Below are 50,606 nucleotides of genomic sequence, written 5' to 3'. Positions count from 1 at the left end.
GGCGTTGCATAATAGAGATATGAATGGAGGAAATCAAAATGCAATGCCCTGAATGTAAATCTACCCATATCCGTAAAAATGGCATCAATAAACAAGGTAAACAAAATCATATTTGTGTAACCTGTGGCCGTCAATTTATTGATAACTATGAAAAACAGAAAGGCTATGACGAAAAAACGAAGCGAGAATGCCTAACTGCCTATGTTAATGGGATGGGATTTAGAGGAATAGAAAGGCTAAAGGGAGTTCATCATACGACCGTAATTAATTGGGTAAAATCTGTGGGAGAATTATTGCCAGTCGCCTATGACCCAGAAACAATTCCTGAAGTAGGGGAACTGGATGAATTGGAAACCTTTGTTGGCTCAAAAAAAACAAAATCTGGGTGTGGACAGCCGTTGACCACTTTAAAAAAGGAATTTTAGGTTGGGTAATCGGAGATCATAGTAGCGAAACGTTTCGCCCATTATGGGAATTAGTTAAGTCTTGGGGATGCTATTTTTATGTGAGTGATGGATGGTCAGTTTATCCATGTTTTATAGCAGAGGGCGACCATATAATTAGTAAGACTTATATGACCAGAGTAGAGGGTGAGAACACACGTTTAAGACATTATCTAGCCCGATTGCATCGCAAAACACTCTGCTATTCTAAGTCTACAGAAATGTTAGGATACTCTATTCGTTTATTAATTCATTATCTGAAGTTTCAAGAAGTGCCTATTCCTTACTGATTCATAGCTTAATTCAGCAACGCCGGCAAATCGTTCTCGCTGACGATAAAAATACAAAAATGATTCACCAAATACCCTTTCATAGAGTCGTTCATCTTTTTGAAATTGCACTTCGCAAAAATAGATCACCCCGCTACTATCATTATCGGGTGGCAGGAATACGCCATCGATCTCAAATTTGGGTTCTTTGACGGCTACGGAGTCAAAGCGGTATTCGGTGGCATTATCTGGCGGGTTTTCCAGTAAATCGAAGAGAAGGGAGGGGGATTGTTGAAAAAGCCGGTAGAATATCGAGTCTCGTTTCATTATGATCGGGATTGCACCATAGCTCTTTCCCGATCTTCCCATAAAACCCCCAAAAAAAGAGAGAGGAAACTGTATCATCGGAAATCAAGGTAATGCCCTGTCTCGCCAAAAAATCGAACATTTGCTCAAAATTTTCGTTCGGACGGATGGCGAAACTGACAAGAATATTGGTATCAACAACAACCCGTATCACAAATCATCTTTTAACGATGCCATGAGTGCGTCGTGTTCCGCAGCTGTCATGCCAAGAGTTGCGGCCTCGTGCTGTAATTTTCTGGCAATAATAGATAAGCTGGGACAACCCACCATAAGGCGGACAATTTCATCATCCGGTATAAGCGCCAGTGCTTCCCTAATTTCCCTGGCCGTGCCTTGGATTACTGTTGCTTGTGTAGTCATGATTTTTGATCATTCTAGGGCGAATCCTAGCATAATTCACGACTGAGATGCTACCCATCGAAAAACCTCCCCCAAAAAAAGAGAGAGAAAACCTGCACCTCTTCTCCCTTGGGTCATTATTTTCTGCCTTTGCGGACAGCACTCCCTAGCATTAAGCCGCCCAGGGTGATAAGACCAAGAAGGCTAGAGGGTTCGGGAACAGGAGTCGCATCAAGTGTAACGTTATCGAAAACTAATTGTGTCCCCCCATTATTCGGACGGTCAATAGAGATGCGAATTCCCGCACCCTGATCGGCAATCCCCGCCAGATAAGAAGTGTTGAACGATAAGAACACACCTCTTGACGAAAAGGAACTCTGATTGAATGTAAAACTTGACAAAACGGTATTATTATCACTCCGGCGAAGCGAAATTGTACTGTTCGGCAAGGTCAAGTTGCCCGGTTCATCTAGACGAATACCCGCGAATAAATTGAGCGTGTATCGAGTTCCGGCTTGATAAGTGGCGGCTACGTCTTGATAGATCGATCCACCATTGAAAGCAATAAGACCCGCCTGCGAACCGTCGGGTACTCCGCTTGGAAATTGGGTCGCATTGAATGGCTGAACCCCCGCATTGCCACTACTCACAGTCCAACCGGTAATAACTGGTGAAAAATTAGGGGTTGATGGTGTCTCGAAGGAAAAATTATTGACAGTCACGCTTGCAGCTTGTGCTGCACTAGCCGTTACCAGAGTCGCCAGGGCAACTCCAGAGACAATGCCGAGTTGTTTTATTTTCATGAAAAGAAAAGGGTTAATGGTAGATGATTTGAGTGCTTGCGACATTTAGATTTGGGTTAAGCGATCGGGCAACCCAAAACAATGACAAGCGAATGGTCAAAGGTAGATTACACACTTCCCCCCCACATTGTATTAAAAGCTACAATTTAATAAATATTTACATTCTTCTCCCCCAGGGCTGACGCTTGCTAGAATGAAATCCCGCTTGATTTGTGGTAATGAGACAGTTTATGTTAGATTTTCATCTATCTGTTCAGCCTGAAACAGAAAAACGCCTTAAAAAGATTTTAAACTCCATCAAAGATCAAGAAAAATTTGCCCAAAGCATTATTGATTATCAGATTGCCGAATTACAAAAAAGCAAGGCTAATTCAAGTCTGAATTGCATCACTGTCTGATCTACCTTTATAGAACGCCAATTCAAAAATGAAACGCATCAACCTCAAGAGGGAGCATCTCACCTTTGTAACCCCTAAATCAGGTTTTTATGTCAAGCTATTTTGAAAGCCTTGCTGGAAAACAGTTTTAGAGATAAGTATAATTATTCACTTGCATAAATGAGATGCTCCCACCTCAAGACCTCAAGACCTCAAGAGTTGACAAAGAAAGGCTCATCAGGTACTGTCTGAGCCTTATCGGAAGTTAACGACGGCGGGTGAGTTCAGCCGTTAGACTGCCAATTTCTTGGTCAAGATAGTTCCGGTTACTTTTGGGCAGGTGCTATACTGTAGTGAGGTTTGTAAATGGTTTCTCCCATGAAAAATAAAGCCATTATTGTACTGGGGGCGGTTGCCTCTCTTGGGTTGGCTGCAACCTCAACTTTACTTATGACACGTCCATCTGGAAATTCTCCAGATTCCGCCTCTGCTCAATTTTCTCCCAACGGCATGGGTATGATGGATCATATGCAGGTCAGTAGCGAGTTTAACTATCTTGCCCAAATGATTCCTCACCATCAGGAGGCAATCGATACCGCCCAGGTTATTCTGACACGCACTAGTCGTCCTGAGATGAGGCAGTTTGCTCAAAAGATCATTCAAGTGCAAACTGCTGAAATTGCTCAGATGAAAAACTGGCTCAACGAGTGGTATCCCGGAAGGAATATTAGCGTCTCCTACGTTCCCATGATGCGCGATCTGAGTCAACTTCAGGGCGATGCCCTAGATCAAACTTTTTTACAAGATATGATTAAACATCATATGGGAGCCGTGATGATGTCGCAAATGCTCCTGAATCATAATCTGGTGAAGCATCAGGCTGTCCGGCCTTTTGCTGAGAACATTGCCACTAGCCAGCGCCGGGAAATTCAGCAGATGCAAACTTGGTTGATGGCTTGGTTTGGTGATCGCAATCCAATGGGTGGGATGCATCATTAGCTGGTATTGCGATCGCGATTTTGTCGGGTGCGTTCCCTAATGCAAGTACGCTTAACTGATACAGAAGTTCTGGTGTCCCCTAAAACCAGAGACTTATCGCCTCAAAATAAAGATAACTGCTATATCCTTCTGTTCACTTTAAAATAAAACCGTTAGCTTGCTGGGGATTGAGAGTGACAATCCCAAAATCTCTACCTAAACCCTTCCCTTTCGAGGTAAATATTTCATGAGCCAAACGATCACACCTTCTTCCTTAAAAGCTAGTTTAGCCCCCAATACGACTAGAGCAGCAACGGTGGACGATGGGGGAAATGTGCTAGGGGAATTTCTGCAAGAAACTCTGGCCATGACTAAACGTCTGTTCATCCAATTAAAACGTCGTCCTTCAACCCTAATCGCGGGGGTAATTCAGCCCTTTATGTGGCTGATTTTATTTGGAGCTTTATTTTATAATGCCCCCCAGGGACTATTCGGCAACGATCTCAGTTATGCTAAATTTCTCGCCCCCGGAGTGATTGTCTTTACCGCTTTTTCCGGGGCCTTAAATGCCGGTTTGCCGGTAATGTTCGATCGAGAATTTGGCTTTCTTAACCGTCTCTTGGTAGCACCTTTAACCACTCGTTACTCGATCGTGGCCGCTTCTACCATCTATATTATCGCCCTCAGTTTCATCCAAACCGCCTCGATCGTGGCCGCTAGTGCCTTTTTAGGGGCCGGATTACCCAGTTTAGCTGGATTAGGTGCGATCGCTTTGATTGTTTTCCTAATAGTTTTGGGGATGACTGCCTTAAGTCTCAGTTTAACCTTTGCCCTACCCGGACATATCGAATTAATCGCCGTCATTTTCGTCACCAATTTACCGCTTTTATTTGCCAGTACCGCCCTCGCTCCCTTAAACTTTATGGCAGATTGGTTACAAGTAATCGCTAGTCTCAACCCTCTTACCTATGCGATCGAACCGATCCGTTATATTTATTTCAATCAGCACTGGTCTTTTGATAGCATAGTCTTACAAACCCCTTGGCTTGACCTCAATTTCTTGACAGTTTTAGCCCTACTCTTAGCTTTTGATCTGCTAATCCTTTTAGCAATTCAGCCCTTACTTCGTCGTCGTTTTGCTTAAATCAGTTATCAGTTATCAGTTATCAGTTATCAGTTTACTGTTCACTGATAAGCTTGTAACTTTCTCACCACCAAAAACAAGATAATTTTCTGAGGAGTTAGTTAGATTATGAACACTCAAAAAATGTTAATCAAATCGTCTTTATTTCTAGCTACCATTCTATTAGTCGGGGCTGATTTTAATCCGCAAGTGTTAGCTCAAAGCTTGAACCCCAGTCAGCCGGATTATCAAAAAAATGAACGTAGTTCCGATGGCAGGGATGCTCTCGGTGGTTTTGATCCTTTAGACTTGATTCATAATAGTAATTTTCGCCGTAGCCGGGACGGATCGGAATTTCAGGAAGATACTCGCAATAACATCAACCAAGCGGCCGAGGAGTTTAAACGCAAGCAAAGAGAACAACTGGAAAATCTGCAAAATTCTACCCCAGAAACCAAATAAAACCCCTTTTTGATTTGCCTTTTGCCCATCCTAACCAGGAGGTTGATTTTGTCCTATTGCTTAGTATATATGATCGCTAAGTGCAGATGATCTGAGAAAGACCGATAACTGAAGAGCATTGGGGGGTTTATCTTACACGAATTTATATTAAACTTAGGATTGGTTTATTGAATTATCGTCTTATTAAAACTGTGGAAGTAATGGAAATCGGGCAAAAAGTCAAGGTCTGTCGCTTAAGAGACCGCGTTAACTCGGACGTAGCGGGTAAATTGGGTAAAGTGGGTGTCATCAAAAATTTTAAGATGACCGATGGCAGCGGTGTTGGTGCTGTTGTCCAGTTCGATGATAAAACCGCTACTTGGTTTTTTGAAGATGAACTCAAACTCATCTAAATATAACGCTTAGGAACTAATTATGTCCTTAATTTTGACCTTTTTGGGCAAGGGGGGCAGCGGTTGCAGTACAATAGCGATCGCTTCGGCAAAGAAAATGGCTGGTCTGGGGTCAAAAGTTCTCTTGATCGGTCAGGATCCTAGCCCTGCTTGGGGATTACTCCTCAAGGCCTCCCCTAGCTCCTCCATTACGGAAATTGCCCCCAATCTCTCGGTTGTGCAGCTTAGTAGTACACATTTACTAGAAAAAAGTTGGGAAGAAGTCAAGGAATTGGAAAAGCAGTATTTGCGTTCTCCCACCTTGAAAAATGTTTATGGTCAAGAGTTGGGCGTTTTACCCGGAATGGACCAAGCTCTAGCCTTAAATTTCCTGCGGGAACAGGATAAAAGCGGAAATTACGATGTCATCATCTACGACGGCAGCGGAGATATCAACAGTCTGCGAATGTTGGCGATTCCAGAGGTGGGCAGCTGGTATTCACGGCGTTTTCGCCAGGTTTTCAGCGATTCTGAGATTGGTCGCACCCTTTCTCCCTTTTTCCAACCAATCGCCGCCGCCGTGCTGAATTTCTCCTTTAATCCCGACGGTTTAGGGAAGAAGGTCGATAATAACATTCTAGACGAGGGACGTTCCGCTTTAGCCGATCCTCGGCGAGTTTTAGCCTATCTAGTCACCAATGACGATCCAATTGCGATCGCAGAGGCCAAATATCTTTGGGGTGCGGCACAGCAAATCGGTTTAAATGTGGGGGGAGTGATTTTTAATCGCTGTCAGAGTGCTACGGAGGATTTTGCCCCGCTGCCGGCGGCGATTTTACCCGACCGTCAAGGAGAAGATTGGCAGGAGTTAATCGCCGAGTTACCCAATTTTCTCACGGTGCAGCCGCCCAAACCGTTAATAATCGATACGGCAGCCGGTCAGGTCAAGGTTTATTTACCCGGATTCGAGAAAAAACAGGTAAAACTGACGCAATCGGGCCCAGAATTAACCATCGAAGCCGGGGATCAACGGCGTAATATTGATGTACCACCGCCTCTGACCGGAAGATCGGTAAAAGGGGCAAAATTCCAAGAAGGTTACTTAATTATTTCTTTTTAAGGGATTATGTCGAACAGCGAGATAGAAAACAAGGATAATCGAGGCGCAAAAACTCGCCAATTATTGGGCATGAAAGGGGCCTCATCGGCAGAAACCTCCCTCTGGAAAATCCGCTTACAATTGATGAAGCCGATCACTTGGATTCCCCTAATTTGGGGGGTTGTCTGTGGGGCAGCTTCATCGGGTAATTATACTTGGTCTTTAGAAGATGTCTTAAAAGCGGCCACCTGTATGTTACTTTCCGGTCCATTGATGACTGGTTATACCCAAACTTTAAATGATTTTTACGATCGAGAAATCGATGCAATTAATGAACCCTACCGTCCGATTCCTTCGGGGGTGATTTCTATTCCGCAAGTAGTCGGCCAGATTTTGGTTTTATTAGCGGCTGGGTTAGGAATATCTTATCTTCTCGATCGCTGGGCTGGTCATGATTTCCCAATCATGCTCTGTTTAACCCTATTTGGTTCTTTTATCGCCTATATTTATTCAGCACCGCCTTTAAAATTAAAACAAAATGGTTGGCTAGGAAATTATGCCCTCGGTGCTAGTTATATAGCATTACCTTGGTGGGCAGGTCACGCCCTTTTTGGTCAGTTAAATTGGACAATTATGATCTTAACCCTCATTTATAGTCTAGCGGGGTTAGGCATTGCTGTGGTCAACGACTTTAAAAGTGTGGAAGGTGACGAAAAATTAGGCTTAAAATCCTTGCCAGTTATGTTTGGAATTACCACTGCAGCTTGGATTTGTGTGATTATGATCGATGTTTTTCAAGCGGGAATTGCGGGCTATCTGATTAGTATTCATCAGAATCTTTATGCCGCTATTTTACTGTTATTAATTATCCCTCAGATCACTTTCCAAGATATGTATTTTCTGCGGGATCCGCTCAAAAATGATGTCAAATATCAAGCCAGCGCCCAGCCTTTCCTAGTGTTAGGAATGTTGGTGACAGGTTTGGCTTTAGGTCAGGGGATACTCTGAAGATTGTAATTAATAAAAACTGGAAATATCCAGTTTATGGGACATAATCGCCTTGAATTGGGTTTCTGTTTACGGTAACTTGATCCGTCAAGAGGGGTGAAAATAGATTTTCGGTTCGATCCCCCCTGCCCCCCTTGATAAGGGGGGTGCCGATAGGCGGGGGGATCCCCCCTTGATAAGGGGGGTGTCGATCCCCCCCGCCCCCTTGATAAGGGGGGTATCTGACAATTTTTAATACCTACCTACTTAGCTCGATCCCTAGTCTTTTCGTTACAATTAAGAGGGAATCGATGCCGGGGGAAAAATTTACCTTTTTTTCTTCCCTCCGATTCGCCATTCTTGACGAACTAATCAAGAATAGTTCCTGTTTAACAAGATTGATTGAGACAAGTATCTCGCACCCTATCACCATGAGTAATACCAGTAATTTTCGCCAAGCTTTACGCGAGGCTAAAAGCCAAGCACTTATCGGCCCCAATGTTATCCCCAAGGCCCTGCCCTATCTCGGTGGTGGTCTAATTTTAACTGCGGTGGGAACCTATGGCGGTTTAGGTGTGATCCAATCCTATCCCCAGATTTTCTTCCCGACTTTCTTTGTCGCCCTGGTTGCCGAGATTATTTTATTTTTTGTCGCGCGTAGTAGTGCGGAAAGCGGCAATAAAAGCACTGCTCTGCCCCTGCTGACTCTCTATAGTCTTCTTTCTGGCTATACTCTCAGTGGAATCGTCTATGTGGCCCTAGGTACTTCCGGTGTTGGTTTGCGAGGAGTGGCAATTGCTGCCCTCGGTTGCGGCCTCGCTTTTGTGTTGGGACGCAATATCGGCTCGAATCTGTCGGAAAAAGATGGTTTGGCGCTGACTCAAACCGTTAGCATCGGTATTCTCGCTCTTTTTATTGTTCTCATTGGTCAGCTAATTTTCTCTATCTTTGGTGGCGGTACTCCCACCTGGTTAGAAATCGCTATTTCTGGCATCGGGGTTTTCTTGTTTGCTGGCTCGGCAGTGGTGGACTTTTACATCTTGCCCCGTACCTACAGAGATGAACAGTATCTCAGCGCTGCTTTATCGATGTATTTGACCTATATCAACCTATTTATCTTTATTCTGCGCCTTTTAATCGCTCTTAACGGTCGAGATTAGGGCAAATAGGGAGGAGTTAGAAATTAGTTACAACCTAACTTCTAACTCCGCTAGAATAGTAAAGAAATGTAAACGGCCTGTAAAGATCATGACTGAACCACAACCGACTCAAACTCCCAAATTAGAAGACCCCAAATTTGGCTTTAATGACTATGCCGAGCGCCTCAACGGTAGAGCCGCTATGATTGGTTTTGTGATCACTCTGTTGATCGAGTATCTCACTGGCCAAGGTCTGTTATCTTGGTTAGGGTTACAGTAGTTTTTTAGGCTTTTTTAGGCATTCTAGGGGAAATAGAGCCTTGAGTGTTAGTTAACGCATACAGGCTTGATGATTTTCCCCGTAGAATCCTTGTAAGACCGAATCACCTCGCTGTTGTGGTGTGCCGTGGGAGTTATTGGGAGCTTCAAAATCGCCCACTTCCGAGGCCGCTTCCGCTAGAAGTTTTCCTGCTATTATATAATCCTGTTTGGATAAACCTCTTGCTTCGGTAAATAACCAGGAAAGGGTATCTCCCGCTAGACAATCGGCCTGTAATTCAATGCCGATGCTCATTCCACCTTCATCGATGCCACCGATACCCCGATTCCACTGAACAGCGTGAGCAGCCTCGTGAGCGACGGCGTAAAGGGGAAATAGGGGATTATCACTAATGCGAGTGACTTGCTGGAGATTGACGTAAACTGTATTATCTACAGTGCAGAAAGCCGCTAGGGAAATTACACCGCAGGGAGTGGTTATCGGGCCATCACTTAATAAATACTTAAAATTGATCTGGTGTAATTGAGCCGTATATTCAATTACCGCTTCTAAGGCATCCGTAATATCGTCTGCTTGCGCTCTCTGGGCTAGAGGGGATAAAATCAAGAGGGAACTACAGGAAACAGCAGATATCAGGGATAATAACCGTTTACGGCCAGAGTTAGGTTTCATGATACTAACAAAGTCGGGAGTGAGGGGGAAGTTTAATTAATCTGAATTAGCCTAGTGCTATGATCACAATTCTAAAAGCTATATCTAAGACTTCCAGAGAAAATACAGAATTTACGCAGCTTTTGATCGAAGTTTACAGAATTTCTCGTCAAGGCTGAGGAAATTAATTTGGCACGACCACTTAGGGTCTGCTGAAAAAGTTTTTCGTGGGGGTGGGGTGTAGGGTGTGGGGTGTAGGGTGTAGGGTGTGGGAATTATGAATTATGAATTGGAAATTGGGGAGTTTTTTGCTGTGAACTGATAACTGATAACTGATTAAAGTACCATTTCTCTGGTGGCCTCTGCATCTATGGGTTTAATTAGATACAATCGCAACAGATCTCCGACGATACCTAGCTGTAAGGGTAACTTACGGACTGTTTTTAGCCATTGAGGAGCGCTACTTTCATCGATCGCTTTTAATTGTAAATTACGTTCGGCACAACGGTTTAAACGGGGGAAAAATTGGGGATGGTCCACATTTAAAATGGTGGGAAAAGCGCGAGCAGAGGTATTATTAGTCTGACGAATTACCTCTTGATCAAAAGCGATCGCATCCATTCCCAAAGCATCATAAAAGTCTGAGCGTTCGCGTACAGTTAAACTGTGGGTAGCAAAGACGGAAAGCAGAAAAAAACGACTCCATAATCTCGATCGCCAATTATTCCACAATTGTGGTTTAGCGCGCAGTAAGGTTTTAAAGATATCTCCGTGGCGATTTTCGTCCTGACACCAACTCTCGAAGTAATTAAAGAGAGGATTAAATTTATACTGGGGATGTTCTTGTAAATGACGATAAATGAGGATATAACGCCAATAACCGATTTTTTCGGAGAGATAGACCGTATATAAAACCCATTCAAGGGGGAAAAAGGTGTAGGTGCGGGTTTTGGTAATTTTGGCTAGATCGAGGGAAATATTAAAGTCAGCCATGGCTTTATTGAGAAATCCTGCATGACGCGCCTCATCTCTAGCCATAAGATGAAATATCTCTCCTAACAAGGGATTACGGCTTTTTAGTTGTCGTGACAGTTCCTTAAATAACAAAAAGCCAGAAAATTCGGAGATACAGGAGCGTTCTAGGTAATCTATAAAAGCATTTCTCGTTTTTTCATCGAGATTGTCTTGATAATTCTCAAATCCTTGCTGACGTTCAAAGTGATGCCGGTTGTAATCGGTCCGCATCTCCTCTAACATCGCTTTGATTTCGGTTTCTTGCAAAGAAAGGTCAAAATTAGCGGCAGCCTCAAAATCGGTGGTATAGAAACGCGGGGTGAGGATAGTTTCGCGCAGAGCAGCTTTTTTCTGGGAGGGAGGTTCGACGGTAGTGACCATGATGGAAATTACTTGACTACATAGCTATATAGGATTTTAAACATAAATAGGTAAGCCAATGATAATTATTAAGTTTTATCAATATTTTGGGCAGTAGTGAGCAAGGGAATCAGACAAGTTGGCGAGCCGATTAGGGAAATAGGGAGTAGAATAGAAAGGTTGTGAGTCTATAACTATCGTTAAAATACTATGGCTTGTCCCAAGAAGAAAACCTCAAATGCCAAGCGCGACCAACGGAGAGCGCACTGGAGAAAGCAAGCGGCTCGGGAAGCGCAAAAAGCCTTATCTTTGGGTAAATCTGTTCTTTCTGGTCGTTCTAACAGCTTTGTCTATCCCACTAAAGAGGAAGAAGAAGGGGAAGACGAGGAATAACTTGATGATGGGGAGTGAGGTGGAGAAAACCTTTTCGCTCCCTAGTATTTTAAGATTTGTTTAGGGTTTTCGTTGTGAGTCTCAACTAATGTTAGGCAAATTTTTTAAAAAACCAGAATCTCCCGATCAAGACCGAGTTCCTCCGGGCCAATATCTCGCTAGTGGTTTTCCTGTGCTTACCTACGGAGATACTCCCCAAATCAAGACCGAGGAATGGTTATTCAAGGTTTGGGGAAAGGTGGCCACGACTAAAATTTTTAACTGGTCGGATTTTATGGCCCTTCCGCAGTGGGAATTTACTAAGGATTTTCACTGTGTCACCCGTTGGTCAAAATTAGATGTGACTTGGACGGGAATTAAGGTATCGGATTTTATCACCTTAATTGACCTGTTGCCGGAGGCTACCCACGTCATGCAACACTGTTATGGGGGTTATACGACTAACCTCACCCTAGAGGAATTCCTGCACGAGGATAATTTTTTCGCTTTTCAACTGTTTGGTCAACCTTTACCCCCCGACCACGGGGGTCCGCTGCGTTTAGTTGTCCCCCATCTCTACGCTTGGAAAAGTTCTAAATGGATTAATGGCCTAGAATTTCTCGATCGAGAGCAATTGGGTTTCTGGGAACTTAATGGCTACCATCGACGAGGTGATCCCTGGTTGGAGGAACGTTATGGCGGTTTTTGACGATTTTTGTCTTAAAATCGGGTAATATCAGCAAAAGGAAGTTACCCCCCCCACAAAAGAGCATTTGTGTTTCCTTTTCTTGTACCCATGTAATTGAAGTTTTCTTAAGGTTTATAGGGATAGAAAGAGTCCCTTATAAAAATTCCCCCGAAGACTGGTTGTAGTCATTGATCACTGATAACTGAAATAATGGCTCTCTTAGGTTTGGTGGGTAAAATGTATTCTAAGATACAGTATTGGGGCAGTGAGTGTAATGAACCACTCCAGACACAAAGGACACAAAGACCGATCGCTACTATATAAGTTAAACTTATCACACAAAGAATAAGAGAGCCAAATAACCGACTAATGAAAAAGATGATATTGACTTTACTAGCTTGGCTTTTAGTTGCTAACATGAATAGCCAAGGAGTTTTAGCGGTGACGATCGATTTTCAATGGTCGGGAAATCAGGGTTATACAGCTAAAGGTTCTTTTAGTTATGATGAAAAAACGGCCCCGACTATCTTTTCGGAAAAAGGTTCGGGAAAAATGCGAGTCTTAGAAGATTTTCAGGTATCTTTTTATGATAACAGTGGTCAAGAGATCGCTAAATACGATAATGTCAGCGAGGGAATTTCCTCAGCTAATTATTTTCAGTTTAATTTTAATACCAAAACTGGTCAAGTTTTCGGCTCGATCGATCTTGGGGGTGAAGGGATGGGGGAAATCTATCTTCAAGGGGTGGTTAACGATAATTTGGCACTCTTGCGGGTGGAGTCGGTAGATCTGGTCATGGATGAGGATGATTCACCAGAAATTATCACTCAGTTTTGACTAAATTGATCGGGAAAATAGGGATTATCCTAGCCTAATTTTTCCGCTAATTCTAACCAGCGATCAGTTAAATTATCAATTTTTTGACTCAATTGAGCTAATTCTTCGGTCAGAGCGGTTATTTTGGTAAAATCTTCTAGGGGTTCTCCATAAAGTACCTGTTCAATTTCGGCTTTTTTTGCTTCTAAAATTGGTATTTGTTTTTCGATGTCTTCGTATTCTTTTTTCTCTTTAAAAGAGATTTTTTTATTGACGGGTGAGGGAGAAGCTTTAACAGTTTTTGGGGTGACTTTTTTTTCTTTTGGTTCCTCCTCCTCTTTTTTCTGATCGAGATAAAGGGAATAATTACCCGGATATTGACGGATATTACCCCCGGTTTCAAAGGAAAAAATAGTATCAACTACTCGATCGAGAAAATAGCGATCATGGGAAACAACAATCACACAACCGTTAAAGTCCTCTAAATATTCTTCTAAAATTGCTAAAGTCTGCACATCGAGATCATTGGTGGGTTCATCTAAGATTAAAACATTAGGCGCACTCATCAAAACTCGTAGTAAAAATAAGCGTCTTCTTTCCCCTCCAGAAAGTTTATAAATTGGTGCATACTGTTGATCGGGAGGAAAGAGAAATTTTTCTAACATCTGGGAAGCGGTGATGACGCTGCCGTCTAGGGTTTTGACTAATTCGGCCACACTTTTCAGATATTCGATTACTCTTTGATTTTCGTTGATATTGAGATCATCGGATTGTTGATCGAAGTAACCAATATGAATAGTGGAACCGATGTCAACTGTGCCTGAATCGGGGAGAGTTTTCCCGGTAATAATATCCATGAGAGTAGATTTTCCTACCCCGTTACTGCCAATAATACCGATGCGATCTTCGGGGGTAAAAATATAGGTAAAATCTTTAATTAAAGTGCGATCTCCGTAAGCTTTCGAGATTTTTTCTACTTCAATAACTTTTTTGCCGATGCGTCTTCCTGCGGTGGCAATATCGACTTTTCCCTCCACCTGTTTAAATTCCTTATTACCCATTGCCTGAATGCGATCAATCCGCGCTTTTTGTTTGGTACTGCGTGCTTTTGGTCCCCGGGATAACCATTCTAATTCCCGTCGTAAAACTCCCGCGTGTTTGCGTTGACTACTGGCGATCGATTCTTCCGCTAAGGCTTTTTTTTCTAGATAATAGGCATAATTACCGGAATAAGTAGATAAGTCTCCCCGATCGATTTCAATGATGCGATTAGTCACTCGATCGAGAAAATAGCGATCGTGAGTAATTAATAATAATCCTCCCCGAAAACGGGACAAATAACTCTGTAACCACTCCACGGAAAGTGCGTCTAAATGGTTTGTGGGTTCATCCATCAATAAACAGTCAGGATCGGCTAAAAGTGCGGTAGCGATGGCGATTCTTTTGCGATATCCCCCCGATAAATCTCCCACGCGAGCATTAAAATTATCGATACCCAGTTTACTTAAAATAACTTTAGCATTGGTTTCTAAATCCCAGGCGGCAAGTTTATCAATTTGTTGCGAAACCCTTGACAAACGTTCCATAATAGTATCCAGATTTTCTGGCTCATGGACAAGGCGATCGGACAATTCCTCGTATTCCTTAATTAAAGTCATGCTCTCGCCACTATCGGCGAAAACCTGCTCTAAAACCGTTTTATCATTGTCTAGATCGGGTTGCTGGGGTAAATAGACGATTTTCATCCCCGAATTGATTTGAATTTCGCCACCATCGATCGATTCTAATCCGGCGATCATTTTCAATAGGGTCGATTTTCCCGATCCATTCGTACCGATCAGGCCGACTTTATCGCGATCATCGAGGCTAAAACTGGCATCTTTGAGAATTTCCTTGATACCGAAGTCTTTTTTGAGCGATCGAACCGTCAGCAGTGTCATGATTTCTGGGAATAATCCTTCTTTTCTAGTGTAGTGTCTGGACTAATGCAAAGGATAGATTAAGCAGGTTCTGCTGAAAAAGTTTTTCCCGAGGAAAAAAAACCTGCCCCTAATGCCGACGATAACGAGAAAAGGGACAGATTGGCTCAATTGCATGAGATTATTTTCAAGGGCCAGACGGCATCAGGAATTACATCATGCCCATGCCGCCCATGCCGCCCATGCCACCCATGCCGCCCATGCCACCCATGCCGCCCATATCGGGGGCTGCGGCTTCTTTAACGGGTTTTTCGACCACGAGGGCTTCGGTCGTTAGAACCATACCGGCGATAGAAGCGGCGTTTTGAACGGCTGACCGTACCACTTTAGCCGGATCGATAATTCCGGCGGCGATTAAGTCTTCGTACTTGCCGGTGAGGACATTGTAACCGACGCTAAAAGCGGTTTCGCGCACACCTTCCACGATCACATCCCCTTCCACACCGGCGTTATTAGCTAACTGACGCAGGGGTGCTTCTAGGGCTTTGGCGACGATATCGGCGGCGACTTTTTCCTCATCGTTAGTCAAAGAAGCTTTGAAAGCCTTCACCTTAGAAGCCAGATGAATCAAGGTTGTACCACCGCCCGGGACGATACCTTCTTCCACGGCGGCTTTGGTGGCATTGAGGGCATCTTCGATGCGGAGTTTGCGATCCTTGAGTTCGGTTTCTGTGGCCGCCCCGACCTTAATCACGGCCACACCGCCGGCTAATTTAGCGATGCGTTCCTGTAATTTTTCCTTATCGAATTCGGAATCGGTTTCTTCTAACTGTTTTTTCAGTTGGGCGAGACGTTTCTGCACATCGGCCTTATTGCGGCTGTCCCCGGAGGCGACAATAATTGTATTGTCTTTTTCTAGGGTGATTTTTGCCGCTTGCCCTAGCAGATCGAGGCTAACGGTGTCAAGACTTAAGCCCACTTCTTCGGAAATCAGACGACCGCCGGTGAGGATGGCGATATCTTGTAAAACCGCCTTGCGACGTTCCCCAAAACTGGGGGCCTTGATGGCGACGACATTTAAGACTCCCCGGGCCTTGTTGACCACTAGAGTGGCTAAGGCTTCGCCGTCCACATCTTCGGCGATAATTAATAGGGGACGACCTTGACGGGCAACGGCTTCGAGGACGGGGACTAATTCAGCGATCGCACTGATTTTTTTATCCGTAATCAGGATCAGGGGGTTGTCGTACTCGACGATCTGTCTTTCTTGATCGGTGATGAAATAGGGAGAGATATAACCGCGATCGATCTGCATCCCTTCCACTACTTCTAATTCGGTGGTTAAGGATTTCGATTCTTCCACGGTGATTACGCCATCGGTGGTGACTTTTTCCATGGCGGTGGCGATCATTTGTCCCACTTCTTCGTCGTTGCCGGAAGAAACGGTGGCCACTTGAGCGATCGCATCTCCAGCGATCGGTTTAGCGACGGCGGCGATTTCTTCCACCAGATAGGCGATGGTTTTGTCTAGTCCGCGTCTTAAGGCGACGGGATTGGCCCCGGCGGTAACGTTTTTCAGACCTTCTTTAATTAAAGCCTGGGCGATGATGGTGGCGGTAGTGGTGCCATCTCCCGCTAAATCTTTGGTTTTTGCCGCTACTTCCTGAATTAATCTCGCCCCGGTGTTTTCGAGGGGATCGGACAATTCGATTTCTTTGGCGACGGTGATGCCGTCATTAACGATCTGGGGGGCGCCGTATTTCTTTTCTAACAAGACATTGCGTCCTTTCGGACCGAGGGTGATTTTTACCGCATCGGCCAAGGCGTTGACACCTCTTTCTAGGGCGCGACGGGATTCATCTTTAAAGGCAATGATTTTGGACATGGTATCGCTGTTGTAATAGGACTCCTTATAGTTAATTTAGCACTCTTAGGGCTTGAGTGCTAATCCCAGTGTGCGGTTATTGAGGGGATCAGGGTGTTATGTCCCTACGGCAGACTGAATTGAGTTAAAAAAATAAAAATTTATCAAGATTTATGAATAATTGCAGAAAATCAATGATAACTATCGTAGCATCGGGGAGATAATCGAATTTTAGCCCATTTTCGCCTTTTTTTTAGGAGAAGACAATCATGATTAATCTAAATCCTGCTATCGAACAAAAAATTAATCAATTTATTCTGGAAACCCAAAATAAATTTGGTCAGGATAAATCAGCTACCCTTGCTAGTTACCAAACAGAAGCCAAAACAATCACTCAAGAGACTAATAATTTAAGAGATGAACTTATTCAAAAACTAGGTGAATTAACTTTTTCAGACCCTTTACCTAGCAGAGAAGAATTAGAAAAACAAATAATAGCTCATATAGATCAGCTTGTGGAGACAATCAACCTTTTATCTACGGGTAAAATTTCAGAAACTCCTCTTGATACTTTAAGCCAAGAAACTGATAGTTTAGTTACAACAATTACGACTCTATTCGATGCTAATGCTAACGATGCAAACTTGCCAGAACTTGAGCAAAAACTAACTGCTTGGCAAACAAAAATTAAAGATACTTTGGTTAAATTTTCCACGACTGTGGAATTACAACAGAAAAATGAGTCTTTGATTGCTGAACTGAAGGATAACTTAGACAAATATAGTTCAATTCCTGAAGTAGATGAACCCTTTGAAAAGTTAGTCAAGGAATTTAAAGATAATTTTGCACAACTACAAGAAGCAAGTGTTTTATTTCAAACTTTAGACGATTTAATCAATGAAATTAAAGCTAGAGATGAGGTGATTAAACTAAATCAAAGAATTGATACTTTGCTGGGAAAAACTAAAGAACAAGTAGCGGGATTCCCTCCAGAATTAGACCGGGAAGTACAGGGAGAATTAGCCAAATTAATTATAATACTAGGGATAGCGCAGGTGGAACTCATCAACAGTTCCAAAGCTTGGGATATCATGCAAGTAAAGTCGGTGGTAGATGCTGGAGAAATTGCGATTAAATCTTTAACAGGTCAACCTAATATTATTTTGGCACAAAAATTACGCTATGCTGCCGAAACAGGATTAAGAAAAACCCAGATGGGTTTTTGGAATGGTCTAGCCGACTTCAGAGATAATCTTTTCCATTCTATCAAAATACCTACAAAAGTTTTAATTGGATTAGTGTTAGCTCTCCCTTTGAATTGGGGTATTATGAACTCCCCTCCAGTGAAGGATTTGCTTATGCCCTTACCTCCAATCTCAAATTCTAGTAACCAAAATACTGAGGACAAAGATGGAAATTTTAGACTCTTGATATTGATATTGATGACAGGGACTTTAGGGGGAGCAGTTAGTCTTCTAACTCGTTTGCAAGACTTTGATAATCCCAAAAATCAAAAATATGACGATGACTTTTTGCCATTGTCAATTGGTTTAACCAAACCCATTTTAGGGGGAAGTTTCGCTTTCTTTATTCTGCTAATTCTTAACTCTAGCATTTCTCCCTTACAAATTCGGACTGACAATGGAAATAAGGGGAATGACACCTATTTATATGGACTTTTGACAATGGCTTTTGTGGCTGGATTTAGCGAACGTCTTATTCCCGATTTAATTAATCAAGTAGAGAAAAAAGTAACTGTAGAGGCTAGTTCCACTGGACAGGGACTACCTCCAACGATTTTGATCGCTCCGTCTAGCGCAGCTTTAGCATTAAATGGAATCCAGGAATTTAGCATTAATCCCGTTGGTAACTACACCATCACAATCTCACCGCCAGAAAGCGGTAAAATTGATAAAAATACCACTGATGCCAAATTTACCTACACTGCACCCCCACAAGGAAATGCTGGGGATAAAATTACTATTACTGCCACTTCTGATTCTGGACAAACTGCCAAGGCTACGGTCACTTTAACTGCATAAAAAAAGACCAAGAGAGCCTTCTAGTTTGACAAAAAAAGTATAACTCCCATTTACCCCGATTTCGGGTTAATCGGAATGGCCAATGCTTGAACTTGAATTTTTTTTAACTCGGAAACTAATCGAATCGCCTGCTGTTCGTAGAGGGGGGCGCCGAGAGTCGCTGGCAAATTTTCCATGAGATCGCTGGCGGTTTTCAGGGGACAATTAGAAAAACGACTGATCACGGTGGGTGCTTCCGCGGCAATATTGCGGTTAAAGGCTTTTTCCACCCGCACGCGCCAAGTTTTGGGAGTGCGACGACCCTGTTCCACCCGTCGCAGTCCGTTGATGGTGGCCAGCACCACAATGCGATCGCCGATGCGTAAATTGAGATAATCTTCGGGCATTAATTTCGGGGCTTGCCGTTCTCGTTGGTGTAGGATCGGCACGACTCGATAACCGTAGGCAATATCCCCGATCGAGCTACCATTGAGAGTATCCCCGGCTTCGATCTCGTATTCTGTCACCAGAATCGTTTTTTGCGCCCAACGGAACAGATAGATAATATTTTCTCCGAAAGCCGCTCCCGTAAAGGCTTCTGCCGCTACGGTGTTGGTTCCTAAAATGTGAGATCGGGGCAGAATTTGACTTAATTGTTGACTAAGGTTGTCGTCGGTGGTGCGGATGACTAAGTAGCTTTGGGGGTTGAGTTTGCGGGTGGTTAGGGCCACTTCTAAATTGAGGATTTCGTCATCGGTAACGATCGCTATACTTTTAGCCCTATCTAAATTGACATTTTTTAAAGATTCTTCGATATTTCCCGTCATCAGGGGCATTTTTGGCAGGATAGTCGCATCAAAATCCCTATTTAAGCTGACCCCAACGATTGCCTGTTGCATTTCTAGTAATAAATTAGCCACTTCTTTGCCGACTCGACCTAAGCCCACAATAACGATATGATTCTGTTGGGGAACTGGGGGACGGTTAGGGATAAATTGAAATCTTGATGATAATAAAGTTTCTGTCAAAATGGCATAGAGAACCCCGATAAAAGCGGTTCCAGCTAAGGTTAAAAAGAGACTAAATAGCTGCATCCACCAGGGAACCGCATTTAAATCTTCGGGGTTAGAGCCACCGAAAACATCGCCGTAACCACCTAATAAAAGGATCGCTGTTCCTGAAAGAGAGGAAATAAAGGAAGCTCTCGGGGCATAGAGATGGAAAAGAAAAGTCCCGATAATTACTAGGAGGATAATGATAAATACTGACAGGAAAGCCACCCGATGAATTTGCTGCTGAAAACTCAATTGCCAGAATTGTTGGATTTCTTTGAGGAATTTCTGCCAAAAATCCCGCAACTTCTGGGGAGAATTTAACGGTTTCTGGCGGACAGCATCGATGTTTTGATAGGTAGTTTCGATGGTGGTAATGGTATCACCAGCCCCGATAGTGGTGGTGGGAGACCATTGATAAAATCCGGCCCTTAAAGGTTCATCGGGGGCTGTGTGTGCTAACAGACGACGGGTGGGAGTATTTAAATCACCTAAAAAGCGATCGAGTAAACCATCTTCGGGGCTAATTTGTCTCTGGATAATCCGCAATTTCTGACCGTCGAGATGCAAAAAACCGAGGGTTTCTGTGCCTAATGTGGCTAAAGCAAAGGCATTGGCGGGTAGTTGGGTGGGTTCATAGGCGATAAAATTGCCTAAACGTTCCTTGAGTAGCTGATTGAGATTATCTTTAGAAGAACGCACCACTAAGCGGGTAAGGGGATTTAATTGCCGAATAATTAGGGCAGTAGTGGCATTAATTCGCTCATCACTGGTGACAATTAAAGCAGCCCGACAGCGATCGATTCCCGCTCTTGCTAAAATGTTTTTTTGACGACAATCACCGATAATTATTTCCTCTAATAAATCGGGAAAATCATTAATTTCCCAACTGGGAGGCTGTATTAGTTCGATACCGACGACGCTAACCCCAAACTCTTTTAAAGACTTGACGCAGTGTTGTCCGAGACTACCCAATCCACAAACTAAAAAGCGATCGGCTAACTTGACATTCCCATCGACAAAGCTGAGAGATTCTTGGTTCATAGATTCTGCTTGTCTTAAAAAATAGAAGGATTTTTCAAACTTCTGATCCCCCCTGCCCCCCTTGATAAGGGGGGTGCTGATCTCCCCTTAATCTACCCTTAATTTTTTTTTAACTAAGGGGGGTATTAGACAATTTTAAACAACTACCTAATTATAACATACCAGCATTTTTATTGCGTACCCGTTGATACATTTCTTCCATTACTTCGATAAAGGAGGTATCCTTATCCCAAAATGCAGGATAATCACCAGCTTTTTTAATAACAATTGCGGGAATAGTTGCGGATTTAACTAACTGAGGATTTTCTGGTAAACGGTGATGAGAGTGCCAAAATTCTTTGAGATCAATTGTTTCTGCTGCTGGTATGGTTTCGGGTTTAGTGTGATAGGAGATAACGGGGTTAAGAGGAATTTTTTCCTCTTGGATGGAGGAGGAAAGCAGCTTACCGAGGGGAGTTTTTGCTAATTCTTGCAGTAATTTTTGACGAGAGATACCCCGTAATTCAAATAAGAGGAAAGGATCCTGATCTAATTGGGAAGCAACGAGGTAATAAACTCCAGCAATATGTTTACAGGGATTTTCCCAATCGGGACAGGAACAATTGGTGATAAAATCCTTTTGACTGTGGGGTAATAAGTGCAGATTCAGATCGCTAAATGCTTCATCAATATTATCGGGAACTTCTTTCAGCAGCAGTTTAGAGATCATACTCGCTCTTGAACCAAGATTGTATAAAGCTTGTGACCACTCTGCTTTAGTAATTGGTTTAATCTCGATACTCACCTTATACAAAGGTTCTTTGTAAACCCCAAAGTAGGGATTAATGGAACCTCGCACCTGAGCAGTAATTAAATTACCGTCAATTTCGTAATTCTTGACTTTATCATTTTTAGCGTAGGAACGTCCTCGACTCAAACGCGCTGAGTCGGTAAATTCCTCTAATGCTTCTATAAAGCGTTGTCCCCACCAAGTTTTACTAAATTTATTCATAGGTTTACCTCGATTAAATAATAGTCTGTTTATTCAATGCGATTAACTGACGAAAACTTTCGTTATCTAATTCCGTTAACCAGGATTCATCATTACTAACAATAGCATTAGCTACCTTTTTCTTTTCCTCGATCATTTCATCAATTCTTTCCTCTAAGGTTCCCAAAGTGACAAATTTATGCACGAAAACATTTTTTTGTTGACCAATTCTAAAAGCGCGATCGGTTGCTTGATTTTCCACCGCAGGATTCCACCAACGATCAAAATGAAAAACATGATTTGCTTTGGTTAAAGTAATCCCCACTCCCCCAGCTTTTAGGGATAAAATAAATACGGAAGGTTCTGTTTCGGGATGTTGAAATTCTTCGATCATTTGTTCTCGTTTTGGTTGAGAAGTCCCCCCGTGAAGATAATAAGTATTATAGCGAAAAGTTTGTTTGAGGTACTTTTGTAAGGAGTCACCGATTTCAGTAAATTGAGTGAAAATTAGCAGACTATCTCCCTCTAAAATTACTTCTTCTAGCATTTCTCCCAAACGCTCTAACTTATGCGATCGCTCAGGAGTAAAAGCACTGTTATCCTGTAAAAATTGACGGGGATGATTACAAATTTGTTTCAAGCGCATCAGGGTAGATAAAATTAATCCCTTGCGTTTTATTCCCTCCGCTTCTTCTAATTGTTTTTCCACTTCTTTGATAACAACTTCGTAGAGAGAAGCTTGTTCTTTAGTTAAATTACAATACTGTTTGTTTTCCACTTTGTCAGGCAAATCTTTAATTATCTGCTTATCGGTTTTTACCCGACGCAGAATAAAAGGTTCCACTAATTTTTTGAGAACCGTGGACTGGAGACGATCATTTTGTTTTTGGATTGGCACTTCAAAAGCTTTACGAAATTGAGTTTCTTTACCTAAATAACCAGGGTTAAGGAAGTTAAAAATTGACCATAAATCAAGCAGTCTATTTTCTACTGGAGTTCCCGTTAATGCGAGACGATGTTGTGCAGATAAACTCAAGATTGCTTTAGTTTGTGCCGCTTTAGGATTTTTGATATTTTGTGCTTCATCAATTACTAAACGTTGCCAGGATTGCGAGTTAAATAATTTCAAATCCTTGCGAACTAAGGTAAAAGAAGTAATGACGATATCCTTTTGACTAGCTACTGTCTGAAATTCGTTCTCATCTTGATAGCGCTTACTACCATGGTGAATTAAAACCTGAAGATGGGGGGCAAATTTTTCAATTTCTTTTGCCCAATTTCCGACCACGGAAGTGGGTGCAACTAGCAGAGTTGGTAAAACATTATTATCTCCCTCTCTTTCCCCAATCAATCTAGCAATTACTTGTAGGGTTTTTCCCAGTCCCATATCGTCAGCAAGACAACCATTTAACCCCAATTGTTCTAGGTATTGAATCCAGGCAACTCCGCGCTTTTGGTACTCCCGCAGCGTTCCTTGTAATTGGGGAGGATTTTTGATCGGTTCTAGTTGACTAGGATTTTGTAATTTCTCTAGCATAGAACCTAAAAAATCATCGGTTTCAACAATAATCTCCTCTGGATATTCGGCAGCTTTTTTCATTAATTCAATCAGATTCATCTCAGGATTTTCCTGCTGATATTTCTGCCAAAAATCTAGCATTTGCTGCATTTTATTTTGTTCTAATTCTACCCATTGACCTCGAAATTTAACTAAGGGTGTTTTGGTGTTAATTAATTGTTGCCATTCCTCTTGACTAATGGTTTCTTCACCGATGGCTAATTCATATTGATATTCAATGATGTTTTCGAGGCTAAAAATCCCTTTACTAACGGGGGTAGATTTGCCTGATTTAGAAGTGGTTTTTAGCCGAACTTTAGCGCGTTGACGGCCTTCGGGAGTCCACCAAGCGGGAATAATTACCTTATATCCCGCATCTTCTAAAATCCAAGCAGTTTCTTTTAAGAAAGTAAAAGCTTCTGTAAGGTTGAGATAAAATCCCGTCGGTTTATCCGTTTCTAATCCTTGCCAAATGGGGGGATAAATACGGGCAGCATAACCCAAACTTAGTAAAATATTTTTGTCTAAATCTTGACCAAAATGCGCTCGTATGCTTGTTCTAGTTTCGGGTACTGCATACCAATATTCGTCTAATTCTAATCGCAGGGAGGGGTCTTGTTTAGAGATGAGGATAAAAGTAATTTGCCACTGTTCAATATTATTTTCTGGGGCCTCGGTTAGTTTAAAACCCAGGGTAAAATTAGATATATTTTGGTCTCCTAGTAATTGCTGTCTCCAAGTTTGCCACTGTTGATATTTTTCTAAAGCGGCAGCGGTTTGCAGAAATCCGGCAGTTTTAGTCACAGAGAAGCAATCACCTATAATTGTCTCGCTAATTTTTTTCTCAAAACTGGCAGGAATTGCCGTGTTAGTGACAATTTCATTGAGGAGACATTCCGAGAAGTGCCGGAGTAGGGTGTTGGGGTCGTATAATTGTGGTGAAGCATGGGGATTTTCAGCACCAGCAAGACAAATGCGGGGAAGATATTCGAGATAGCGATCAAGATTGGGTTCGTAGGTTGCTGATATAATTTCCCAAAGAGGATAGATAGCAAAGTTAGCGTTTTTCTGGTTATTTGTGGCTAATTCTCGATATTTAAAGGCAGGAATATAGTTATCTTTGAGAATTATTTCTTTAAAAGCTTGACTGTAGTGATACCAAAAAAGTAAATCTGCACCTAACTGAATCTCTGAGGAGTTGTAAAGACAGATAAAGTGCAGATCATTGAGCAGTTTAAGTACAGGATTAAGGGGATAACAATCAATTTGCCAAGATTGCCATTGGCTATTTTCTGGAGGTTCTTTTTCTAGATAACGCAGTAATTCTAAGGAGGGTACAGGTTGATTATCCTGGCTAGGTAAAAGAAAGTAGCGGGGGACAATTTGCCGACTAAGAGGATTATAATTCGATTGAACTATTCCTAATTCTCCAGTGAGAAAGCTAGTTAATTCTTCTTTGCTTAACTGAAAAGGATGATAATTATTAGCAGTGCTGCGACTCTTTTTCGGGGTGCTAGTTTCTCCCCAAAGATAAAAGCTACCCTTCTGAATAAATTCGTCCGTTGATTGAGGAATCCAAGTACCGTGAAGAATTTTCATGGTTTTTAATTAGTACAAAAGAACTTAAATGAGAGCAAGACTTAGCCTCTAGAAAAATTGTAGCGATTATGGGAGGATTCTCCACACTTTTTTGTCCCTTTGCGAACCCAGAAGTCCTCTGGATAAGAGAAAAAGGTTAATAGAGCTTCTAGGATAAAAAACCATTGAGAAGACGTGATCAACGGTTTTTTTGAGCTTAAAGCTTATCCCTATATGGGTTTAAAGCTATTTTTGTTCTAGGTTTTGTTGAGGTTCCACTAAGAAGGATGGCTAATTATAGCAATTCTCCAAAATCCGGCTACAAGAGTTCGATCCCCCTACCTTCGGCATCTCCCTTAAAAATGGGAACTTAAATTCGATAATTCGATCTGTAGTTTTTATGGGTGAGAATTGGTATTAATTAACTTTTACCCAAATACTGCGGAAATATTTTTTGGGATTATTTTTATCGATAATATCTTTACAGGGAGTATTACCAACTCGCTCGATTGTACCATCATCGCTTAAAATCTGAAAGCGATCTGGGAAATGGGGATAAAACAACAAAGCTTCTGGACGAAAACCGTCAGGGAATTGCAGTGATTCTATCTTTTCTGGTGCATCTTCTTTTTTTCCTGACCAAGTATAGAAAACAAATTGATCGCCTCCATGAAATTCTCCGGCAATAATTAAATATACTTCTAAAGCTGGCCAAAATTCAAGGCTACGAATTCCTAATCCTCCCAAATCTAGCAGGATAGGATCACCAAATTCAGCTTTAGCCGTGGTTGAATTAGTAACTAAACTCTTGGGATTTTTTAGGGGTAATAAAAGAGCTTTACCGTTGGGGACAGGATTACGAAAACCGATTAAGATATTTCCGTCTGGAGTTGCCGTTAAACCTTCAATATTTAATCCTCCTTCAGCTTTAGGAGCTTTGGTTTCTGCTGTTTTGAAATCAAATATTTTAGCCAATTGAGAGTCTTCGATAATATCGCGCAATACTAACTGAGTATAAGACTCACCCACTTGAACTATACTAGAGCCGTCATCGGTAATTTTACTAGCAAAAAATTGATGACGAGGGAGTTTTCGTTCAGCATTTTTATTGCGGCCATGAGAAGTAATCCAATAGATTATGTCATTTAGCACAGTTACCCCTTCTAAGTCGATTTCTCTATTTTTAGGATTGTTTTTTAGCCAACCATTAATGTCAATGGTTTCCAGCGCTTTTCCCGACTCTTGAGAGGAATAAATCCAGAGAATATTACCTAATTCTACATCTGCCTCATCATTACCAATAACAAATTTATTTTCTCCTAAAGCAGTGGCTGCAGAAGCATCACAAATTCCCTGATGTTTGATTTCTTGGATAATAGAAAAGTTGAGAGGTTGCATGATTGTATTCTCCTTGTTAACCAGAAAAGTGAGGATTAAGAAAATTATAGGCAATAAAAGATAAAAGGACAAAAAATGACTAGAAATAATTTGAGAAAGGATTGGTTTGAAGATTGATTAAAAATCGTTAAACTGACAGCCATAATTATTTATTTCTGAGTATTAGGTAATATGGGTTTGCCAGTATTACGCACATTGATAAACTTCCCTAAAATATCAAACCAAAAAGGTGCGCCCATCGCCACGGCTACTCCTGTCATTAGCCAGCCAAAGATAGCTTGTAACAAGCCATTTTGTTCTTTTATTTGTTCACCATTAAACCATCCTTTTTCATTCCAACCAAGCGGCAAAGGTTGATTAATTTTTTCTAAGTCCTTGACACTGGCTTGTAATTTTTTTATACACTCAGCGACTTTGTTAGGATCATCTTTAGCGTCTTTAAAACAAGATTCATTAGTTTGAAAAACTTCTGTCGCTACCTGATTAATTCCCTGTCTTAAATTGGAATTTTTGAATAGTTGCTCAATGACATAAAAACTATCAATATTGAGCAAGGCAGCCGCTAAAAAACCAAAAGCGAAAGATACCCCCTTGGCATTTCTTTTATATACCCCCGATGTTCGCTCCATAATTTGAGTAAAAGTGTTGGCTATTTCATCAACAAAATTCTCCAGAGTTGGATTGTCATGTTTGAGTTTGGTACTGTAACCTATTTCTATCAATCTGTCAATCGCTAATTTGTCTATTTTAGAGAAATCGGAAATACTAGCTAACTTCTTAAAAATTCCTGTTTTTTCTTCAACAAGATTTTTTCCTAAGAAATCCGCTTTTAATAATTTTTCATTATCTGAAAGTTGACTATTAACTAGACTAATTAGAGACTCTGCCAAAACTTTTGGTTCAACATAGGAAGGACCAACTGACTTCCCAAAATTAGTGTATTGCTTGAAACTTGATAATAACGATCCATTATTGTACAAAGATTCCACCGTATTTTTCCCCAAGAATATTTCCAGAGCTTTTTTTAAATTTCTAGCCCGAAATTCTAATAAGGCGGCCAATTGTTCCTGTAATTCGGAGATAATAAGGCTGGAAGCTAAGTAGATAAAAATTAGAGCAACAATAATTTCGAGAAGGGTTCCTAGGTTCATTTTTAAGACCTCACTATTGATTTTACAAGTTTTTGTTTTTAGTTATGACCAAAGCAAATTAAGCCAATTCTTCGGTTAAAATGCGGCGGACAATTTCGGTGACAGCGGCGGCTAAATTGGTATCTCTTTCCCTGTCGGAACCGTTGGGAGTACGAAGAGCTAAGGAGAAAGTTCTCAGTTTAGCTGGTTGCACACGATTATCAACAAATTTGACGAAAGCTACATAAGCAAAGGAACTAGGACCGAAGCCAACTTTAGAAATTACCACAGGTTGACTAATCAAATTTATCACACCTAAAGTTTCTAAAGCAACATCAATATATCGTGATGCATCGGTTCCCATAGCACGAACAACGGTTTCTAAACTATTCCATTGACTGCCGATAAAACGAGTATTAGTAGTTAAATGTAGATGCCATCCTAACATCGTAATTAAACGCACTAAATCATAAGTCGATACATCATTTGTTCCCGTGGTATTATCTACTGGTGATCTTAAGACGGTAGCACTGCTACTTAAATCTTTGATAATTGGATCTTTAATCAGAGAAGGATTAAAATATCCCCCAGTAAATTTACAACTGGTATTTCCCGTTTGAGCTTTTAGCCAAGCTTCCAAATCCGCTCGTTTAGTAAAGCGTTTAAACAAGGCTCCAATTTGATTCGAGCGTCCCAGAGAACCATCAGCATCTTTTCTATAGGAAACCATATCAACCACCAGATCAAAAATTTTAGGTTTGGGAGAATTAGCTGGTTCAATCACACAATTATCAACATCAACTGTAGGGAATTTCTTATTAATTTGTTCAATTGTGTTAAGAACTCCAATGAATTTAGTGGCACTGAGTAATTGTTCTGGATTAAAGGCATCTTTCCCTAACCAATGGGTTTTGATTGGACTGCTGCCATCGCCAAAACTTCCCACACATACACAGGCATGAGAGATGTTACTGGCCAGAAAATTTAAGCCATTTGTGTCAATATTGGGTAAGTTTCCCCGTTGGGGATAATCGCTAAAAGTAATAGTTTTCCCTGATCCTACGAGAGTAAAATTAGTTCCGTAGGAAACTAAATTAGTCCCGTCTGGTTTCTGTTTTAAGTGTTCAGGATAGTCGTCCACTTCCATGGCAAAAGGCGAATTCCGCAGTGTTCTAGCGACGAATGACTGAGTTACCCCAATATTAACCGGTGCGATTGAATTATCTTGGATGGTGGTTAATTTGTTAAGTATAAATTTAGTATCTTTGGCTTGATCTAAGATAAAAGGTAGCTGTTTTGTGTCAAGTAAATTAGTAGCAATATTGGGATTAATTGCCACTGTGTCAGAAGGAAGTCCAGATAAATCCAAGGCTTGACAAAATTCTTTGAGTCCTCGCCAAGTAAAAGTATCTCCAGTGCCTAAATCACCATCAATCCATTGTCCACCGGGGTATAACCCTAAGTTAGCTAGTTTAGTTTGAATTTCTCTTACTAACCCTTGATCCGCTTTTAGTTGGGAACGAGTCAGAGTTTTGTTATCGTTAACAATGTCTTGTAAAGTTGCCATAGTTTTGTCCTTGAAAGAGATTAGGAAAGGATAGGAAAAGTATTAAAGCAAATTCTTAATGACAACAAACCAAGGTCGAGTAGTGTCCTTTACTTTACCATTGGTATCAAGTTTTAGGGTCTTTTGGGTAACTGAATCGCTGACATTTCCTCCAATAATATCAATTTCATTCGTTCTTTTTGCTACTACCAAATCACAATGAGAAATATAATTGTCAGTGGTATCATAAGTAACTCCTGATTGACGAGGAGCGCAAACTAAATCACCAATTTCTGGAGTTACTTCATCAATTTTAAAAGCCACAAAAGGAGCATTAATGACTTGATCTTTGCGTTTTTTAACACTATCTCGAATATAAACTGAATGACTCGCATCTCGCTTAAATTTATCGGCCGCACCTGCTTTTGTCATGATCCAAGAAATAAATGCTGCTGACCAAGGTACGTTACCCACATCAAAACGAGTGTCAATATCGTTACGATTTAGAGCTTCTTTCCAATAGGTAACAATGCGTTGCCAAAACCCATCTTCTCGTTCTTTTCTTGTCCCTTTTTTAAAAAATTCCCATTCTTGAGTAGCAATATTAACTAAGTTTTGCTTAAAATTTTGATCGACAAAAATTTCGACATGAGAAATAAAAGCAAACCAAGTAGTCATACCATCACGAGGCGTTTCTAATTGAATTTCCCAGTGATTATTAGGAGCGGATCGATATTGTTTGATGGCTAGGGTATCCCCTTTTGCTAAGGGAAATTTTTGGGAATCTGTTAAGGTACTGCTATCTTGAGGTAAAGCCTTGATGACGGTATTCACTAAAGCTTTTAGGGTTTTGTCAGCCATGATATAAAGTCTCCTTGAGAAAATAAAGAACGATTGAACGATTAGGATTTGTGCAGTGTATTTAAAGCACTTTTAATCCGGGTATCAGTAATCACAAAGGCAGTGAAGGTTTTGCTAGGATCACTCTTAACATGGGAGAAGGGATTTTTATTAGTAATTCCCAAAAAAGTATCAATCTTATTTCCTTTAATTGCACTCCCCACATCCGCCGCAAAGAAATAACCATCATGCTTCACTTTTTTTCCCGAAGGCAAAATGACTTCTTTTCCTCTTGCATCAGGAATATAAATAACTGTTCCTAAAGGGATCACGGTTTTATCAACGGCAATGGTACGATAAGGAACTAAGATAAAGCCTCCTGAACCATCTCCAAAAAATCCTTTAGCTGGGGCAAATAAAGAGCGATTCATGGCTCGGATAATGGCCTCTTTTAAGCTCGGAAAAAAGGGTTTACAATTGGTTTGAGCGGTTGTTCCGGTTGTGGCAAAGTTAAAGGTTTTAAGGGTATTGCTATCCGTTTTAACTTGTACAGTGCCTTCTAAAGCGGCAGTACACCAGTCTTTTTTAGACAGTTTAACGCCTAAAGAAGTACCACTGGAATTTTTTAAGGCAATGGCATCGGTCGCACTACTCGATTGAGCTTGATGAACAAAGTAGAAAGTAGAAAATAGGGTCAATTTTTTATCTTTAACGCCTTCTGTCGGTTCAGGAAAATCAAAGATAATTTGAGATTCAGTTAGGGCAATTAGAACAGGAACAAATTTATCCTTTTGAGAAGGGGAAGTATAGCTAACTTGTGCAAATGCAGGAGAGACAAAGCTGCTCATAATAACTAGATAAATCCCTGCGATAATTAATAGTAAGTGTTGCAAATATTTGTTCATAATTAGTTCCTAAGAACGAATTTCAGTTAAAATGTCATTAAGTTGTTTTGACCACTGGTCTAGGTTAAAATTCTGAGGGTCATCATGTCCACCCGGTACGATTTGATCAAGAACAACATGAAAAGCAGGAATTAACCATTTTCCGCGCCGTACACTGGCCGCAATATAAACAACTGCTAGGCGATCTAATTGAGCTTTGGTAAAGCCAGGATCGGGCGATTTAGCATCATTTTTTCTGGGTGGAGAACATTGAGATTGACCAGGGTTTGGTTGACATCTTCTAGGTTGAACTAATTCAACTGCTAAGAATAAACCCTTACATTTATTCACCCCACAAAATTGATCCGATTCTCGTTTTGTAGAACGCCAAGGGATATTAAAATCCTTACGAGTGATGGATTCTCCTACTCGATTAATAATAATATGCGCGGGAGAATTGTCGCCACTACCATATTGATTGAAGTTGTTAAACCTCCAACTAGCTTCATTAATATTATTGGGAAGGGGATCATTTCCCAAATTAGGAGTGCTGGTATCATGAATAATAAAATAACGAGCCAATTCTGCACTGGGATTATTATTATTAGTTCGTGAAACTGGTTTATCTAATGAACCACCAATGTCTGCTTCGTTAATTCCTTGAGCTTGTAGATATCGTCTTAATTGCTCTTTACTGATATCGATGGTGGGTCTAGTTAAGAGTTGATCAAACGGAGCAGGTAAACTGGTTAAAGTTAGTCCTACATTCCCAAAAATTTTGGGTTGACGCAATAAACATTTAGCCTGATCGATAGAAGAAATCTGAGAAGTCGGTACTATTTGACAAACGGTTTGAGCTTGGATTTTTGCTTGAAAAAATAAGATTATTACTAAAGTAAATCCAAAGATCATGAATCGCTGAAAAAGCTTGAATAACACAGCTTTACCACTCCTTGAAATCTTGAAATAAATAGAAAGACAAATTTCTTCTAACTAGATAACTGGACATGACTGACTAAAATTGATGCTTGAGGGCTGCAAACTGAATTGATGATCAGAACCCCAAGAAAGCCAAGGAAATCAAGCTAGATAAAATTGTTGATAGCCGACGCTAACAGGTGTAGTGGTTCCTTTCAAAACAAAGACTGCATCGTTAAAGAATTTAATAAAGCGATCGCAGTGTGCGGAAGTACCAATGGGAAATTGACGCATTCGCCAACGATTATTGGAATTTTTGTTTTCAAATAGAGAACCAGCATTATAAGCACAGGCAACTTTGGGGGGATCTAACAAAGTTTTCAAGCGTTGATCGGCAATAAATGACGTTCCTGCTTTAATAGAAATACTGGCATTTTTTAAGTCATCTCGATCGATGGTTGAATTATGTAATGTACCTCTGGCCGTAGAAATTAATGTTTGCATTAAGCCAACACTGATCAAATGAGGGGTGATAGAATCAGATACATAACCCGGTTCTTTGCGGATAGCGTCTGCTTTTCCGTTCGATTCTGTGGCAATGGTGGCAATAATAATTACTGCTGGCACATTAAAATGTTTTGACCATTGATTAATTTCATCAGAAAAATTATTCCAAATTTTAGTAGCAGTCGCCGGTTGACCACTGGTTCGCTCAATGCCGCTACCTTCAATTTCCACTCCATCTTCTGCCAATCGCCAGCGTACACTATTAGGAAAAGCCCGATGAAAATCTTTTAGGGGATTATTGTCATTGTCATCGGCAAGCTCGGGAATTTCTAAAACTTGTCCCACGGAAATTTGATTAGGATTGGCAATATCATTGGCTTCTTGAATTACCACAAATTTTGAAGCATCACCATAAAATTTTAAAGCAATTCCTCTGAGGGTATCTCCCGATTTAATCGTGTAGGTTTGCATAAAATCATCTCCTGATGTTATCGATCTTTACTCAATTGTTACTGTCCGAGTTGTACCATCCCAAGTTACAGAAAGATTTAGTGCTTGTGCCAAATCTACTATTTTCACAAAGCCGAATTGTTCAATTTTCTTGATGATTTCTTGTTGGCTAGTTCCATCGGGAATATCCATCGGTTTATTGCTGTGTTCAATCAGCAAAAATCCTAAGGATTTTGCTTCTTCTCCATCAGCAAATTTTAATTCCATCACTTCTTGATCATTGGCAGTAATAATTTGCCAATTAAAAGTATCTAGCAAAGGACGAATCTTGACGATACTTTTTTCATTAAATATCTGCGCTTCTCGGAAGGGTTTTCCTTGAACAACTGCTGTGATACTAGCCGGAGTTTCCACTAAACCAGAAACGCCCGTTAATTTGGTTTTGACTAGGGTTCTAAATTGATCTCCCACCTGTCTTTTACTTAAAGATGTATCCCAGGGTAAAACCATTGGATCCCATTTTCCGCGTTGGGGTTTATTAGGAAACTCACGTTCTACTTCTCCATGACCTAAAACGGTTTTAGCTGTTACTTCAATATCGTAAAAATCACATAGTTCTGCTACTACCTGCGCCATGGTTTCCCATTGGGTTTGTTTCATCGGAAAACTTCCTGCTTTAAATGGTTTTTCCACCGCACCACTCATACAACAGACGCTAACTCCGATTGAACCCGTACCAAACAGTGCCGTATGAGCCGCATAAACATTATCTGCGGTAGAAACATTATCTTTAATTGAGTGAGTTCCTCGCACTAACTTACCATCATCTTCGATTAAAATATGATAATGAGATTTATCGTTGCTAGATGCTTTATGTCCCCCTGCTGTCCAGTGAATAATGATTCTTTTCATCGAACAGTTAGGCATCCATGCTGTCGGTACAATTCCCATAGTTTTTACCTCTCAATTATTGAATTATCTGGTTATTTAATCAATTAAACTAAGCTCTCACGGGAGGGCGAATAGCAAAGTGAATGTGGTTATCATGACCAGGAGCAAAATTGCATAGTTTTTGTCCCAAAAAAGTTTCATCTTTCAGGGTCGCATCATTAAAAAACACTTGACTAACCAGTTTTTGTCGTCGCATGGCTTTAATCAGAGCGCGTGCTGCGGTTCGGTCAAAATTGTCACTTTCCCAAGTGATTCCGCCATGTTGTCCATCCGTGCGCGGAAGCCTTACATCACACATTAAACCCGTTTCATGGCCTGCGTGTTGGGGGGTGTCTCCTCCTGTGGGTTTACTAACATCATTAATAGAAAAAGCGGCACTACTAGGATTAGAAACTCGGAATGTATTATGATAGTCAGCAGCAATTTCTAAGATGGCATCTGCTAACCAACTTGTTCCAAAATCATGATCATCATTGGTTTGATTTTTCTCATGATTAATTAAGCTAATAGAAGGATTACTATCGGGCATGGTTTGCCAACGAGGTGCATTGGCCGCTTCTAACCATTTCTGAGTGGTATTGTCCACATCTATTCGTCCATCTCCACCTAGAGTTTCTCTCCCTGCAATAATCGATTGAAATAATTTAATAGCAAGAATGAAACCTGTATTCAAGGCTGCACTATTAGGATCACCGACAAAAGTATAGCCGAGGGAATGTAATCGCTGTTTAACTGCAATCTTATCGGCTGTTCGGTTGATTCCTCCTAATCCGACACTTCCCGTTAAATTCAGGGTAACTGCACCTGTTGCCTTCGGTGGAGAAGCCTTGATTTTGATTTCTACACTTTGATTATCAATGGCTATTTTAACAATGCGATCGCCTGCTTGTAAGAAGACAAATTCGGCTTTCCATTCTCCTCCTTCTTCTATTTTAATATCATCTAGGGGGAATTGATTATCAATTAAAACGGTGAGTTTTTTGCCTTTGTCGGCAGCGGCGGCGGTTCCTTCAATCCGAAAACTTTGTCCCACTTCCACTTCCTTGGGAAAACTGGTTACTTGTAAGGTATCAGGGAGTGGTGGAATAACAATTCCGTTGGCTTTTGCTAGTAAAGTCCTCGCTTCGGGAACAAGTTTTAACACTTTGCTTACATAACTTATATCTGCAGCAAAGCCTTTACTTTGAATAAAACCGATAAAGTTTTCAGGAGTTTGAGTATTTTCTTCTAATCCTTTATAGGGTTCACGGGTTAAAAATTTCCAATAACCTCGCAGAAAATTGTCAATATCCGTGAATAAGCAAAAGTCCATCGCTTCCGATTCAGAAGGTACTTTAATCGATTTAGGAGTAGCAAAAGGAGTCATTTCCTTGCGCCATTTTAAACCAGCGAAGTTTTTCTGGTCCTCGGCTAGTTTACTGGTGGCTCTGGCGGACTCTAATAGCCATTGAGCCAGAGAAACTTCTTTTAAATGACTAAAATGATCGGGAGGAATTGCAGTTAAGTTAACTTGCCGATTATCGGTAGCGTCAACTTCTCGAAAAATTATGGACAAATCAGCTTGAGCATATTGTTGAACTAAGTCATCTAGTAAAGCCATTGCTGTCTCCTGTAAGCGGTAGAAAATCAATTATTTTGCTGATATATTTCCCTTTATTTTGAGAAATAAATCGATAAATTTCTGTCTATTGCACGATCTTGGCAAATTCCTCAAAAATGAAATGTTCATCTCGATTAGCCTGACTTTTATCAGGCCATTTCACCCAAAAATGTCTTTCTTCCAAGCGCACATCCAACACGGCATAATCTCCCGGTTCAATCCCAACTAAGGTACTTGCCTCTAATTCAGAGGATTGTTCTGTGGAGGGTTTAAGAACAGTTTTTTGAGTAATTCTTAGGGTAGCTGGCTCTGGTGTGGAGTTGTCATCAGCATCTCCAATTAAACCAACTTTAATCGCTTCTGCCATCTTTTCTGCATCAAAAAGATCCATGTCTGCTTGGGAATCCACAAAGCAACATTCAATTAAAATTGCCGGCATTGAAGTATTTACCAACACAGAAAAACGGGTATTTTTTACTCCTCTATTTTTAAATCCTAGCTTGACAATTTCCGTCAAAACTGATTTAGCGATCGCTTGAGAAGTTTGACTAATACCATAAACCTCCGATCCCATTGCCTTGGTGGTGGGTTGAAAGGCATTAAAGTGAATAGAAACAAAAATATCAACGTTATTACTATTGGCTTTATTGGCTCTTTTTCGCAAAGAATCATTAAGACTAACGGCACTGGTCGGGGTGCAGTTAATTACTGAATGACCCGCTGCGGCTAATTTAGCAATTAGCCGAGTACCCACCTCTTTAATGACAACATCTTCCTGTCTAACTCCCGATGCGCCAATGTCATGAGGTGGGCAATTATGACCCATATCAATCCCAAATTTCATCTGTATACCTCCAGTTTCTTTAATGTTTATTTATTGATCAATTTCTCTGAATATACTCTACCTCAATTGAACTAATAAAAATCATATTTTTACAAAAATTTACTATTGTCTTATAGCAATTTTTACTAGAAAGTTTGGCAGCAATAATGCTATTCTAAATTAAGCTTTAGAATAGGAATACAATCAATTATTTTTCTTAACCATTAACTTGACTCCTTGTAGCTTTTAGCGTATCAGAGACTAAAGCGGGCAAGCCATGAAATAGCTTAGTTCCTGTGGCAATACCCAAGGCTGAAAAAACTGCATTTCAAGGATCATTCGTCCAACTTTTTAGTTTTTGAAAGAGAAGATTAAGTCATGAATTTAGCTACTTTTATGGATAATTTTGAATCTTAAAGAATAAATTAAACAAATTGATCGGTAGCAAGAATTTGAGCCAATTTCTTCTCCCTGTCAGCCACGGTTTCTGTGGTGGGAATATGGTCTAATAAACTGCTATAGAAAAAATAGGCAAAACCGGCAAAATCTCGCTCACGACTCTCCTGCGTTTGTGCTTGAATTAATTGGAAATTTACTCGTCTATCACTGGGTTTTAAACCTGTGAGAATACCGATGACGGTGGGAATATGTTCCCGCGCTGCTTTTACCTCTGATTTATCGATTTCTCTCTCAAAACTCTGGACATCTCCACGATAAGTTTGCAATGCCAGTTCTTCGATTAATCCTTCCTTTTCCCATGCTTCCCAATCAGCTAAAGCATGATCAACAGAAAATCCTAAAGGATTGGGAGAAATGGAGAGAATACAATCGTCTTTTTCCGCTTTAATGGTTTTAAAAATCAATCGCACTAATTGAGTTAACTTCTCCTTACGCCAATCTTTAAATTTCGCTAATTGGGGGTTACTTAAGGGACTAACTGAACCAGTTTCCTTTTGAAAAAGTTTGATAGTAAAGGATTCAAACCCCATGCTAAAATCAAAATTTTTAGTACCATTAGGCAAGAATTTTGCGTGATGAATAGCGAAGTGATCATCTAATTGAATACCATCAATTTCATAGTTTTTAACTACTTCACGAATAAGACTAACCCAAAAATCTTTAACTTCAGGATGAGCGGGATTTAAGCGGCAATTTCCATCACCATCAACGGTATTTTTCTGTTGATGAGTAAGCATAAACCAATCTGGTTTTTGGGCAAATAAGGGAGCAGCTGGGGGAACCATTAAACCATATTCAAACCAAGCAATAATCCGAAAGTTATACTTTTCTGTCTGATTAATCTCAATGATTTCTGCTAGTAGATCTCTACCGACTAACTCTTTTTCAAGGTTGACTTTTTTGAGTTTTTCCTTATCGGCAGTGAAAACATTATCAGCAATTTGTGATTGAAAAAACACATAGCCTTTGTTCCAAACTACTAGATAAAGAGTATTAAATCCTAAATTTTTAAGTTTTTCCAACCCAGCTTTTAGGTTATCTTTAGACTTGAGAATATCACTGTCAACATTGGTGAGCCAAACGCCCCGTATTTCTTCTACTTGTACATGATCATCAAAGAAAAATCCCGCTTTCCCCACTGAACCTTGTTCTGCGGCTAACTTGACAGAATAATGATTATTTTGGCGAGAATAGGACTTAATTGGCAGTTTAGTTCCCGCTTTGATTAAGAATTTTTGCCCACTATTGAGGGTTTCAGAAAAAGCTGTGGAAGACTTGAAAAACGTATCCTGAAGAATATGAATGTGCAGCATATTTTTTACTCTCTCTCAGACAAAGGACAAATGAACCTCAAATCCGCAGCAGCGACGGGTTCGGAAGACAGACAAGCGCACTTAGTTCTGATTAATTCTCAGAATTTGCTCACGGCAAAATATAGTCAATAACCGACCCCAACTATTGCTGGACAGTTACCACTACTCAACTGTTTACCTAGCTTGAAAGCAACACTTAAACAGGCAAACCAAGAGCCGATGGTTCCTCCTATTGACGTAATGTCAAGGACAAAGGGTTTGGGAGCAAAGATCGGTTAGTTAGGGAAATCATTGGGGAACACTTTAAGTTATTCAATGATAACTATAGATAAGCAAAAAATACTTAAATGTAACAAAAAAATACATAAGTCGGGAGGTGTAATTAAATATTAGACTTATCGAGGTTGAATTGAGCCACGAACCCCACAACTGGCATAGGTGATCAACTACACTAACCTATATTACAAAGTGCGAAGCCGATTGACAGCCTTTCCGATCAAGACGAAGTGTAACCTAATGGCTCTTCTCGACTTTGTGTGATAATTTTTGCTTATGGAATCGTGAAATGCTTATCGGGTAACACTTTTAGGACTATTTTGTCGAAGAAACTATCAGTATAGACCTCGTTTCCGCACAGAAACCAGAAGAGCCACCTAATTTGCTATCGACGACCGACTCCCCAAAAGCAAAACTTTGTACCTCACCATTAAGATAACTGTTATCAAAACGCGGATATCACTGCCAATAGAGTTCGGTTTTACCGTTATGGGATGAGCATTGACGGGGGTACTATTCTAGGTAAGGAATTTGTATCTAGTCAGTGATGAAGACGATGTTAAAGGGGTCTTTACCGAAATTAAGCGATATTTTCCCGCCGACTGACCATCAGGACCGGGAAACTTTCACCCCCAATGCTTTTTATCCTAATTTATCGGAATGGCTCAAGCGCTCGCAACTGAAAGCGGAAAGTGAATGGTTCGCAGCGATCGCATCTTTAGAAAATATCTTATTACAAAACCCAAATAATGCCGCCAGTCGGGGTTTAATTCTCTCCGGTCCGACGGCTTTAGTCAGAGAAAGCAAGGCTTTAACGGGTTTTAAATTCGGTGTTTTTACCGTTAAAGCTTTAAAACATTTACAATGGCTGGGTTTGCAATTGCCTTCTCAGGAAAAATCCGCCGCCGATATTTCCCCGACAGAGATTCATGAATTGCCTCTCTTGCCAACGGATCCGATTGCTAATGAAAGATTTTGTCTGGTTTTTAGCGAAAGTTTCGCTCTTTTGCTGGTTTTAGGCGAGGATCAGTGGGGTTTGTCCTCTTTTCAATTTTCCTTTGATCCCGTCCTCACTCAGCAAGCTTGGCAGCAGTTGCGGCAACGATTAGTTAATCTGCGTTATCCGCAAATCGAGACTTTAGAGGCAATTATCGAGGCTAATGGCAGTCCCTCGCCGGATTATCGTCTAGTTAGCCAATTTAGTCGCCAATTACTGCAAAATTTACCCAACCAGCCTAATTTAGACCTGAAAAAAACGAAATCGCCTATCAATGCCGAAATCACTCCGCCAAAGGAAGATAATTCTAATTTAGAATCGGGTTGTGATTTGGAATTATTGCGCGCTTTAACCCACGAAATTCGCACCCCTTTAACCACCATTCGCACCATTACCAGATTATTGTTAAAACGGGCCAAAGTAACGGAAGATGTAGAAAAATATTTAGAAACAATCGATTTAGAATGTAGTGAACAAATTCAGCGCATGGAATTAATTTTCCGAGCCGCAGAATTGGGTATTAATCCTCTGGGAGATAAACCAATTCAATTAATTCCAATTGCTCTAGAAAAAGTCTTTCAAGATAGTATTCCTCGGTGGCAAAAACAGGCTAAACGGCGCAATGTCAATTTAGAAGTTAATGTACCGAAAAAATTGCCTTCGGTAATTAGCGACCCGAATTTATTGGATCAAATGTTAAATGGAGTCGTGGAAAAATGTACTCGCAGTATGGCTAGTGGTGGACTGTTGCAAGTACATATATCAACGGCAGGAAATCAATTAAAAATGCAGTTTCAAACTCAAATAAAATCACCTAATCTTACCCTCAAAGCTTTGGGAAAAGTCCTAATGTTTCAACCAGAAACCGGTAGTTTAAGTCTGAATATGAAGGTGACTAAAAACCTTTTTCAAGCTTTGGGAGGTAAATTGATTGTGCGTGAAAAACCCGAAGAAGGTGAGATTTTAACTATTTTCTTGCCCCTCGGACGCATTAAATAAGTTGGGATTATTCTAAAATTTTCATCTTGTAAAATAGGCAAAATTGCCAAGAGGATGCTATACTAGGGCAACAAATATTATTGATAGTTGCCATGGAAAAAACTGTTTTAATTTTAGGTGGCACCGGTCGCATTGGTCAAAGTGTCGCCCTAGATATTATTAATCATACTTCAGCTAAAGTTATTATCACAGGACGCAAGGAAAAAGCGATTAAATTACTGCCAAGAATGCAGTTTTTGGCTTTGGATTTAGAAGAAATAGACAAGCTTAGACAGGCAATTAAAAAGAGTGATTTAGTTATTCATTGTGCCGGTCCCTTTCATTATCGCGATGGCAGGGTAGTAAAAATTTGCATCGAAGAAAAAGTCAATTATATTGATGTTAGTGATCATCGTTCTTTTTATCAAAAGTTAATTCCCTATCGAGAATTAGCGATAAAAGCGGGAATAACTGCCGTGGTTAATACGGGAATTTTTCCTGGTATTTCTAATAGTATAGTGCGGGAGGGAGTGGAACACTTAGATAGGGTAGAAACGATCCGTTTAAATTATGCCGTAGCCGGTTCAGGAGGTGCGGGATTAACTGTGATGCGGACAACTTTTCTCGGTTTAAAAAAGCCTTTTTTAGCTTGGATTGAGGGAAAATGGCAAGAGATTAAACCCTATACTGCCAGGGAAGTAATTGACTTTCCCGCTCCTTTGGGTAAAACTGGTGTTTATTGGTTTGATATGCCAGAAACCTATACTTTTGCCGAATCTTTTCCAGTGCAAAATGTGATCACAAAATTTGGTTCTATTCCCGATTTTTATAATCATTTAACTTGGATTACTGCCCATATTTTTCCCGATGCTTGGGTAGAAAGTTATCGGGGAATTGAGTTTTTTTCCCAAGTTAGTTATCGCATGACAGAAGTAACCGATAAATTTTCGGGAATTGGGGTGGCAATGTTGGCAAAAGTCGTCGGATGGCAAGGGCAGCAAAAAGCAGTTTATCAAGCAACTATGGTTCACGAGAATACTGCTCAAGCAGCGGGTTGGGGAACTGGCAGCGTGGCAGAATTAATCTTAGCGGCAAAACTCCAAAAAGCTGGGATTTATCCCGTGGAACAGGTGTTATCCACAGAACTATTCCATGCTACGATGAAAAAAAGAGGTATTAAACTCGATCGCTCCTGTACAATTGTGGCTTAGAAGATGCAAAAAATCTGGCGTTACCTAGGACTGTTTTGTTTAGTTTTGTTACTGACTTTATCCCCTATCTTCATGATAGCAGCCCAGAATAATTCTGCTAAACAGGGACAGGAAACACCCCTGGAAACTTTGGGAGAAGTTTTTCCCGTCATGCTTGATAATCAAGAACTTTTTACGATTCGGCAGGGAATAGGTTCTTTTTCAGCGCAAGAAAGAGCGAAATCGATTACAGACAGAATTGAAAAAATTGCCGATGACGATGCTCTTTCTCCTGAAGATTTAACTATAAAAATTGATCCTGAAGACAAAAACCCTTCGATTATTTTGGGAGATACGGTTATTGCTACTATTACTTCTAAAGATGCCAAATTACAGGCGGTCAGTCAAGAAGTATTGGCCGAACGAGCTTTAGCAAAGATTAAAGCGGCCATTGTCCGTTATCGTCAAGAACGTCAACCGGATAACCTCTTAAAAGATGCAGTTTTGACGGTAAGTGCTACCTTGGCCACGGTCTTAATTTTCTGGGTAATAATTTTTATATCTTCGCGGGTTTTTCCCCAGATTCAGAGGTTAATCACCTCCCTAGTTCCTGGGGTCGTATTCCAAAATTTTGAGATTATTAGTTCCCAGACAATAGGAATTTTTTCCCTAAGAGTTTTGCAATTTATCCGCACTCTAATTATTTTAACTATTCTCTATTTTTATTTAACTTTTGTCCTTCGTCTTTTTCCCTGGACTAGAAAATTTGGTGATGGTTTTCTGCAATACTTTTTTAGTGCTTTAGAAGTTGTTTCCCAAGAGATAGCAAAATATTTACCCAGTATTTTTATCATCCTGCTAATTATTTTTATAACTCACTATCTGTTGAGAGCAATTAAACCATTTTTCACTGGATTGGAAAGAGAAAATTTAGTAATTAATGGTTTCTATCCCGATTGGGCAAAACCAACCTATAATTTACTGTCACTGCTGATAATTGCCTTAGCTATAGTCATCGCTTTTCCCTATCTACCCGGATTTAATTCTCCTGCTTTTCAGGGGGTGTCGGTATTTTTAGGGGTACTATTTTCCTTGGGTTCCACCTCTGCTATTGCTAACGTGGTGGGGGGAATTATCCTCATCTATACCCGCTCTTTTCAACTAGGAGATAAAATTTCTATTGGTGATGTTATTGGAGATGTGATTGAAAAAGGATTATTAGTCACCCGTATTCGCACACCAGCTAATAGAATTATCACGATTCCTAATTCATCGCTGTTAAACACTAATGTGATTAACTTTAGTGTCTCTCAAAGGGAATTCAAACAGCCTTTAATTTTGCAAACCACAGTCACTCTCGGTTATGATTTACCTTGGCGTAAGGTTCACGCAACCCTGAAAGAAGCAGCCTTAGCCACCCAATTTATTGTCTCAGAACCTGCTCCTTTTGTCTTGCAAACCAGTCTCGATGATTTTTATGTCAGCTATCAGCTAAATGCCTACACCGATCATCCTAACAAAATGGTGTATATTTATTCTGAATTACACCAAAATATTCAGGATAAATGTAACGAAGTCGGTATCGAAATTATGTCTCCTCACTACAAGGCTCTCCGGGATGGCAATCACAGCACTATTCCTGAAAATTATCTGCCGGAAGATTATCAAAGTCCTGCTTTTGGTATTCAGTCAAATCCTCAGAAGTAATAATTTTCCTAATAGCTTTAATCGCATTTGTCAAGCCCTTTTGAGTTATTGTTGATAATTCTTCACCAAATTCACAATTAATAGCAGGAATAAATATTCCCCAGGCCCTAGGAGTTTGTTGATAAATTGCTTGAGTTAATGCTAATAAAAAAGTAGGACTTTCTGCATGACCGAAATTATTCCATTCGGTAACTGCCGCCAATTTTTCTATCTGGATATCAGTTTGATTAGATAATACCGCATCAACAAAAATAACTAGAGAAGCATCAGCTATATCGGCCGCTAACTCAGGAGTCAATTGATGGGTAGCGATGACCTCTAGATTAGGCCAATTCTCCTCGGCAATAATTTCGGCTATTCTCACTCCCACTCCGTCATCATTTCTTAAAGTATTACCATAGCCGATGAGCAGTATTTTAAAATTATTCATGGTCATAGCAGTTATCTTAATGATGATGTACAAAGTTTTCCTTTTTGGGGAGTCGATGGTCGATACCAAATTAGGTTATACTTCGTCTTGACCAGAAACGCTGTAAAATAAGTATAGGATATCTGGGATGATCTCGATACACAGCTTGACCTAATCGATAAATTAACTGAGTCTGGTAAGAAAACTTAAGCCTTGATAGTAGTTTCTTGATGAGGAAAAAATTATGCTAAGAAAGAGCCATAAATACTATCTCTTTTCTCTCACCTAGAAATCATCTCTAGGCGAACCAGAAAATACTGATATTCAATTAAGTCTAGAATTTAGTCTAGCTATGGAGAAATTGCCTATTTAAGCGACTTTTTTCCCTAAAATGACCACATCAGCCAGAAAATCGTCTAGAGCGGCAATTTGGGGTAAATAACCCCATCGTTGAAAGCCGAATTTTTCAAAGAGACGAATACTGGCCTGATTGTGGGCAAAAATAATACAGATAAGATTAGATATACCCAATTTCGGACAGCAATTCAGGGCATATTCTACTAATAATTTACCGATTCCACGACCTTGATAATCGGGGGAAATATATAAACTAACCTCTGCCGTTTTTTGGTAAGCGACACGACCATAAAACATCTGTAAACTTAGCCAACCCACCACCCGACCTTCGATCGCTATTACCCAAATGGGATACTGTTCAGGATCGTGCTTTTTAAACCATTCTCGCCGACTTTCGAGGGAAATAGGCTTTAAATCTGCGGTTGCCTTGCGAGTGGGAACAGCGGCATTATAAATCTCGATAATTGTTGGTAAATCTGTTTCTTTAGCCTCGCGAATAATCATAGAATATCAAGTAAGATGAAGTATAACCTAATTTTGCCTTGTCTCCTAACTTCTGAACTCTCCTATATCTCTCAATCTTACCTTAAAATTGAGTTTGATAGCGGACGGTAAACTCATTCAAATTGTAATCGTAGGAGAAGCGGATAAAAGACTGGGAATTAACTCGATAGACGGTTTCCAAATTGGGAAGAATATTAAAATCGGTTGCTCCAATCGCATTACTAACCGCATTCTCCACATCATACACGACTCCTTGAGCTAAGAGGGGAATCGCCAACTGAACCACTCCAAACTGAATTAATTGTTCTGTATTTTTCCCCTGTAAACCATTAAAAACCGACAGCAATTGTTCCCCCAACAGTCGAACGATTTCCCCTTGGCTGCGGGGGGGAGTGCTAGTTAATTTAACTAGGGGAGTATTAAGCAATCCCTCATCTTCACCTCTAGCAAAAGCCACTGCTTGTAAACAATTAGCAGCTTTTTGTAATTCTGCATTTGTATAGTTTTCCTCTAGGGGAAAAGGGGGACTATTGGGACGAATTTGGCACACTTCATTAATATTACGGCCTAAATTTGGTAGCAAGCGGTTTAATTCCCCTTCAACGCTGAGGGTGACATCGATCCTTTGAATGCGATTCAGACTATCATCGGGAATTTCATTACTAGGAAAATCCCCCCCCGGACGGGAGATAGCAAAATCGCGAGATTGAGAAAATTCGCTGAGAATTGTTCGCAGTTGAATATCAACAAAGGGATTAAAAAGTCCCAACCCGCGACTAGAATCAAAAACAATAACATTTTGATTGCGTCGGTTAAGAAGAAAACGAGTATCGATGTAGCTAACCCGTCCCCGATCGAGATTAATCACTCCATTGGTTTGTAATTTCTCCAGTGAAGTGAGCGAACCGTTCAAGGTTAAAGCACCACTAAAATCAAATTGATACAAAGGTTCTTGTTCGATGGATAATCCCGCTAAAGACACTTGGAAATTATTTAAAACCGGAGTAATATTTGTCGCCTGAGGAATGTTGAGAGGCTGCAGCCAGCGACTCACCGGTTTATCCGTTTCTTGATTAATTTCTGGGGTGCGAGGAAGAAAAACTTTACCCCGAGAAAGACGTACATTACCCCCGATAATTGGTTGTTGAATTGTTCCCGTTACCATGGCATTCCCAGCAATTAATCCCCGATAAAGACCATTAATTGCTATATCTCCCTCTTGAATATTAACTGTTAAGGGATTAGGATTATTTTTGATGGCTTGAAAGAAAGGTAAAACTCCCACCACAGAAATTTGTCTGTCAGCGATCGAGCCTTGTAATTCCTCTACTGTTAAGCTTTCAGGGGTTAACCCAATGCGGCCATTTACGGTTAAAATCTCTGGAAAAGCAACACTGCGGATAGCGGCATTATTGAGAGTAACTATACCATTTGCTTCTAAATCTTTGATTTTTAAGCCTTCTTTTATATCTAATCTTCCCGTCGCTGAAAGAACTACCTCTCCCTCACCTTTAACCCATTCGATGGCGTTTTGACTGATAGCTTCAATTAATTTGAGTGCATCGGTTCCTAATTTTGCTTGGATTTTTAATTGATCATTACTCGGTAAGGGAGGATAGGGAATGCTGGCATAGAGTTGGATTGATTCGGAGGAGGTTGTCCGCAAATCAAAACGATACTGATTATAGGTAAATAAACCAATTATATCTTGATTAATATTTTGGGCATTAATTGCACCATCAATAAAGCCAAAGTTACCCTGAATACGAGGATTTAATAAAGTTCCTGTAATTTGACCTTGAGTTTTTAGACTACCAGATACATCCAAGGGAAACTGCACAAAATTTCTCAAGAGATCGAGAGAAAGATTTTCCACGGCAAAAGTCGCCTCTACTTTTTTTAATGAAAAATCACCCGCTAAAAATACGGAAGAATCTCGTGATTTTAATCTAATCGGTTCTATCCTGAGCAACTGACGATTTAAGTTAAGATTAATTGTTACTTCATCAATGGGAATTAATTGGGTATCGGTGGTGACAATTCCGAGAGGTTTAACAATATTTACTGTCGGTCTTTGGGGTCGCCATTCCCATCGATTGCCCTGAAATTGTACGCTAAGATCGGGATTTTTTAAAGTCCCAGTTAAGGCTATATTTGCTTGATAACCACCACGAAAATCTAGTTCAGACGGTATCCCAACTACCCCCCTTTCCCCTGCTAATTGCTGGATTATTTCTTCAATTTTTGCCCGCAAATTTACCTGTTCTGCTAGGGAAGCTTCGGGATTACCTACTCCTAGGGGACTAAGTTGAATAGCTGGGTTGTTCTCAGAGGAGAAAAAGTTGATTAAACTGGTTAAATCATAGATACTAGCAACTGATAATAAATCTTGAATATAACCTTGATCTACCCTGAGGTTAGCTTCTATTTCCTGGGTTCGCCAATTAAATAAACCTTGCAGATTATATTGACTTGCACCCGCTTGTAAACTACCTTCTTGCAGTTGAACTATAGAATCCCGATAAACCAAATTTGCCGTTAATTTTTCCCCGATTAAGTTACCTAAACTAGGTCGATTAATCTCTAGTTGTCCCTCACCCTGTAGGTTAAATAAATTGATGTCTAAATTAGCACTCAATTGGCCAGTAATAATCCCCGGAATATTGTAGGCTGCCGTGGGAGATATTTTCAGGATTTCTAGGGGAAAATTGGCAATCTGAACATTTAAATTTTCTCCGCTTCGTTTAGCTGTTGCTAGAAAAGGAGTCTTATTTCCAAAAGCTTGGCGGATATTTATCCCTAAGGGAAGATAGGGCAGCAGACAATTATTTTGTTGACAAGGATCGAAAGTTAGGTCAATAATGTCCTGATTTCCCCACAGATTTAAACTAATATTTTGACCGATTCCTGCTTGAATTGTTCCTTTTAGTAGGGGTTCAAAGAGTCGCTCATTAATGCTAAAGTTAGCTAAATTTATATCTCCTTTGATTCGTATATTTCCCACTTTTTGCCAAGCACTTAAGAGATTTTTTCCTGTGATTTGTCCTTGAAATTCTCCGATCCCTGTTAGTGTCGATTCTTTGGGTTTTAGGTTAGAATCAATCGGTAAAAGCGATATAATCTGAGTTAGCGGTACAGCAGCAAGGTCGGTTTTTGCCTGTAGATTTAAGTTAACCTCAGCGATATCGGGTTGACTGGTAAGATTAGCTAAAAGAATATTTCCTCGCACATTAAAGCTATTTTCTCCCCACTGTGCCGAAAGATTATTAATCTGAATTGGTGTTACTCCCTGCCAAATTTCTTTAATATTTCCCGCTAAATTGGCACTAAAATCTAGGTTAGGAATCGAGATTGATTTTACTCCCCCCAATTGCCTTAGTAGGACAGCGGGATCAAGATTAGCGGCAATAATATCACTTTGCCAAAAATTATTATTCAGTTGTGCCTTAGCTTTAATCTCTCCTTTAGCTACATTAATACGAGAGTTAAAAACTGCTTTAATACTGCTTAAGTTCAGTCGTTTTTCTAGCAGAGAGTCGAAAATAGTTTGGGCATTTCCTGTTGCTTGAAACTTCGTTTGGTAAATATTCAACGCTAGGGGAATATTAGTCTGAAAACGCTCTAAACTACCGAGAATATTAAAAATACCTTTGTTTAACTGAATATCAGTATTAATCGGATTATTATCCACTAACAAGCAAGTATTTACTCTAGCATTGATGGTGGACAGATTTGGTATTTTTCCCGCTAGTAAATTATTGATTGCACCAGTGAAATTGACTTGGGTTTTTCCTAGACTAACAGGAATATTTATCTTGGGTAAAAACGGATTTAAGTTAATCCCAGTCGTATTAATTATACCGCTTAAAATACCTTGTTCCAGTTGGGCTGTCGTTCTTAAAAATCGATTATTGACAAATAACTGTATATCTCCTTCTCCGCGCCAAGTTTTTAAATCCGTTAAAGTACCACTAATCAGAGAATTTATTCCACCAGCAAAGCTGATTTTTGTCCTGCCTAAACTAACGGGAACTGTTAAATTTTCCACTAGAGGATTGAGACTAATTCCCCCGGTGTTAACTGTTCCTGTCAGGAAACCTCGATTCAGTTTGGCTGTGGCAATTAAAGGATTATTATCTACTAATAACTCCATATTCCCTTGACCTTGCCAACTGCTGAAAATATTATTTTTATTATTCAGCAATTCCCCTAAATAACCCTGTAAATTAATTTGTGATTGCGTTAATCTAACCTGAGTTGGTAAGTTAGGCAATAGGGAATTAATCGGCAATCCCGCTAAGACAGCTTTAGCCTGAAAATTTCCTTGCGATACTTGACTATTGACTAAAATTGTGCCTTGTTTACCGCTAATTCTTAAGTTAGCAATTCCGTTTAAAGTATTAACATTGAGTTGATCAATTTTGCCACTGACTTGAATATTAGCTGTCTCTAAACTTAAGGGTTCTAAGGTTTTTAGGTAGGGGCAAATAATATCTAAATATTGACAAAAGATAGGCACAAAAGGAGTCAATAAAAAGTTATTACCCGTGATTTTTGCTTGGACTAATTTGCTAGTAAAATCACTATTAGCATTAACCTGTAGTTTGCCAGTATTTGTTTTAATGACCGTATCGGTTAAATTGATTTTGTTGCCTCCTAAAAATACTTTGCCCTCCCCAGCAACATTGATTAATCCTGACTGATTAACCCTGGGTATTTGCCAATTAATTAATAATTGGGGCAGTCCTAAACTCCCTCTAGCTTTAATATTAGCTTGCAGATCGCTTATATTAATTTGATCAGGAATTGTGGCCAATTGAGATAAAATTTTTCTTGTGGGAAAATTGGCTTGTAAATTCAAATTAATCGGCATTTTTGTCCCGTCAAGAGGTTGATTTTTTTGCAGGGATTGCAGAATATTTAATTGCAATTTTCCTTCCCCTTTAATTTCTCCACCTGCAACGGGTTTAATTTGAATTTTATCTAAACTAAGACTATTGAGATTTGTTTGAAAATTACTGGTTATTGATTGAATGGGAATTTGCTCAAAAATAATCGGTTTGCTGCTGCTAACGGTTCCTTTAATTAGAGGTTGATCTAATTTTCCCGTCACTTGAAAAGTAGAGCGTGCCTCTCCCCGTAAATCTAGAGGTGATTGCAGATAAATAATTCTTAAAAGCTGTTGTAAATCCACCGATTCTAGCGCGACCTTGAGATGATAACCAGTTTGCCAATTTACTTCTCCCTTCACCTCAGTTTTAATCTTGCCAATACTTGCGGTCGCCTGTTCGACTAATACTTTATCTCCCTGTAAATTTAACTTAGTTGTTAGCTTAATTGGATACTGGAACGGTTGGAATTTTCCCGCCAAATCTGTCACCTGAAAATTGCCATTTCCTTCGGTTTGATTTAGCTTTGCCCAACTGGGAATATTGAGAGCAATATTAGCATTTACTTGTCCTTGATTTAATTGGAAATTGCTCCGAGGAATTAAAGTTAATAGTTCATTTAAGTTCAAACTATCAATCTGAAGATTAGTTTGACTTTCGCCCGTTTTTAACGCCGTTTCTCCTTGAATTTTTACTTGACTTTTGAGGATTTCTGCGCTAAAATCGTAGGTGAGAGGTTGCCTTTGATTATCGATGAATCTTCCCTGACCATTGGCCTTAATTTCTATCGGTTTTTTCAGGGCATAGGGTTGGATAGTAATGTCTCCCTTCTCCACCTGAAAACCCAGGTTTAACCTGATGAGTGCCTCCCGATCTAAGTTACTAGCTATTTTTTCTAAATTATCGAGCCATTGACCATTTTTATGCTGATCGAGATAAATACTGGGATTAATTAATTTGACATCAACTGGCAGCGGCAGACCTAAAAGTAAGGGCAGCGGATTTAATCCCAATTCGATCGCATCAACAGATACACTATCAGCAGAATTGGCCGTAGCTGGAATTTCCGATTTACCGATACGAATGCGATTAAAATAAAAGCCCTCTATCTTACCTACCCTGACAGGTCTGTGCAGCATTTCACTGAAGATATTGTCTAAAATTGGGGTGAGACGTTCATAAACTAAATAACGAGTCGTAAAATAGCCAAGGGAGGTAATTCCTAGGAGAGTAATTCCCCCGACAATTAAAGTAGAAGGCCGGCGGACAAATCGACCGATACTCAGAAAAAGATTAGGACGAGGAGAAGGATCACCAGGGGAGTTACTCATAATTGTTTACCTCACACACACCAAAGAAAGGGCAATGGCTCACCAGAGCTAATGAACTATGATAATTCACCGCGGCACTGATAGCCCTCAATCGATTAATTGCCATTTTTTAGGCAATTATTGGGCTTAAATCCTGTGAGGAAGTCAAGGGCTGCGGCCAATTAAAAGCCTCTCTCCCCATCTTAGCCTAAGACTCGAATGGCTGG

The 50,606-nt window shown here is 40.3% G+C and carries 40 protein-coding genes and 2 pseudogenes; 17 read left to right on the top strand and 25 right to left on the bottom strand.

Going from position 1 to position 50,606, the window contains the following annotated elements:
- Positions 1-38 precede the first annotated feature (38 nt).
- Positions 39-733, top strand: a protein-coding gene (locus EWV60_RS05605) for an IS1 family transposase (RefSeq protein WP_128575271.1) whose coding sequence is annotated in 2 segments (ribosomal slippage) — positions 39-381 and positions 381-733 — 696 coding nt in all. Because the reading frame shifts where the segments join, the coding sequence is not laid out codon by codon here.
- A 24-nt stretch (positions 734-757) separates the two neighbouring features.
- Here the strand turns inward: EWV60_RS05605 and EWV60_RS05600 are convergent.
- From EWV60_RS05600 to EWV60_RS05590, 3 genes and pseudogenes are all read right to left on the bottom strand, one after another.
- Positions 758-1,039 (bottom strand): annotated as a pseudogene (locus tag EWV60_RS05600) (DUF2887 domain-containing protein); the annotation flags it as partial.
- Between the two features lie 189 nt (positions 1,040-1,228).
- Positions 1,229-1,438, bottom strand: coding sequence for a hypothetical protein (locus EWV60_RS05595; protein ID WP_287231492.1), 210 nt, complete (start codon positions 1,436-1,438; stop codon positions 1,229-1,231).
- Positions 1,439-1,554: 116 nt separating this feature from the next.
- The gene (locus tag EWV60_RS05590; RefSeq protein ID WP_223210881.1) at positions 1,555-2,265 is read right to left on the bottom strand and encodes a PEP-CTERM sorting domain-containing protein; all 711 of its coding nucleotides are present in this window, start codon (positions 2,263-2,265) and stop codon (positions 1,555-1,557) included.
- 185 nt (positions 2,266-2,450) lie between these two features.
- Here EWV60_RS05590 and EWV60_RS05585 point away from each other — a divergent pair, with 185 nt between their 5' ends.
- The 9 genes from EWV60_RS05585 to EWV60_RS05545 all read left to right on the top strand — a co-directional run bounded on the left by EWV60_RS05585 (position 2,451) and on the right by EWV60_RS05545 (position 9,036).
- Positions 2,451-2,618: a hypothetical protein gene (locus EWV60_RS05585; protein ID WP_154663928.1), complete on the top strand. Its 168-nt coding sequence runs from the start codon at positions 2,451-2,453 to the stop codon at positions 2,616-2,618.
- A 345-nt stretch (positions 2,619-2,963) separates the two neighbouring features.
- Entirely contained in the window at positions 2,964-3,596 is a 633-nt protein-coding gene (locus EWV60_RS05580) for a DUF305 domain-containing protein (RefSeq protein WP_353734380.1), read from the top strand.
- 226 nt (positions 3,597-3,822) lie between these two features.
- On the top strand, positions 3,823-4,719 hold the full coding sequence (locus EWV60_RS05575) for an ABC transporter permease (RefSeq protein WP_004158754.1): 897 nt from the start codon (positions 3,823-3,825) through the stop codon (positions 4,717-4,719).
- A gap of 108 nt (positions 4,720-4,827) precedes the next feature.
- Positions 4,828-5,160, top strand: a complete 333-nt coding sequence (locus EWV60_RS05570) for a hypothetical protein (RefSeq protein WP_002733222.1) — start codon at positions 4,828-4,830, stop codon at positions 5,158-5,160.
- A gap of 200 nt (positions 5,161-5,360) precedes the next feature.
- Complete coding sequence (gene petP / locus EWV60_RS05565; protein WP_002742483.1) at positions 5,361-5,552, top strand: cytochrome b6f subunit PetP; 192 nt, start codon at positions 5,361-5,363, stop codon at positions 5,550-5,552.
- Between the two features lie 22 nt (positions 5,553-5,574).
- Positions 5,575-6,651: a Get3/ArsA fold putative tail anchor-mediating ATPase NosAFP gene (locus tag EWV60_RS05560; RefSeq protein ID WP_016515090.1), complete on the top strand. Its 1,077-nt coding sequence runs from the start codon at positions 5,575-5,577 to the stop codon at positions 6,649-6,651.
- A gap of 6 nt (positions 6,652-6,657) precedes the next feature.
- Complete coding sequence (chlG, locus tag EWV60_RS05555; protein WP_287231484.1) at positions 6,658-7,638, top strand: chlorophyll synthase ChlG; 981 nt, start codon at positions 6,658-6,660, stop codon at positions 7,636-7,638.
- A gap of 410 nt (positions 7,639-8,048) precedes the next feature.
- On the top strand, positions 8,049-8,777 hold the full coding sequence (locus EWV60_RS05550; RefSeq protein WP_002776167.1) for a Bax inhibitor-1/YccA family protein: 729 nt from the start codon (positions 8,049-8,051) through the stop codon (positions 8,775-8,777).
- A gap of 88 nt (positions 8,778-8,865) precedes the next feature.
- Positions 8,866-9,036 (top strand): CAB/ELIP/HLIP family chlorophyll-binding protein, encoded by a 171-nt coding sequence (locus tag EWV60_RS05545; protein ID WP_002742489.1) that lies wholly within the window; start codon positions 8,866-8,868, stop codon positions 9,034-9,036.
- Positions 9,037-9,087: 51 nt separating this feature from the next.
- Here EWV60_RS05545 and EWV60_RS05540 read toward each other — a convergent pair whose 3' ends face one another.
- Together EWV60_RS05540 and acsF are read right to left on the bottom strand one after the other, a co-directional pair.
- Positions 9,088-9,708, bottom strand: coding sequence for a metalloprotease (locus EWV60_RS05540; protein WP_016515092.1), 621 nt, complete (start codon positions 9,706-9,708; stop codon positions 9,088-9,090).
- Between the two features lie 315 nt (positions 9,709-10,023).
- Entirely contained in the window at positions 10,024-11,082 is a 1,059-nt protein-coding gene (gene acsF, locus EWV60_RS05535) for a magnesium-protoporphyrin IX monomethyl ester (oxidative) cyclase (RefSeq protein ID WP_287231482.1), read from the bottom strand.
- A gap of 189 nt (positions 11,083-11,271) precedes the next feature.
- Between acsF and rpmF the strand changes: the two genes are divergently transcribed.
- Together rpmF and EWV60_RS05525 are read left to right on the top strand one after the other, a co-directional pair.
- Positions 11,272-11,454 carry a 50S ribosomal protein L32 gene (rpmF, locus tag EWV60_RS05530; RefSeq protein ID WP_002742494.1) on the top strand — a complete coding sequence of 61 codons (183 nt, stop codon included), beginning with the start codon at positions 11,272-11,274 and terminating at the stop codon, positions 11,452-11,454.
- 88 nt (positions 11,455-11,542) lie between these two features.
- Entirely contained in the window at positions 11,543-12,142 is a 600-nt protein-coding gene (locus tag EWV60_RS05525; RefSeq protein ID WP_002737593.1) for a sulfite oxidase-like oxidoreductase, read from the top strand.
- Positions 12,143-12,406: 264 nt separating this feature from the next.
- Here EWV60_RS05525 and EWV60_RS23130 read toward each other — a convergent pair.
- A pseudogene (locus EWV60_RS23130) lies at positions 12,407-12,475 on the bottom strand (type II toxin-antitoxin system VapB family antitoxin); the annotation flags it as partial.
- A 15-nt stretch (positions 12,476-12,490) separates the two neighbouring features.
- Between EWV60_RS23130 and EWV60_RS05520 the strand changes: the two are divergent.
- Positions 12,491-12,958 carry a hypothetical protein gene (locus EWV60_RS05520; RefSeq protein ID WP_287231481.1) on the top strand — a complete coding sequence of 156 codons (468 nt, stop codon included), beginning with the start codon at positions 12,491-12,493 and terminating at the stop codon, positions 12,956-12,958.
- Between the two features lie 29 nt (positions 12,959-12,987).
- On the opposite strand, the gene EWV60_RS05515 is transcribed toward EWV60_RS05520, so the two are convergent.
- Complete coding sequence (locus EWV60_RS05515; protein ID WP_044033889.1) at positions 12,988-14,877, bottom strand: ABC-F family ATP-binding cassette domain-containing protein; 1,890 nt, start codon at positions 14,875-14,877, stop codon at positions 12,988-12,990.
- A 190-nt stretch (positions 14,878-15,067) separates the two neighbouring features.
- Positions 15,068-16,741: a chaperonin GroEL gene (gene groL, locus EWV60_RS05510; RefSeq protein WP_002759846.1), complete on the bottom strand. Its 1,674-nt coding sequence runs from the start codon at positions 16,739-16,741 to the stop codon at positions 15,068-15,070.
- A gap of 248 nt (positions 16,742-16,989) precedes the next feature.
- On the opposite strand from groL, the gene EWV60_RS05505 reads away from it, so the two are divergent.
- On the top strand, positions 16,990-18,762 hold the full coding sequence (locus tag EWV60_RS05505; RefSeq protein WP_287231478.1) for a hypothetical protein: 1,773 nt from the start codon (positions 16,990-16,992) through the stop codon (positions 18,760-18,762).
- A gap of 50 nt (positions 18,763-18,812) precedes the next feature.
- On the opposite strand, the gene EWV60_RS05500 is transcribed toward EWV60_RS05505, so the two are convergent.
- The 14 genes from EWV60_RS05500 to EWV60_RS05435 all read right to left on the bottom strand — a co-directional run bounded on the left by EWV60_RS05500 (position 18,813) and on the right by EWV60_RS05435 (position 37,762).
- Positions 18,813-20,837, bottom strand: coding sequence for a potassium channel family protein (locus EWV60_RS05500; RefSeq protein WP_287231476.1), 2,025 nt, complete (start codon positions 20,835-20,837; stop codon positions 18,813-18,815).
- 151 nt (positions 20,838-20,988) lie between these two features.
- Complete coding sequence (locus EWV60_RS05495; protein WP_287231475.1) at positions 20,989-21,828, bottom strand: SWIM zinc finger family protein; 840 nt, start codon at positions 21,826-21,828, stop codon at positions 20,989-20,991.
- 13 nt (positions 21,829-21,841) lie between these two features.
- On the bottom strand, positions 21,842-24,964 hold the full coding sequence (locus EWV60_RS05490; RefSeq protein WP_287231473.1) for a DEAD/DEAH box helicase: 3,123 nt from the start codon (positions 24,962-24,964) through the stop codon (positions 21,842-21,844).
- Between the two features lie 396 nt (positions 24,965-25,360).
- Positions 25,361-26,341, bottom strand: a complete 981-nt coding sequence (locus EWV60_RS05485; protein ID WP_287231472.1) for a DUF3616 domain-containing protein — start codon at positions 26,339-26,341, stop codon at positions 25,361-25,363.
- Between the two features lie 149 nt (positions 26,342-26,490).
- Positions 26,491-27,492, bottom strand: coding sequence for a hypothetical protein (locus EWV60_RS05480; protein ID WP_287231470.1), 1,002 nt, complete (start codon positions 27,490-27,492; stop codon positions 26,491-26,493).
- Between the two features lie 58 nt (positions 27,493-27,550).
- Positions 27,551-29,038 (bottom strand): hypothetical protein, encoded by a 1,488-nt coding sequence (locus EWV60_RS05475; RefSeq protein ID WP_287231468.1) that lies wholly within the window; start codon positions 29,036-29,038, stop codon positions 27,551-27,553.
- A 42-nt stretch (positions 29,039-29,080) separates the two neighbouring features.
- Positions 29,081-29,878, bottom strand: a complete 798-nt coding sequence (locus EWV60_RS05470) for a DUF2272 domain-containing protein (protein WP_002750566.1) — start codon at positions 29,876-29,878, stop codon at positions 29,081-29,083.
- 41 nt (positions 29,879-29,919) lie between these two features.
- The gene (locus tag EWV60_RS05465) at positions 29,920-30,762 is read right to left on the bottom strand and encodes a 3D domain-containing protein (RefSeq protein ID WP_002776150.1); all 843 of its coding nucleotides are present in this window, start codon (positions 30,760-30,762) and stop codon (positions 29,920-29,922) included.
- A gap of 9 nt (positions 30,763-30,771) precedes the next feature.
- A complete protein-coding gene (locus tag EWV60_RS05460) occupies positions 30,772-31,680 on the bottom strand; it encodes a hypothetical protein (protein WP_002776149.1) in 909 nt (302 codons plus the stop codon).
- 141 nt (positions 31,681-31,821) lie between these two features.
- Positions 31,822-32,637, bottom strand: a complete 816-nt coding sequence (locus EWV60_RS05455; RefSeq protein WP_002750571.1) for a LysM peptidoglycan-binding domain-containing protein — start codon at positions 32,635-32,637, stop codon at positions 31,822-31,824.
- A 27-nt stretch (positions 32,638-32,664) separates the two neighbouring features.
- Positions 32,665-33,567 carry an N-acetylmuramoyl-L-alanine amidase gene (locus EWV60_RS05450; protein ID WP_130756674.1) on the bottom strand — a complete coding sequence of 301 codons (903 nt, stop codon included), beginning with the start codon at positions 33,565-33,567 and terminating at the stop codon, positions 32,665-32,667.
- A gap of 49 nt (positions 33,568-33,616) precedes the next feature.
- The gene (locus tag EWV60_RS05445) at positions 33,617-35,167 is read right to left on the bottom strand and encodes a glucosaminidase domain-containing protein (protein WP_272104899.1); all 1,551 of its coding nucleotides are present in this window, start codon (positions 35,165-35,167) and stop codon (positions 33,617-33,619) included.
- Between the two features lie 85 nt (positions 35,168-35,252).
- Positions 35,253-36,011 carry an N-acetylmuramoyl-L-alanine amidase gene (locus EWV60_RS05440; RefSeq protein ID WP_002750577.1) on the bottom strand — a complete coding sequence of 253 codons (759 nt, stop codon included), beginning with the start codon at positions 36,009-36,011 and terminating at the stop codon, positions 35,253-35,255.
- Positions 36,012-36,415: 404 nt separating this feature from the next.
- Positions 36,416-37,762 (bottom strand): glycoside hydrolase family 10-like protein, encoded by a 1,347-nt coding sequence (locus tag EWV60_RS05435; protein WP_287231460.1) that lies wholly within the window; start codon positions 37,760-37,762, stop codon positions 36,416-36,418.
- A gap of 832 nt (positions 37,763-38,594) precedes the next feature.
- Here EWV60_RS05435 and EWV60_RS05430 point away from each other — a divergent pair.
- From EWV60_RS05430 to EWV60_RS05420, 3 genes are all read left to right on the top strand, one after another.
- The gene (locus EWV60_RS05430) at positions 38,595-40,034 is read left to right on the top strand and encodes a sensor histidine kinase (protein WP_002736280.1); all 1,440 of its coding nucleotides are present in this window, start codon (positions 38,595-38,597) and stop codon (positions 40,032-40,034) included.
- A 92-nt stretch (positions 40,035-40,126) separates the two neighbouring features.
- Positions 40,127-41,224 carry a saccharopine dehydrogenase family protein gene (locus EWV60_RS05425; RefSeq protein WP_002736382.1) on the top strand — a complete coding sequence of 366 codons (1,098 nt, stop codon included), beginning with the start codon at positions 40,127-40,129 and terminating at the stop codon, positions 41,222-41,224.
- 3 nt (positions 41,225-41,227) lie between these two features.
- A complete protein-coding gene (locus tag EWV60_RS05420; protein WP_287231457.1) occupies positions 41,228-42,910 on the top strand; it encodes a mechanosensitive ion channel family protein in 1,683 nt (560 codons plus the stop codon).
- On the opposite strand, the gene EWV60_RS05415 is transcribed toward EWV60_RS05420, so the two are convergent.
- The 3 genes from EWV60_RS05415 to EWV60_RS05405 form a co-directional block, all read right to left on the bottom strand.
- Positions 42,837-43,340 carry a hydrogenase maturation protease gene (locus EWV60_RS05415; RefSeq protein ID WP_287231494.1) on the bottom strand — a complete coding sequence of 168 codons (504 nt, stop codon included), beginning with the start codon at positions 43,338-43,340 and terminating at the stop codon, positions 42,837-42,839. The genes EWV60_RS05420 and EWV60_RS05415 overlap by 74 nt on opposite strands.
- A gap of 348 nt (positions 43,341-43,688) precedes the next feature.
- Entirely contained in the window at positions 43,689-44,180 is a 492-nt protein-coding gene (locus tag EWV60_RS05410) for a GNAT family N-acetyltransferase (protein WP_002735254.1), read from the bottom strand.
- Positions 44,181-44,262: 82 nt separating this feature from the next.
- A complete protein-coding gene (locus EWV60_RS05405; protein ID WP_287231454.1) occupies positions 44,263-50,400 on the bottom strand; it encodes a translocation/assembly module TamB domain-containing protein in 6,138 nt (2,045 codons plus the stop codon).
- Between the last annotated feature and the right edge of the window lie 206 nt (positions 50,401-50,606).

Origin of the sequence: Microcystis sp. Msp_OC_L_20101000_S702 (assembly GCF_007095705.1) — a bacterium.
In the GTDB taxonomy this organism is placed as follows: domain Bacteria; phylum Cyanobacteriota; class Cyanobacteriia; order Cyanobacteriales; family Microcystaceae; genus Microcystis; species Microcystis ichthyoblabe_A.
Note: the sequence above shows the minus strand (reverse complement) of the source record. Positions and strands in the feature narration are given on the sequence as shown.

Excerpts from the sequence above, each read along its gene's own strand:
- EWV60_RS05595 (WP_287231492.1), bottom strand. The coding sequence starts at position 1,438 with ATGACTACACAAGCAACAGTAATCCAAGGCACGGCCAGGGAAATTAGG.
- EWV60_RS05590 (WP_223210881.1), bottom strand. The coding sequence starts at position 2,265 with ATGTCGCAAGCACTCAAATCATCTACCATTAACCCTTTTCTTTTCATG.
- EWV60_RS05585 (WP_154663928.1), top strand. The coding sequence starts at position 2,451 with ATGTTAGATTTTCATCTATCTGTTCAGCCTGAAACAGAAAAACGCCTT.
- EWV60_RS05580 (WP_353734380.1), top strand. The coding sequence starts at position 2,964 with ATGGTTTCTCCCATGAAAAATAAAGCCATTATTGTACTGGGGGCGGTT.
- EWV60_RS05575 (WP_004158754.1), top strand. The coding sequence starts at position 3,823 with ATGAGCCAAACGATCACACCTTCTTCCTTAAAAGCTAGTTTAGCCCCC.
- EWV60_RS05570 (WP_002733222.1), top strand. The coding sequence starts at position 4,828 with ATGAACACTCAAAAAATGTTAATCAAATCGTCTTTATTTCTAGCTACC.
- petP (WP_002742483.1), top strand. The coding sequence starts at position 5,361 with ATGGAAATCGGGCAAAAAGTCAAGGTCTGTCGCTTAAGAGACCGCGTT.
- EWV60_RS05560 (WP_016515090.1), top strand. The coding sequence starts at position 5,575 with ATGTCCTTAATTTTGACCTTTTTGGGCAAGGGGGGCAGCGGTTGCAGT.
- chlG (WP_287231484.1), top strand. The coding sequence starts at position 6,658 with ATGTCGAACAGCGAGATAGAAAACAAGGATAATCGAGGCGCAAAAACT.
- EWV60_RS05550 (WP_002776167.1), top strand. The coding sequence starts at position 8,049 with ATGAGTAATACCAGTAATTTTCGCCAAGCTTTACGCGAGGCTAAAAGC.
- EWV60_RS05545 (WP_002742489.1), top strand. The coding sequence starts at position 8,866 with ATGACTGAACCACAACCGACTCAAACTCCCAAATTAGAAGACCCCAAA.
- EWV60_RS05540 (WP_016515092.1), bottom strand. The coding sequence starts at position 9,708 with ATGAAACCTAACTCTGGCCGTAAACGGTTATTATCCCTGATATCTGCT.
- acsF (WP_287231482.1), bottom strand. The coding sequence starts at position 11,082 with ATGGTCACTACCGTCGAACCTCCCTCCCAGAAAAAAGCTGCTCTGCGC.
- rpmF (WP_002742494.1), top strand. The coding sequence starts at position 11,272 with ATGGCTTGTCCCAAGAAGAAAACCTCAAATGCCAAGCGCGACCAACGG.
- EWV60_RS05525 (WP_002737593.1), top strand. The coding sequence starts at position 11,543 with ATGTTAGGCAAATTTTTTAAAAAACCAGAATCTCCCGATCAAGACCGA.
- EWV60_RS05520 (WP_287231481.1), top strand. The coding sequence starts at position 12,491 with ATGAAAAAGATGATATTGACTTTACTAGCTTGGCTTTTAGTTGCTAAC.
- EWV60_RS05515 (WP_044033889.1), bottom strand. The coding sequence starts at position 14,877 with ATGACACTGCTGACGGTTCGATCGCTCAAAAAAGACTTCGGTATCAAG.
- groL (WP_002759846.1), bottom strand. The coding sequence starts at position 16,741 with ATGTCCAAAATCATTGCCTTTAAAGATGAATCCCGTCGCGCCCTAGAA.
- EWV60_RS05505 (WP_287231478.1), top strand. The coding sequence starts at position 16,990 with ATGATTAATCTAAATCCTGCTATCGAACAAAAAATTAATCAATTTATT.
- EWV60_RS05500 (WP_287231476.1), bottom strand. The coding sequence starts at position 20,837 with ATGAACCAAGAATCTCTCAGCTTTGTCGATGGGAATGTCAAGTTAGCC.
- EWV60_RS05495 (WP_287231475.1), bottom strand. The coding sequence starts at position 21,828 with ATGAATAAATTTAGTAAAACTTGGTGGGGACAACGCTTTATAGAAGCA.
- EWV60_RS05490 (WP_287231473.1), bottom strand. The coding sequence starts at position 24,964 with ATGAAAATTCTTCACGGTACTTGGATTCCTCAATCAACGGACGAATTT.
- EWV60_RS05485 (WP_287231472.1), bottom strand. The coding sequence starts at position 26,341 with ATGCAACCTCTCAACTTTTCTATTATCCAAGAAATCAAACATCAGGGA.
- EWV60_RS05480 (WP_287231470.1), bottom strand. The coding sequence starts at position 27,492 with ATGAACCTAGGAACCCTTCTCGAAATTATTGTTGCTCTAATTTTTATC.
- EWV60_RS05475 (WP_287231468.1), bottom strand. The coding sequence starts at position 29,038 with ATGGCAACTTTACAAGACATTGTTAACGATAACAAAACTCTGACTCGT.
- EWV60_RS05470 (WP_002750566.1), bottom strand. The coding sequence starts at position 29,878 with ATGGCTGACAAAACCCTAAAAGCTTTAGTGAATACCGTCATCAAGGCT.
- EWV60_RS05465 (WP_002776150.1), bottom strand. The coding sequence starts at position 30,762 with ATGAACAAATATTTGCAACACTTACTATTAATTATCGCAGGGATTTAT.
- EWV60_RS05455 (WP_002750571.1), bottom strand. The coding sequence starts at position 32,637 with ATGCAAACCTACACGATTAAATCGGGAGATACCCTCAGAGGAATTGCT.
- EWV60_RS05450 (WP_130756674.1), bottom strand. The coding sequence starts at position 33,567 with ATGGGAATTGTACCGACAGCATGGATGCCTAACTGTTCGATGAAAAGA.
- EWV60_RS05445 (WP_272104899.1), bottom strand. The coding sequence starts at position 35,167 with ATGGCTTTACTAGATGACTTAGTTCAACAATATGCTCAAGCTGATTTG.
- EWV60_RS05440 (WP_002750577.1), bottom strand. The coding sequence starts at position 36,011 with ATGAAATTTGGGATTGATATGGGTCATAATTGCCCACCTCATGACATT.
- EWV60_RS05435 (WP_287231460.1), bottom strand. The coding sequence starts at position 37,762 with ATGCTGCACATTCATATTCTTCAGGATACGTTTTTCAAGTCTTCCACA.
- EWV60_RS05430 (WP_002736280.1), top strand. The coding sequence starts at position 38,595 with ATGTTAAAGGGGTCTTTACCGAAATTAAGCGATATTTTCCCGCCGACT.
- EWV60_RS05425 (WP_002736382.1), top strand. The coding sequence starts at position 40,127 with ATGGAAAAAACTGTTTTAATTTTAGGTGGCACCGGTCGCATTGGTCAA.
- EWV60_RS05420 (WP_287231457.1), top strand. The coding sequence starts at position 41,228 with ATGCAAAAAATCTGGCGTTACCTAGGACTGTTTTGTTTAGTTTTGTTA.
- EWV60_RS05415 (WP_287231494.1), bottom strand. The coding sequence starts at position 43,340 with ATGAATAATTTTAAAATACTGCTCATCGGCTATGGTAATACTTTAAGA.
- EWV60_RS05410 (WP_002735254.1), bottom strand. The coding sequence starts at position 44,180 with ATGATTATTCGCGAGGCTAAAGAAACAGATTTACCAACAATTATCGAG.
- EWV60_RS05405 (WP_287231454.1), bottom strand. The coding sequence starts at position 50,400 with ATGAGTAACTCCCCTGGTGATCCTTCTCCTCGTCCTAATCTTTTTCTG.